Below are 56,824 nucleotides of genomic sequence, written 5' to 3'. Positions count from 1 at the left end.
CAGCGCCGCCCGGAACCCGTCGGCGTGCACCTGCGCGGCGAGAACCACGGGGCCGTCCTCGGCGACCGCGAGCCGGTGCGAGGGCCGTCCCTGCGAGCCGGCCGCCGCGCCCGGCCGGGCGTCGACCCGGATCAGCCCGAGTGCCTCCAGCTCGGCGGCGACCGCGCCGGCCGTGGCCCGGGTGACGCCGAGCTCGGCGGTCAGCACGGCGCGGGTCGGCGCCCGTCCGGTGTGCACGAGCTCCAGCGCGGGCCCGAGCGCACCGCGCCCACGGTCCAACCGCGCCCTCGAGGTGGTCCCATCCCCCGCCGGCCGGGGGTCCGCCTTGCCGCTCATGAGGCCGAGTCTCCCATGATCCGCAGGCCCGGCGGCCTACCGGCCGCTCACCCGGAGCGTGATGTTCAACCTCCCGGTCAGTCCCAACTCCGGTGGTGCGGTGCCCGCGTGGATCCGGGGCACCCCGTGGTAGGCGAGCCGGGACGGCCCGCCGAACACGAACAGGTCGCCGCTGCGCAGCTCGACGTCGGTGTACGGCCTGGTCCGGGTCACGGGGTTGCCGAAGCGGAAGACGCAGGTGTCGCCGAGGCTCAACGAGACCACCGGCGCGTCCGACTCCTCGTCGCTGTCGCGGTGCATGCCCATGCGGGCGTCACCGTCGTAGAAGTTGATCAGTGCGATGTCGTAGGGGGCCGGTTCCACGCCCAGCGCCTCACTCGCCGCGCGGCGTCCCAGCTCGCCCAGCCAGGCGGGGAAGGGCTTCACCGGGCTGCCGTCCCCGTCGACGACGGTGCGGGCGTAGGCGTACGGGTACCAGTGCCAGCCCAGGCAGACCTGGCGGGCGGTCATCGTGCCGCCGCCGGGGGTGCGGACGGTTCTCAGGCCGGCCGGCGGGCGGGCCCACTCGCGGCAGGCGTGGAGCAGTTCGCGCCGGCGCTCGGGCTCCAGCCAGTCCGGGACGTGCACCGCGCCCGGCGCGACCTCCCTGCGGGCCCTGGGGAACAGCTCGGCGTCCATCGTTCCATCCTGCCCGACAGCTCTGAGCTGCGGCTCGGCTAGCCTGGACGCACGATGAACGACCGTATGACGACTCCCTGGGGCCGGCTCGCGCTGTCCCGCTTCCCCGAGGACCCGCGCGAGAGGCTGCGCGCCTGGGACGCCTCCGACGAGTACCTGCTCGGTCACCTCGCGGACCGGGGCGTCCCGCTGTCCGGCACGGTCGTGGTGGTCGGGGACCGCTGGGGCGCGCTGGCCACGGCGCTCGCGGCGCACCGGCCGGTGCAGATCACCGATTCGTACCTGGCCCAGGAGGCGACCCGGGCGAACCTCGCGCGGGCCGGTGTCGAGCCCGGTGCCGTGCGGCTGCTCACCACGCAGGATCCGCCCCCGGGACGCGTCGACGTGCTGTTGGTGCGGGTGCCCAAGAGCCTGGCGCTGCTGGAGGACCAGTTGCTGCGGCTGGCGCCCGCGCTGCACGAGGGCACGGTCGTCGTGGGCACCGGCATGGTGAAGGAGATCCACACCTCGACACTGCGCCTGTTCGAACGGATCGTCGGTCCGACCCGCACCTCGCTCGCGGAGCGGAAGGCGCGGCTGATCTTCTCTACGCCCGAGCCGTCTGTGGAACGGGCGGCCAACCCGTGGCCGTACAGCTACCAGCTCCCGGACGGGATCGGGCCCGTCTCGGGCCGTACGGTCGTCAATCACGCGGGCGTCTTCTGCTCGGACCGGCTCGACATCGGCACCCGGTTCTTCCTGCGGCATCTGCCCGGCAGCCGTGGCGGGCAGCGGGTGGTGGACCTGGGGTGCGGCAACGGCGTGGTCGGTACGGCGATGGCACTGGCCGATCCCGGGACCGAGGTGCTGTTCGTGGACGAGTCGTTCCAGGCGGTGGCCTCGGCCGAGGCCACGTTCAAGGCGAACGGTGTGCCGGGGCACGCCGAGTTCCGGGTCGGGGACGGGCTCGCGGGTGTGGCGGCCGGGAGTGTGGACCTGGTGCTGAACAATCCGCCGTTCCACTCCCACCAGGCGACCACGGACGCGACGGCGTGGCGGATGTTCACCGGGGCGCGGCGCGCGCTGCGCCCGGGCGGAGAGCTGTGGGTGGTCGGCAACCGTCATCTCGGGTACCACCTGAAGCTGCGGCGGTTGTTCGGCAACAGTCGACTGGTCGCCAGTGACCCGAAGTTCGTGGTGCTGAAGGCGGTCAAGGAGTAGCGGTCACGCTCCCGGAGCCGAGAGCCGTGATGACTCCCGCCACCGCTCGCACCATCGCCTCCCGCCCCACGCTCAGGTACCTCCGTGGGTCGACCACCTCGGGGCGGGCGGCCAGGAACTCGCGGATCGCGCCGGTCATGGCGATGTTGAGGGCGGTGCCCACGTTGATCTTGGCGATGCCGGCCGCGGCGGCCGCGGCCAGTTCGTCGTCGGGCACTCCGGACGAGCCGTGCAGGACGAGCGGCACGTCCAGGGTGCCGGACAGCCGCTCGAGGAGGGGGTGGTCGAGGGTCGCGGTGCGCGTGGTCATGGCGTGGGAGCTGCCGACGGCCACGGCGAGCGCGTCGACGCCGGAGTCCGCGACGAAGGCACGGGCCTCGTCGGGGTCGGTGCGGGCGCCGGGTGCGTGGGCGTCGAGCGGCGGCTTGCCGTCCTTGCCGCCGATCCGTCCCAACTCCGCCTCGATCCACAGCCCTTGGGCGTGCGCCCGGTCGGCTGCGGCTCTGGTAGCGGCGAGATTCTCGGCGTACGGCAGCCGGGCCGCGTCGTACATGACGGAGCTGAAGCCGGCGTCCGCCGCCTGCCGCAGCAGGTCGTCGCTCTGTACGTGGTCCAGGTGCAACGCGACGGGCACGGCGGCCTGTTCGGCGGCCGTGACGGCTGCGCGGGCGAGCGGGAGCAGGCGTCCGTGGCGGAACTTCACGGCGTTCTCGCTGACCTGGAGGACGACGGGTGAACCGAGGGACTCGGCGCCGGTGACCACCGCCTCGACGTGCTCCAGCGTGATGATGTTGAAGGCGGCGACCGCGGAGCGCGTGCCGGCGGCGCGGGTGACGAGCTCGCCGGTGGTGACGAGGGGCACGGTTGATCCTTCCGTGGAATTCAGGGGGCGAGGATCACCGAACGGGTGAGGTGGCGCGGCCGGTCGGGGTCCAGGCCGCGGGCCGCGGCGACCGCGACGGCCAGGCGCTGGACGCGGACCAGCTCGGCGAGCGGGTCGAGTGTGCCCGCCACCCAGGTCCCGCCCGTGTCGCGCACCTGTTCGGCCAGACCGTCCGGCGCCGCGCCGAGCATCCAGGTGGCAGTGCCGTCGGTGGTGACGCTGATGGGGCCGTGCCGGTACTCCATCGCCGGATAGGCCTCGGCCCAGGCGAGGGCGGCCTCACGCATCTTCAGCCCGGCCTCGTTGGCCAGTCCCACCGTCCAGCCGCGGCCGAGGAAGGTGAACTGGGTGCTACGCACCAGCCCTTGGGGCAGCCGCGTGTGCAGCGCGGTGCGGGCGTCGGCGACGACCGCGTCGGTGTGCAGGCCCAGATGGGCGCGCAGCAGGGTCAGCGCGGTGGTCGCGAACCGGGTCTGCACGACGGACCGTTCGTCCGCGAAGTCGAGGACGACGACGTCGTCCGCGGCCCGCATGACGGGGGTGGCGGGGTCCGCGGTGAGGGCGACCGTGCGGGTGCGGCCGCGCAACTCGTCGAGCAGCTCCAGCACTTCGGTGGTGGTGCCGGAGCGGGTGAGGGCGAGGACCCGGTCGTACGGGCGGCCGTGGGGGAACTCGGACGCGGCGAAGGCGTCGGTCTCACCCTGGCCCGACTGCTCGCGCAGTGCCGCGGCGGCCTGCGCCATGAAGTACGAGGTCCCGCAGCCGACCAGCGCGACCCGCTCCCCCGGTCGCGGCAGCGATCCGCGATGCTCCGGCGCCTGTGCGGCCGCACGGGTCCAGCACTCGGGCTGGCTGGTGAGTTCGTCCTCGACATACGACATGCCGAACCCCTCCCCTGTGATTGTTCTTGCAAGATATAGCGAGGTTTCGAGCACTTACAAGCATTCGGGCCGAGGAGGGGTGCGCTAGGGTCGCCGGGAGGTCGAGGAACGGAGGGCCCGGATGTCGCGCGACGCCCGGTGGCAGGCGCTGCTGGAACTGCTCGTCGAACACGGCCGGTTGGACGTCGAGGAGGCGGCCGCCGAGCTGGCGGTGTCGTCGGCGACCATCCGGCGCGACTTCGACCAGCTGGCCGAGCAGCAGATGCTGGTGCGCACGCGGGGCGGCGCCGTCGTGCACGGGGTGTCGTACGAGTTGCCCCTGCGCTACAAGACGGCCCGCCACGCCTCCGAGAAACAGCGCATCGCGAAGGCGGTCGCGGATCTCGTCGCCCCCGGCGAGGCGGTGGGGCTCACCGGCGGGACGACCACGACCGAGGTGGCGCGGGCGCTGGCGGTGCGCGGCGACCTGGCGTCGGGGTCACCCGCGCTGACGGTGGTCACGAACGCTCTGAACATCGCCAACGAGCTGGCCGTACGCCCTCAGTTCAAGATCGTGCTGACCGGCGGGGTCGCCCGGCCGCAGTCGTACGAGCTCGTGGGGCCGCTCGCGGACGGCGTGCTGAGCCAGATCACCGTCGACGTGGCGGTGCTCGGCGTCGTCGCCTTCGACGTCACCCACGGGGCTGCCGCGCACGACGAGGCGGAGGCCGCGATCAACCGGCTGCTGTGCGACCGGGCCGAGCGGGTGGTCGTCGCCGCGGACTCCAGCAAGCTGGGGCAGCGGGCCTTCGCCCGGATCTGCGCGGCGGAGTCCGTGGACACGCTGGTCACGGACACGGCGGCCGGGCCGGACACGGTGCGGCGGTTCGAGGAGGCCGGGCTGCGGGTGGTCACGGTCTAGCGCGGGGCCGCGCCGCCGGTGGGCCTGGGCGGTCGTCGGCCCACGACCGGGTCGGCTGCGGACGCCACCGCGTCGGCCGCGCCGCGGCCGCCCCGTGAGCCCGGGCGGCCGGCCGCACTGTGCCGTGCCGGTCGTGAGCCTCGGTCGGCGGGCGTCAGGCGTCGCCCTGCTCGGCGAAGGCCCCCTTGTCCCCGAAGACCAGTTCGGCGAAGCGTTCGCCGATGTGGTGGTGGGTGGCGGCGTCCGGGTGAAGGCCGTCGGGCAGCGGGAGTTCGGCCGCGTCCGCCTCGCCGTAGAGGTCACGGCCGTCGAGGTAGTGCAGGTGCGGGTCCTCGGCGGCCCGCTGCGCGACGATCCGCTCCAGCTCGTCCCGTATGACGCCCAGACTCAGTTTCCCGCTCGCGCGCTCCGCCGGGTCCCCCATGGCCACGAACCGCAGTCGCCCCTCGCCGAGGCCGCCGAGGTCCGGTGCGGTGGGACCGGGCGTGTCCTCGTGCATGGGGCACAGGACGGGCGAGACGACCAGCAGGGGTGTGGTGGGGTGCCCGTCGCGGATCGCGTCGAGGAATCCGTGGACCGCGGGGCCGAAGGCACGCAGGCGCATCAGGTCGGTGTTGACCAGGTTGATGCCGATCTTGACGCTGATCAGGTCGGCGGGCGTGTCACGCAGCGCGCGGGCCGTGAACGGGTCGAGCAGGGCGCTTCCGGCCAGGCCCAGGTTGATCAGTTCCACCCCGCCGAGGGCGGCGGCGAGGGCGGGCCAGATCCTGGTGGGGCTCGCGGCGTCGGAGCCGTGACTGATGGAACTGCCGTGGTGCAGCCACACCCTGCGGCCGAGGTCCCGCGCCGGTTCGACGGGGGCGTCGGTGCGCAGGGCGATCAGTTCGGTGGCCTCGTTGTGCGGCAGCCAGATCTCGACGTCCTTGGCACCGTCGGGCAGGCCGGTGAAGCGGAGGGTGCCGGGCGGACCCGGCACGTGATCGGTGGTCCCGGCGGACATGTCGACGGTCACGGTGTTGCCGCCCAGGATGCTCGCCTGTCCGGCCGGGCGGCCGTCGACGAGCAGGTCGTACACGCCGTCGGGACGCGGCGGGGCGCCCACGTAGCTCCGTTTGGTGGGCAGCGCGTCCAGTTCGAGGGCGGTGGCCCGGGTGCGGAAGGCCAGGCGCACGCCGGACGGCTGGACCTCGGCCATGGCCAGTTGCGGGTCGGCGCACTGGGCGCGGGCCCTGGCGGGCAGCCGGTGCGGCAGCACGCCGTGCTCGGTGCGTTCCACGTCGAGGGCGCCCCGCACCAGCTCGGCGGTGACGGGCGTGGTGATCCAGTTGTCCTCGGTGTGCATGCTCTCCACCTGTCGGTCGACGAGTCGGGGGGTGTCAGGGCGCGGGCCAGTTCCGCAGCAGGGCGTCGAGGGCGTCCAGGATCCGTGTCCAGCTCTCCTGCGAGGCGGGGGCGCTGTGACTGAACCCGCCCTCCAGTTCGAGACCGACGTAGCCGTGGAAGACGCTGCCGAGCAGCCGGACCGCGTGGGTCTGCTCCGCTTCCGGCAGGTCGTAGCCGCGCAGGATCGCCCGCGTCATCTGGCTGTGCCTGCCCCCGGCGCTGGCGGCCGCCTCCTGCGGGGTGAGCCTGAACCGGGACGCCGCGTAGCGGCCGGGATGCTCGCGCGCGTAGTCGCGGTAGACGTTCGCCAGGGAGACCAGGGCGTCCTTGCCGGCCCTCCCGGCCAGGGCGTCGGCGGCCCGGTCGGCGAGTTCCTCCAGGGACAGCAGGGCGATCCGGGCCTTGAGGTCCCGGGAGTTCCTCACGTGCGAGTACAGGCTCGCGACCTTGACGTCGAAACGCCGGGCGAGCTCGGAGACGGTCACCTGATCGAACCCGACCTCGTCGGCCAGCTCCGCCCCCGCCTGGGTCAGCCGTTCGGCGGTCAGTCCAGCGCGTGCCATAACCTGCCCCTCATTTAGCTAACACTAGTGTGCATCTACCTAATGGGTTTAGGCAAGCGGCCCTTTCCGTCTCCCCCACGTCACCGCACTCGCGCCCCTAAGCTGAGGCTGAGGCAGAGCCGCGCGTCGGGCCCGGGAGGCTGCGATGGACGAAACCCAGTACACGTCCCGAGCGGGCTATCTGCCGATCGCCGAGCACGGTCTGATCGGCGACCTCCGCAGCGTGGCCCTGGTCGGCACCGACGGCACGATCGACTGGTACTGCTGCCCCTCCTTCGACGCCCCGAGCGTCTTCGCCTCGATCCTGGACGCCGAGAAGGGCGGCTGCTTCGAGCTGGCGGCGACCGTGCCGGCCCGCACCAAGCAGTTCTACTTCCCCGACACCAACGTTCTGATCACCCGCTTCTTCACCGAGGACGGCGTCGGCGAGGTGCAGGACTTCATGCCGGTCGACGGCGACTCGGTGGAGTCGGAACGCCACCGGCTGATCCGGCGGGTGCTGTGCGTGCGCGGCTCCATCCCGTTCCGCGCCCGGGTGGCGCCCCGGTTCGACTACGGGGCCAGCCCGCACACCGTCCGCATGGTGGGCGACGTCGCGCTCTTCGAGTCCGCCGGGCTGTCCCTCGGGCTGACCGCGACCGTGCCGCTGGAGACCCACGGCCCGGACGCGAGGGCCGACTTCAAGCTCGCCGGGGGCGAGTCGGCGGTGTTCGCACTGGACCAGGTGGGCGGGGAGGTGGAGCCCCGCCGGTGCGCGCGGACCGAGGCCGAGGAACAGTTCACCACCACGGTCGCGTACTGGCGACGCTGGCTGTCCGCGTCCAAGTACCGTGGCCGCTGGCGGGAGATGGTGCACCGCTCGGCCCTCACCCTGAAGCTGCTCACCTACGCGCCGACCGGCGCGATCGTGGCCGCGCCGACCACGAGCCTGCCCGAGCAACTGGGCGGCGAGCGCAACTGGGACTACCGGTACGTGTGGGTGCGCGACGCCGCGTTCTGCGTGTACGCGCTGCTGCGCCTGGGCTTCACCGGCGAGGCCGAGGCGTTCATGAACTTCCTGACCCGGCACATCAGCCCGGGTGACGGCAAGCCGTCGGGACCTCTGCAGATCATGTACGGCATCGACGGCCGCACCGAACTGCCCGAGCGTGAACTCGCCCACCTGGAGGGACACCAGGGCTCGGCGCCGGTCCGGATCGGCAACGACGCCGCCGAACAGCTGCAACTGGACATCTACGGCGCGCTGATCGACTCCATCTACCTCTACGACAAGTGGGCCAAGCCCATCTCCAGCGACCAGTGGGACGACGTGTGCGCGCTGGTGGAGTGGGTGTGCGCGCACTGGGACCAGCCCGACGAGGGCATCTGGGAGACCCGCGGCGGCCGCAAGAACTTCCTGTACTCGCGACTGATGTGCTGGGTGGCCGTCGAGCGGGCCATCCGCATGGCCAACCGCCGCGGACTGCCCGCCGACCTGCCCCGCTGGCAGGCGTCCCGCGACACGATCTACCGGCGGATCATGAAGCGGGGCTGGTCGGAGACCCGCCAGGCGTTCGTGCAGCACGAGGACGGTGACGTGCTGGACGCGGCCGTCCTGATGATGCCGCTGACGAAGTTCATCGCGCCGACCGACCCCAAGTGGCTGTCCACACTGGACGCGCTCACCCACGACCTGGTGTCCGACTCCCTCGTCTACCGCTACGACCCGCTGGCGAGCCCCGACGGACTGCGCGGTGACGAGGGCACGTTCTCCATCTGCTCGTTCTGGTACGTGGAGGCGATGGTCCACGCCGGCCGGATCGACGAGGCGCGGCTGGCCTTCGAGAAGATGCTCACCTACGCCAACCATCTGGGCCTGTACGCCGAGGAGATCAGCCACACCGGCGAGCAACAGGGCAACTTCCCCCAGGCTTTCACCCATCTCGCCCTGATCAGCGCGGCCTTCAACCTGGACCGTGCGCTCGGCTGAGCGGAGCTGCGGCAAGTGCGGTGCCGCCCTGAGCGTCAGTGCCCGTGCGCGCCCGAAGGCTCCCGCGCGTCCGGAGACGCGTCGCTGTCCGATCCCTCGTGGCTGTCCGAGCCCTCATGGGCGTCCGAGGACTCGGGGACGGCCGTCGGTGCGCCGTCTCCCGCCGTCCCCGCCCGCACGGTGAACGCCGCGGTGTGGACCTTCCCGTCGTGCTTGAAGTCGAGGAAGAGCCGGTAGGTGCCACCGCTCGGCGCCGTGGCGGTGAACGAGACGGCCGGGCCGGGGTCGGTGGCGCCGTCGCCGGGTTCGCCGTTCGGGTGGACGTGCAGGTAGGCGAGGTCGCCGGAGCGCAGGGCCACCAGGTGGCCGTAGGCGCCGAGGTAGGGCTGGAGGTCGGTGACGGGTTCACCGTCCCGGGAGACCTTGAGGGTCAGCTCGCTCGCCCGGCCCGGGCGCAGGGCGCCGTCCAGTTCGACCTCGTAGCCGTCGGCCCGGGTGGTGGCGTCCGGCGCCGGCAGGCGCTGCGGCTCGTAGGCTCCCGAGGCCGCCAGGTCGGCGCCGAGGGTGAGGTTCTCGGCGGGCTCGCTCGCCGGGGTGAAGTCGGCGAAGACCCGGTAGCCGCCCGCGCGGGGCAGGTCGACGGGGATGCTCCAGGTGCCGTCGGCGGCACGGGTGGGGTGCAGGTGGCGGTAGGTGACCAGGTCGCGTGAGGCCACGATGAGGTGCAGTTCCTTGTCGTGTTCGCGCTGGTAGGCGGTGACCGCTCGACCGCTGTCGTCCCGGATGACGAAGCTCAGGTCCGTGGCGCGCCCGGCCGTGACCTGCGGGGTCCGCAGGTCGAGGGTGTAGCCCCGCTCGGAGATCTGCAGTCCGCCGGCGGGCTGCGACTCGTGCTCCGCGTGACCACCGCCGCCACCGGGTGACGGCGACGCCTCGCGATGACTCTCGTGCCGCGGGGGCGCGGCGCTGTCCTCCACCACGGGGTCCAGGCCCTTGCCCACGCCGTAGGCGGTGCCGAAGGTCGCGGCGAGCGCGGCGGCGAACGTGGTGATCTTCAGTCCGGCATGCATGGTCGGCTCCTCGGAGACACGGCCCCGGGCTCCGGCGAGGCCTCGATACAGCTCACGATACCCCTAGGGGGTATCAAGTCAAGCTCTGGGAGAACTTGCTCCACATACCCACTGGGGGTATACAGGAGATGGGACGCACGATACCCCCACCCCGTATCCGTGTCGACCGCGGGTCCTGGATCCGCGGCGGGGACGACCAGAGGAGCAGCGATGACCACCACCACGAGCGGCACCGGCGTCGAGACGGAGCTCGTCATCGGCGGCATGACCTGTGCCTCGTGCGCGGCGCGTGTCGAGAAGAAGCTCAACCGGATGGACGGCGTCACCGCCACCGTCAACTACGCCACCGAGAAGGCCAGGGTCAGCCACCGTGGGGACGTCCTGGTGCGGGACCTGATAGCCACCGTCGAGAAGACCGGTTACACGGCGGAGGAACCCGCGCCGCCCGAGCCCGAGAGCGACGAGAGGCCGCCGGACGACGAACTCCGGCCGCTGCGCGAGCGGTTGGTCACCGCCGTGGTGCTGGCCGTGCCCGTCATCGCGATGGCCATGGTCCCGGCCCTCCAGTTCGAGTACTGGCAGTGGCTGTCGCTGACGCTCGCGGCGCCCGTGGTGACCTACGCCGGCTGGCCCTTCCACCGGGCCGCGTTCACCAACGCCCGGCACGGCGCGGCCACGATGGACACTCTGATCTCGGTCGGCACGGCGGCCGCCTTCGGCTGGTCGCTGTGGGCGCTGTTCCTCGGGAGTGCGGGGACGCCCGGCATGACCCACCCCTTCGAGCTGACCATCGCGCGTGGCGACGGCGCCGGAAACCTCTATCTGGAGGCCGCGGCCGGCGTCACCGCCTTCATCCTGGCGGGGCGCTACTTCGAGGCCCGATCCAAGCGCAAGGCTGGCGCCGCGCTGAGGGCGCTGCTGGAACTGGGCGCGAAGGACGTGACGGTCCTCGACGGCGAGCGCGAGCGGCGCGTCCCGGTCGGCGATCTGGAGGTCGGCACCCGCTTCGTGGTCCGCCCCGGCGAGAAGATCGCCACCGACGGCACGGTCGTCGAGGGCTCGTCCGCCGTGGACGCCTCCATGCTGACCGGCGAGTCCATACCCGTGGAGGTCGGGGTCGGCGACCCGGTCGCCGGTGCGACGGTCAACGCGGGCGGTCGGCTCGTGGTGGAGGTGACCCGTGTGGGCGCCGACACCCAGCTGGCCCGGATGGCGAAGCTGGTCGAGGACGCGCAGAACGGCAAGGCCGCCGCGCAGCGGCTCGCCGACCGGATCTCGGGGGTGTTCGTGCCGGTCGTGATCGCGCTCGCGCTGGGCACCCTGGGGTTCTGGCTCGGCAACGGCGCAGACGCGGCCGAGGCGTTCACCGCGGCCGTGGCCGTGCTGATCATCGCCTGCCCGTGCGCCCTCGGGCTGGCCACGCCGACCGCGCTCCTGGTCGGCACCGGCCGCGGCGCGCAGCTCGGCATCCTCATCAAGGGCCCGGAGGTACTGGAGTCGACGCGCAAGGTCGACACCGTCGTCCTCGACAAGACGGGAACCGTGACCACCGGCCGCATGACCCTGCTGGCCGTCCACACCGCCGAGGGCACCGAAGAGGCCGAGGTCCTGCGGCTGGCGGGGGCGTTGGAGCACGCCTCCGAGCACCCGGTCGCCCGCGCGGTGGCCCGGGGAGCGCTGGAGAAGCTGGGGTCGCTGCCCGCGCCCGGGGACTTCGCGAACGTGCCCGGCCTGGGGGTGCAGGGCGTTGTCGACGGCCACGCGGTTCTCGCCGGCCGCGAACGGCTGCTCGCCGACTGGGCCATGGAACTGCCGGCCGAGCTGGGTCTGGCCAAGGAGGAGGCCGAGGCCGCCGGACGTACGGCCGTCGTCGTCGCCTGGGACGGGCAGGCGCGGGCGGTCCTGGAGATCGCCGACGCGGTGAAGGAGACCAGCGCCGAGGCGATCACGCGGCTGCGCGCCCTGGGGCTGACCCCGATCCTGCTGACCGGCGACAACCGGGCGGTGGCCGAGTCGGTGGCCCGTGAGGTCGGCGTGGCGCCCGGGGACGTCATCGCCGAGGTGCTGCCCGAGGACAAGGTCGACGTCGTCAAGAGGCTTCAGCGCGAGGGCCGTTCGGTCGCGATGGTCGGTGACGGTGTCAACGACGCGGCGGCCCTCGCCCAGGCCGATCTGGGACTGGCCATGGGGACGGGCACGGACGCCGCGATCGAGGCGGGTGACCTCACGCTGGTGCGGGGCGACCTGCGCACCGCGGCCGACGCCGTGCGGCTCGCCCGCAGGACGCTCGGCACGATCCGCTCCAACCTGTTCTGGGCCTTCGCCTACAACGTGGCCGCGCTGCCGCTCGCCGCGGCCGGACTGCTCAACCCGATGCTCGCCGGGGCGGCCATGGCCTTCTCGTCGGTGTTCGTCGTCGGCAACTCGCTGCGGCTGCGCTCGTTCCGCGCGGCGGACTGAGCAAGTGCGTCCGGTCGGGCGCAGCGCCCGACCGGACGCACTTCCTCAGCCGAAGGCCTTCACGGCCTGGTAGTACGTCCACGCCGTGCTGTTGCAGGACGTCTTCGTCCCGCCGCCGTAGCCGGCGCACACCCGCTTGAGGTCTTCGTAGAAGGCGCTGTCGAGGCGGCTCTTGTTGGCGCTGAAAACGCCCGCCGCCTTGTGGTTGCGGTAGCCGAAGTCGTGCCGGGCGCAGGACATCTGGAAGGGGAAGCCGAACGGGTTGTCCGGCGAGGAGGAGCAGTAGTCGGTGGTCCAGTCGAACGCGTACGCGCTCCAGGCGGACTGGTTCGCACGGGCCGCGGCCCAGGCGTTGTAGCTCGACGCGGTGGTCTGGGTCCAGTTGGACAGGACCTGCGGCTTGTCGGCGGGGGCGGCGTCGGCGACCGCGGCGGTGCCGACGACGGTGATCAGGGCCAGGGTCGAGGAGCCGAGAGCGGTGGCGAGTCTGCGGCGCATTCCACACCTCCATGAGACCGCGGCCCGCCCGTCGAGCCGCAGGTTCATGACAAGATGTTCGACACCCCGTCCCCCTTTTACACCGCAGGTCCCCTAATGGGCCGTCAGGTCCTGGATCTACCCGCTCCTCGGACGTCCACGGCGGTGAGCGCCAACGCCAGCGGTCCCGGGGCGAGGAAGGCCAGCGGCACCAGCGTCCAGGCGCACACGGCGGCCGTCGCCACCGCCGGCAGCACCAGGGCACACCCGCCCGGATCCGCGACGGCGTCCCGCGCGGACGCGCGCAGTGCCGCCCGCCAGTCGGTGAGGGACTCGGGGCGCGCACACGCCCGCAGACCCACCACCAGGGCGCTGGCGCCGACCGCCGCGGCCACCACCGCGAACAGCGGCGCCCCCGGCAGCCCCGCCCCCGCCAACGCGAGGTCCGCGGCGAACAGCAGCGCTCCCGCGAGGGCGACGGCCCCCGCCGCCAGGTCACCGGCCCGCAGCCGGCGCCGCAGCACCGTGAAGTACCTTCCGGCGGTGGCGGGTTGCCCCTCCCCCGCACCCCGCAGCACCGCGCACGCGCTCGACAGCGCGGCCGGGGCGGTGACCAGCGGCAGACAGGCCACCGCCGTCGCGAGGCCCACGCTCAGCATGTCGGCGAAGAGCCTCATCCGGGGTCCGAAGACCTCGCCCGGTTCCCGCGCCGGTCCTGTTACTCGGCCTGGTGCGGCAACGTGGTCCCCGGCAGCGCGTACTCGTCGCGCCGCCCGCACATGCCGAAGCCGCCGAGCCGGGTGGGCGCGGTCTCGTGTGCGGTGGCCTCGTCGAGGTACGCCGGCTCGCCCGCCGCCAGCGCGTCGAGCTGGACGCCGGTGCGTTCGGCGGTGGCCAGCGGGCCGGCCCGCCACAGCTCCCGCCAGGTCGGCACCTTGGCGCGCACCAGCCGGGCGGCGGCACGCTGGAACTCCCGGTACGGGCCGCCGTCCCCGGCGACCAGGGCTTCGCGCAGGGTCAGGTAGCCCTCGACGGCGAGGTCCCTGCGGCGCCGCGCCGCCGCCTCGGTGTCGGGCCCGGTGCCGGGCGGCAGGGTGGCCGCCGCCGCGTACCGGTCGGGGTCGGCGAGGATCTCGGCCGGGAAGGTGAAGACGGCGTCCCCGGCTTCCGGCAGACCGCTGTTCTGCATCAGCACGGTGATGCGCAGATCGCCGCCCTGGACCATACGGTGCACGGTGCCCGGCGTGAACCAGGCGACCGAACCCGGTTTCAGGGGGATGTCCCGGTAGCCGTCGGGGCTCAGTGTCTGGACCGCGCCGCTGCCTCCGGTGACGACGTACGCCTCCGTGCACACCAGGTGCAGGTGCGGGCTGCCGCCGCACACCCCGTCGGCGGCCTCCCAGTCGTACGCGCTCAGGTGGGACAGACCGACCGCGCCGGGCAGGGGGTGCGGGAGGGCGGGCTCGGCCCGCGCGGACTCGCTCACCACGACAGGCCCTCCAGGTGCTTCTCCACCCGCTCCCGGTCCCAGGCCCCGTCGGCGACGACCAGCCGGTAGCGGTACGCGAAGGACTCGCCGGGCGGCAGCTCGAACTCCTCGAAGAACGCCCAGGAGAACGCGACCGTCGGGAACGGCTGGGAACGCACGAACCAGTGCGACTCGTGGACGGCCCGCCCGGCGTCGAGGTTCTCGGGCGCGTGGGCGAAGACGAGTGTGCTGTGCGCGTCGACCTCGTCGTGCTGGGTGGTGAAGGCGAGCCAGGGGCTCTGGGTGCCCATCAGCTTGTCGGCGTCGACGTCGGCGCCCGGGGCGAAGACGGTTCCCCCGGTGAAGTCGCGCGGGCCGCGCCACTGCAGTCCGGTGTAGCCGGCCATCTCGCGGCCCGCGGTCGTGGGCGAGCCGAAGGCGAGGGGCTCGTCGCGGAGGTTGGTGAGGCGGATCGACCAGTCGAGCACCCAGGAGCCGGCCTCCTCGTCGACCGAGTGCACGGCGAGACCACGCTCCTCACGTGCCCATCGCGCGCCGCCGTTCTCCACCCAGGTGAGCTCCTCGGTGAAGGCCAGCCGGCCCTCCTCCACGGTGAACTCGGGGAAACCGTCGTGCCGCATCGAGCCGACGCGCTCGGGCAGGGGCAGATAACCCTCGCCGTGCACATAGCAGTTGCCGCCCCAGAAGTTCTGGCCGGACAGATGGCTCGCGGTCATCTGCAGGCCCTTGTGCCAGCGGTGGTCGTTCGGTCGGTACCCGGTGACGGTGCGGCCGCCGAGCGTGCGTACCGGATGGGCGTAGGGCTTGCGGGACTCGAAGGCGTCCGGGTCGGGCCGGTAGACGTAGCGGAGGATCTCGGTGCCGTCCGCCGCCTGGACCGCGATGTGTTCGCCGTGGACGTGGCTGACGCGGATGCTCATGCGCGCTCCTTGGGGGCCCAGTGGGGGTGGTCGCCGTGCATGGCCGGGTAGAACGGGTCGCCTGGTGCGATCTCCCCCGCGTGCACCGGGCTGCCGGTGAAGGCGGCCTTGTAGAGGGCGGCGGCGAACTCGAGGGTGCCACGGGCCTCGGGACCGCTGTTCGGCGGCCTGACACCGTTGTCCTGGGCATCGAGGAGGGCGCCCAGTTGCGCGGTGTGGGAGCTGGGCACGTCCGAGGCGGGGTTGCGCCAGGCCTCGGCGCGTTCGGAGGGCACATGCGGGGCCGGGGTGTAGACCCAGTCGTCGTTGCGGTGGCCGTAGAGGTGGGTGAGCTCGACCGTGGCGTCCGCGCAGTCGATCCGGAGGCGGCTCACCTCGTCCGGCGAGAGCACGCTGTTGACGACGGTGGCCAGGGCGCCGTTCTCGAACCGCACGAGAGCCGTCGAGACGTCCTCGGACTCGGTGTCGTGGACCAGGCGCGCCGCCATGGCCCGGATCTCCGACCACGGGCCGAGCAGGTGCAGCAGCAGGTCGTACTGGTGGATGCCGTGCCCCATGGTCGGGCCGCCGCCCTCGGTGGACCACTTCCCCCGCCACGGGACCGCGTAGTACGCGGCGTCGCGGTGCCAGGTGGTCTGGCAGTGCGCGACCCGAGGGGCGCCCAGCTCACCGCTCGCGATCAGCTCGCGGGCGTGCGCGGCACCGGACCCGTAGCGGTGCTGGAAGACGACGGAGGCGTAGGCACCCGAGGCCTCCTCGGCCGCCGCGATCTCGTCGTACTCGGCCAGCGACAGGGTCAGCGGCTTCTCGCACAGCACCCAGGCGCCCGCCTTCAGCGCGGCGACCGTCTGCTCCCGGTGCAGGGACGGCGGCGTGCCGATGAGGACCAGGTCGGGGCGTACGGCGTCCAGCATCGCGTCCATCGACGTGTACCCGGCGACGTCCTCGCCCGCCAGCTCCCGGAAGGCGTCGAGCCTGTCCGGGTCCACATCGACCGCGGCCACCAGCTCCACCCGGCCGGAGTGGGCTCTCAGGGCGGGCAGGTGACTGCCGCCGACGATGGCGCCGGTCCCGACGACGGCGACGCGACGGCGGGCTGGGAGCGGGGGCATGCGGTACTCCTCGGACAACTTGCGGACGCACATAGAAAGCGCTTGCCGCGTGTGAGCCTAGGCGCCCGGGTTTGTGCGGACAACCCCCTGACGACGATGAACGTCGCCGAAGGGGCTCAGCGGGGGACCTCCTCGACCTCCGCGAACCCCTCCGTCCGGCTCCAGCGCAGCCGTGTCAGCCACTGCGTGGAGACCCGTGTGAAGAGCAGCTGCCGCGAGTCGCCGTCGGCGGTGACCTTCTCCCAGCCGTCGAACTCCTTGGTGAGATCGGTGTCCCACCGGGACAGGTCCTTGCCGGTGCCGACCGCGGCGACCGATTCCATCGGCGGTTCGCCGTCCGAACAGTAGGGGCCCCAGTCCGCGATGACGGCGACCGTGTCCTCGAACGCCTTGGCCGTCATGCTCTGGCACGGGTCCGCCCTGGTCCCGTACACGACGTGCGGCTCGCTCCAGGTCGCCGATCCGGCGTCCCGGTGCCGCTCCAGGAGCCCGCGTCCGGCGGCGTACGACAGGCCCACCCGCCGGCCGTCGGCCAGCGCGACCTCCGCGTCGAACCGCACGCCCGGCGGCGACGCGCTCTTTCCGTCGGCCTCGTCCACCACTGTTCCGGGCCCCGCACAGGCCACCACGGCCTGCAGCACGCCCATCACCGCGGCCACGGCCACGGCCGGCAACCTGCCCCTGCGTACCCGCATGTTCCTCCTCGCAGCGCCGCTCCCGTGGCCCGCCGACGCCGGGATGCGACGCCCAGCAGCGTACGAGCCCCGGGCTGTTCACGGCGGCAGACACCGCCGGGGCTCGGCCGCCTGTTCACGGCGGCGGGCACCGCCGGGGCTCGGCCGCGGAAGCCTGGGTCAGGGGCCGTGGGTCACCCGGATCTTGGACTGACCGTGCGGGAGTTCCTCCCAGTCGTCCATGAAGCGGGCCCGCAGGCCGTGCCGTTCCGCCAGGGCCACCAGGGTCTCGGTGCGGTAGTAGAAGTCCTCCCTCAGGACGTGGTGCTCCTCCCTCTCCGTGCGGTCGAAGGTGAAGTCGAACCACCCGCCGGGCGCGAGCACCCGGCCGACGTGGGCGAGGCACTCCTCGATGACCGGAAGGGGCGAGTGCGAGAAGACACTGTGGGCGTGCACCACGTCGAAGTGGGCGTCGGGCAGGAACCGCAGCGTCAGGTCGCGGACCGGGGTCAGGAAGGGGAGCCGCCCGCGCAGGCCCATCTCCACGATGGTGTCCTGCGCGGCGATGAGGATGTCGGGCGAGATGTCGATGCCGTAGTAGTGCCCGGGCTCCAGGTGCCGGATGAAGCGCCAGCCGCCCCGCAGGTTGCCGCAGCCGATCTCCAGCATGCGGTGCTCGGGGCGCAGACCGTGGCCGATCAGGTAGTCGAACTGCATCGCCCCCAGCGCGAGCCACCGCTCACGGTTGCGGCTGCCGACCGCCGCGTCCGGGTCGGCCCGGGTGTCGGAGCGCATCACGGCGCGGTAGTAGGAGACGTGGTCGGGGTGGCGGTGGCGCAGCCACAGGTCTCGGGTGGCTCGGGCCAGGTGACGGGGGACGCGGTCGGGGTGGCGCAGGGCGTAGCCGATGCGGTGGCCGAGGGCGGCCCGGTTGACGGTGGGTTTCTTGGTGGCCATGGCGGGTTGCCTTCCAGGAGGGTCGGGGCGGGGGCTGGCGGGGTGGAGGCTGATCCGTGGGCTGCCGGCTCTGGGACCCAGCGTCGCTGGGTTTGGGTCGCTGCGATGTGGGCCGCTGGGGTCTCGGTCGTTGGGTCTGGGTGGCTGGTCTGGGTGGCTGCGTCGCTGGGCCCGGGTCGCTGGCCGCTCTTCGAGGGGTGGGGCCGAGTGGTCCGGGGCTGGTTCAAGTGTGGGGGCGGGAAGGCTTCGGGCGGTTCGGCCGACCGGGTGCGGTCCGGCTGAGGTTCGAGGGACGGCCGGGTCAGCCGATCGGTTGATGCGGTGCCGGGACCGAGGCGTTAGACACAGAGGATGAGACACACCGATCCGGAAGAACGCTGGCTGGGCGCAGTCGTTCACGGCGCGTTCTTCCTGCTGCTCGGCTCCTCGTTCACCCGTTTCCTGACCCGCGACCACGGCGGGGCGCACACCGGCTGGGTGGTGGGACTCTTCGCGGGCTTCTGCCTGGTGTACGTCCTGGGGCACTTCCTGGCTCCGGCCCCGAGCCCCGGCTCGCCGCCCACCACACGTCATCTGGTGTGGCTGGGCTCGGTGTCCGCCGTGTGGATCGTCCTGCTGGTACTCGCACCGAGCGCCACCTGGTGCGCGATGCCACTGCTGTTCACCGGTCTGCACGCCCTGCCCCCGCGCATCGCGGTGCCGGTGGCCGCCGTGCTCACCGCGCTGGTCGTCGCCTCCGAAGTCCGCGTCAGTGAGGGCTCGCTGAACCCCAACATGGTCGTCGCCCCGCCGGCCCTCGCCGCGGTCGCCACCGCCGTGATGGTGCATCTGCAGCGTCAGGGGGCCAGGCAGCGTGTCCTGATCGAGGATTTGGTCCGTGCCCGTCACGAACTCGCGGTCACCGAACGGCGGGCGGGCGTCCTCGCGGAACGCCAGCGGCTCTCCGGCGAGATCCACGACACCCTCGCGCAGGGGCTGTCCAGCCAGCGGATGCTCCTCCTGGCCGCCGGACGTGTCTGGGACACGGACCCGGACGCGGCCCGCGAGCATGTCCGCTGGCGGAGCAGCCCGACGAACTGTTCACCGCGATCCGCGACGCGGCGTCCGGCCGCACGGCCCTGTCCGCCCCGGTGGCCGACCGGCTGATGACCCGGCTACGCAGCCCGCGCCCCACCCTCTCCGCGCGCGAGCACGAGATCCTGGGCCAGCTCGCGCGGGGGCTCGGCAACCGGGAGATCACACGCGCTTTGTTCATCAGCGAGGCGGCGGTCAAGACCCGTCTCGGGCGGATCTACGGCAAGTTGGGCGTGGAGACGAGGTCCGGCGCCGTGGCGGTCGCCAAGGAGAGGCGGCTGCTGCCGTGAGGGCCGGACGCATGGGCCCACCGGCGTACGGCCCCCTCCCGCTTCGGCGAACCCGCGCCGTCCGGCGGGTCAGACGCGGGCCTCGTCCCCCGGGCGCAGTCCGGCGGGCCGTCCCCGGAACCGGTAGCGGCGTTCGGGCCTGCCCGTCGACCCGTAGCGGAGGGACACCTCGGCGTTGCCGACCGAGTGGAAGTGCTCCAGGTAGCGGCGGGCGCTGACGCGGGAGACACCGGCGAGGGTGGCGCACTCGGCGGCGGAGAGGGAACCCTCCGCGCCACGGAGCGTGCGCTCGATGAGCTCGGCGGTCTCCACGCTCATGCCCTTGGGCAGCGTTCCGGTGGCCGACGTCGGTACGGCCGCGCCCGCCAGCACCCGGTCGACGTCGGCCTGGCTGCGCACCACGGCGGCGAGCAGCCTGCCGCGTTGGACGGCGTAACGTTCCAGCCGGACGCGCAGGTCCTCGAAGTCGAACGGCTTCAGGAGGTAGTCGACCACGCCGTGCCGGGCGGCGCCGCGTACCGTGTCCGCCTCCCGTGCCGCGCTGATGACCATGACGTCGCAGTCGTGGCCCGCGGTGCGCAGCCTGGGGATGACGTCCAGGCCGAAGAGGTCCGGCAGATACAGGTCGAGCAGGACGAGGTCCGGACGCAGGGTGTCGACGGCCCGCGCGGCCTGTTCGCCGGAGTGGGCCACGCCGACGACCCGGAACGGCTCGACCCGTTCGACGAAGGTGCGGTGGACCCTGGCAACCATGAAGTCGTCGTCGACGACGAGCACGTCGATCGTGTCGGCCGGGCCGGGCGTACCGGTCATCGTCATCGTGGTGCTCCTTCCGCCACCGCGTCGGTGAGGTGGCTGACGGTCATGCGTGCGGTGAACACGGCCCCGTCCGGGGTGTTGGTCACCGAGATCTCACCCCCGTGACGCTCGCAGACCAGCCGGGTGAGCGCCAGACCGATGCCGCGCTCGCCTTCGCGGGCGGCCTTGGTGGTGAAGCCGTGCACGAACACCTCCCGGGCGAGTTCGGGCGCGACGCCGGGCCCCGAGTCGCGGACCACGATCTCCACACTTGAGGCGTCCTGACGCAGCTCGACCTCGACCCAGGCGTCGTCGGCGCCTGCCCCGTCCGAAGCCGAGGCCGAGGCCGGGACCGAGCCCGAAGCGGAGGCCGGGACCGAGCCCGAGCCCGAAGCGGAGGCCGGGACCGAGGCCGAGGCCGAAGCGGCGGCCGCGTCCACGGCGTTGTCGACCAGGTTGCCGACCACGGTCGCCACGTCGGCGGCGTCCTCCGGGGTGAGCCGGTCGAGTGCGGTGCGGTCCGAGATCCGCAGGCTGACCCTGCGCTCGGCGGCCAGGGAGGACTTCGCCATGAGCAGGGCGGCGACGGCCGTGTCACGGACCCGGCGGCTGAGCGAGACGTCCAGTGACTGGCGGCGCCGGCTGAGCGCCCGGATGTAGCGCACGACCTCGTCCTGCTCGCCGATCTGGATCAGCCCGGAGATGGTGTGCAGCTGGTTGGCGAACTCGTGGGCCTGGGCGCGCAGCAGTTCGGAGGAGCTGCGGAACGAGCCGATCTCACGTTCCAGCCGGGCCAGTTCGGTTCGGTCGCGCAGCGTGGTGACGGAGCCGAGCGGGCGACCGTCCTTGGTGACCGTCATCCGGTTCATCACCAGCACCCGGCCGTGCCGGACGACGACCTCGTCACGGCGGGCGTCGCCCGGGCCGCCCCGCTCGCCCGCCAGCACGTCCCGCAGCCGCCCCTCGACGCCGAGTTCGGCGAGGCTGTGGCCCACGCAGTCCTCGGGCAGACCGAGCAGCCGTCGGCCCATCGCGTTGACCAGGGTGAGCCTCAGCTGCGGGTCGAGCGCGATCACGCCCTCGGCGATGCCGTACAGCATCGCCTCCCGGTGCTCGGCGAGCCCCGCGATCTCGCGCGGTTCCAGCCCGAGGGTCTGCCGTTTGACGCGCCGCGCCAGCAGCCAGGAGCCGGCCACGCCGATTCCGCTGGCGATGCCCAGGTAGGCGAGGAGGTAGGAGGAGGCGCCGCTGAGACGCTGCCACACCGTCGGATCCGCCTCGCCGATCATCACGGTGCCCAAATGCTGTCCCAGGTGCTCCTGCGTGGCACCGAGCACGGGCACCTGGGCGACGAGTTCACGGCCGCCGTCCACCGTCAGCGCACCGGACCAGCCCCGCCCCTCCTCCGCGCCCCCGCCGAGGGTCAGCCGGGCGCCGATCGCCGTGGGGTTGGTGGAGCTGACGATCCGGCCGTCGGCGTCGGCGACGGTCACCGAGGTGACCCCGGACTGGGTCTGCGTGGAGTTCACCAGCGCGGCCAAAGCCTCCTGCGGCGCGGGCCGTGGCAGCTGGCTGCGCACCAGCGGGTTGGCGGCCAGCTGCTCGGCCAGCGCGACCACACGCCGGCCCTCGACCCGGTCGAAGGTCGCCCCGGACTGGGCGAGGGAGACCGCGGCGACGGCCAGCAGCACCATCACGACGATGGCGAGCTGGAGCACCAGCATCTCCCCCGCGAGGGTCTGACGACGGAAAACGGCCACCACGGGCGCCATCATGGCGCCCGTCCGCCGCCGGGGAAAGACGCCTGCGGCCGTCAGCGACGCCGGTGACCGAGGGGGCCTGCCGGTGACCGGCCGACGGGCGGCTGCCGGTGACCGACCGGCGGGGGCCCGCCGGGGGCTTGGCACTGACCTGTCGTGGCTGGCACTGACCTGCCGGGGCTCTCCACTGACGTGCAGGGGCTTGCCGCTGACCTGCCGTTGGCCACAAAGACCACAACCTCCGTTGCTTCCGCAAGCGGGACAGATCGTCGCCCTGGGGGCAGCATGTGGCCCACATCACCCTCCCCCCACAGGGCCTACCCGCATCTCATCGACGTACCGACAGGTGGTGGCACTCGTGCGTCTGCGCACTCCCCTCGCCCTGCTCGGGGCCGCCGTGCTCGTGCTCGTGGGACCTCCGCTGCTCACGGGCGGCAGTGGGTCCGAGACCGGCACACAGATCCCGGGCCTGCGCCTCATGGTCCCCAACACGCCCGGTGGCGGCTACGACATCACGGCCCGGACGGCTGCGAAGAACGCCGAGGACGCCGGGCTCACACACAACATCGAGGTGTTCAACCTGCCCGGCGCCGGCGGCACCGTGGGTCTGAGCCGGCTGGTGAGCGAGCACGGCAACGGCAAGCTCGCCATGTCCATGGGCCTCGGTGTGGTGGGCGCCGTCCGTTCCAACGACGCGCCGAAGACGCTGGCCGACACCACCCCGATCGCCCGGCTCACCGAGGAGCAGGACGTCGTGGTGGTCGCCAAGGACTCGCCGTACAAGACGATCGACGAGCTGGTCGGCGCCTGGAAGAAGGATCCCGGCAAGCTGCCGGTGGGCGGCGGGTCGTCGCCCGGCGGGCCCGACCACCTCGCCCCGATGCTGATGGCCGAGGCCGCCGGCATCGCGCCGAAGCAGGTCAACTACATCCCCTTCGACGGCGGCGGCGAACTGCTCGCCTCGATCCTCGGCAGCAAGGTCGCCTTCGGGGTGTCCGGGGTCGGCGAGTACCTCGACCAGATCAAGGCGGGCGAGCTGCGGGTGCTCGCGGTGACCGGCCCCGAGCGCGTGGCGGAGCTGGACGCGCCCACGCTCAGGGAGTCCGGCTACGACGTCGACTTCACCAACTGGCGTGGCATCGTCGCCCCGCCCGGCCTGTCCGAGGCGGAACGCGACAAGCTCACCCGGCTGATCGAGGAACTGCACGACTCGCCGGAGTGGCAGAAGTCGATGAAGCAGAACGGCTGGGACGACGCGTTCCTCACCGGCGAGAAGTTCGGCGACTTCCTGGAGGCCCAGGACAAGCGCGTGGTTTCGGTGCTGAAGGAGCTGGGACTGTGACGACACAGACCGACACCCCGGCGGCGGAGACGGCCGATCGCCGTTCCTGGCTGCGCGAGCACTCCGAACTCGGCGTCTGCGTCCTGCTGTTGGCGCTCGGCGTGCTGGTCCTGACCGACGCGCTCACCATGGACGTGGACATCACCCAGCGCGGCCCGGTCGGGCCCAGGACCGTGCCGGTCGTGGTCGGCGTCGGACTGCTCGTGGTCGCCGCCCTGCTCGCCATGGACGTACTGCGCGGAGGGCGCGGCCAGGCCGAGACCGGCGAGGACGTCGACCTGTCCGAACCGGCCGACTGGCGTACGGTCCTGCTGCTCACCGGGGTCTTCCTCGGCGCGGCCGTCCTCATCGAACCCGTCGGCTTCCCGGTCGCGGGCGCCCTGCTGTTCTGGGGAGCCGCCTTCGCGCTCGGCAGCCGTCGCCTCGACCGTGACCCGCTCATCGCGGCCGTCCTCTCCCTCGCCACCTACGCGGTCTTCAACAACCTGCTCGGGGTACCGCTGCCCGGCGGCCCGCTGATGGGAGTGCTGTGACATGGACGCCCTCAACTCCCTGATGGACGGCTTCGGTACGGCCCTCACCCCGGTGAACCTGCTGTGGGCGGCCCTCGGTGTGCTGCTCGGCACCGCGATCGGCGTGCTGCCCGGCATCGGGCCCGCCATGGCGGTGGCGCTGTTGCTGCCGGTGACGTACGGCCTCAACCCCATCGCCGCGTTCATCATGTTCGCGGGCATCTACTACGGCGCGATGTTCGGCGGTTCGACCACCTCCATCCTGCTCAACACCCCCGGTGAGAGCGCTGCCGTGGTCGCCGCCATGGAGGGCAACCCGATGGCCAAGGCGGGGCGGGGCGCGCAGGCGCTCGCGGCGGCCGCCATCGGTCACTTCGCGGGCGGTCTGATCGGCACGATCCTGCTGGTCGCGCTGGCGCCGACGGTCGCCGACCTCGCGGTCGACATCGGCGCGCAGGACTACTTCGCCATCATGGTGCTGGCGTTCATCGCGGTGACGTCGGTGCTGGGTTCCTCCCGGATCCGGGGCCTGGCCTCCCTGCTGATCGGTCTGACGATCGGCCTGGTGGGCCTCGACCAGATGACCGGGCAGCAGCGCCTGACCTTCGGCTCCCTCCAACTCGCCGACGGCGTCGACGTGGTGATCGTGGCGGTGGGTCTCTTCGCGATCGGCGAGGCCCTGTGGGTGGCGGCGCACCTGCGGCGCAGTCCGGGCGAGCCGATCCCGGTGGGCCGGCCGTGGCTGGGCCGCACCGATGTGCGGCGTACCTGGAAGTCGTGGCTGCGCGGGCCGTTCATCGGCTTCCCGTTCGGCGCGATCCCGGCGGGCGGCGCGGAGATCCCCACCTTCCTGTCGTACGTCGCGGAGAAGCGCCTCTCCAAGCACAAGGAAGAGTTCGGCAAGGGCGCCATCGAGGGCGTCGCGGGACCGGAGTCGGCGGCGTCGGCCTCGGCGGCGGGCACGCTGGTGTCCATGCTGACCCTGGGCCTGCCGACGACGGCGGTCGCGGCCGTCATGCTGGCGGCCTTCCAGCAGTACGGCATCCAGCCGGGCCCGCTGCTCTTCGAGCGGGAACCCGATCTGGTCTGGGGCCTGATCGCCTCGCTCTTCGTCGGCATGGTGCTGCTGCTCGCGCTCAACCTGCCGCTGGCACCGGTGTGGGCGAAGCTGCTGCGCATCCCCCGGCCGTATCTGTACGCGGGCATCCTCTTCTTCGCGGCGGTCGGTGCGTACGCGGTCGGCGGCGAGGTCGTCGACCTGGTGATCCTCCTGGTCATCGGCCTGATCGGGTTCGGCATGCGGCGCTACGGTCTGCCGGTCCTGCCCGCCGTGATCGGCGTCATCCTCGGTCCGAACGCCGAACAGCAGCTGCGGAGGGCCCTGCAGATCAGCGACGGGAGTGTCAGCGGGCTGGTCGACACGCCGTTCGCGGTGACCGTGTACGCGGTGATCGTGGTGCTGCTGGCCTGGCCGTGGGTGAGGAAGCTCGTGGGGCGGCGCGCCGGCGCGGACGCCTGACGCGGGGGCCGGGGTGCGGAACGTCCGTGCGTTTGGCACCCCGGCATTCCGTCTCCGTCCCGGGGCTCGGTGGGCGGCTGTCTTCAGCGGGCCGGAACGGACGGTTCCGTGGTACGGACAGGCAAGTCGCAACGATCGAGCGGGTGAGGGGCGCTGTGTCCGTCAGAGGAACGGCCGCGGTGGCGGCGCTGGTGTGCACGGTCGGCGTGTCGGCTCTGGTCGGCTGCACCGACGGGAGCGACGGGGGCGCGGCGGAGCCGGAGGTGAGCGCCGCGACGACGTCCGCCGGCTCCTTGGCACCCTTGCCCTCCGCCTCGGTGTCCCTGCCCCCGCCCGCGCCCACGCCCTCCGTGTCCCGCTCTCCTTCCGGAAGCCCGTCGCCCGTGCCCGTCACCGGCCCCGACCAGAAGCTGGTCACCCTGACCGTCAGCGGCGGCGTCGCAGGCGTCGACCGACAGCTGATCCTCCGCGGCGACAGCACCGTCCACACCGGCGACAGGGGCGAACCCCAGGTGCGCGAGGTCGGCGCGGACCGGTTCAGGGAGGTGCGCACGCTGCTCGCGGATCCGGCGCTCGACGAGGTCCCGGCGGTCACGAGGGACAAGGGCGCGCGGGACCTGTTCCAGTACACGCTGAGCTTCGAGGGCCGCACGGTGATCACGGACCGTTCCTCCGACCGGCCCGCCCTCGACCGGCTCATCGACGCCCTGAGTGAATGGCTGCCCGAGCGGTGAGCCCTCAGGGGCTGCTCGACGCTGTCCGCGAGGAGACCAGTACGCCGATCTTGTCGGCGCGGTGTTCGGGGTTGCCCCTGTCGTCACGCCAGAAGTTCCCGGCCGCGTTGTCCTCGGGGGTCAGGCAGGTGGAGAGGGTGATCATGGCTTCGCTGGGCTGTCTGCCCGGATGCCCCGGGACCTCCGCCCGCTGTTCGGCCAGCGAGTCGGCCGAGCGGAAGGAGGTCTTTCTGGACTCGGTGATCACGTACTCGTAGACGGTCCCGCCCGCCGTCACCTGGACACGGGCGCCCTCCTCCAGCTCCGGGAGCAGGCGCAGTGGGCCGCCCGCGGAGAGGCGGTGGGCCGTGACGAGGTAGTTGCCGACTTCGCCGGGGCCGACGCCGCCCTGCTCGCCGTAGGGGCTCGCGGCGAGGCCGCGGTCCTGGATACGGGTGCCCGGCGCGTCGTCCGTCGTGCCCTCGTAGGGAACGACCTGCAGGTTCTTCACGCCGATCGCCGGGATGGTGAGCTGAGCGGTCTCGGTCCGGGGGTCGGTCCTGTCGGGAGTGGGCTGCGAGGAAGTCGAAGCGGGCGTCGCGGCGGCCGAGGGGGCGGAGGTGGCGGAGGGCACGGAACTCGTCATGGACGTCATCGCGCCCTGTGGGGTGACGGGCTCCTGAGTCGCTCCGCCGCCCGTGGAGCAGCCGACGAGCAGGGCGACGCCGACTCCGGCGAGGGCGGTGGGGAAGGCGCGGGAACGGGGCATGGCATTCGAGTCCGGATCCGGGCTGGTGGCCGGGGAGCCGCGTCGCGGGACGCGGCGAGTGGCTCCTACACAGGGGGAACGACCGGCGCCGACCGACTGTTCCCGGCGGAGCGGACGAGGGCCGGCTCCCTCCCTGCCCGGGGCCGGTCCGAACCGGAAGGGATGTCCGAAAAGCGGCGTCCCGGACCGGCACACGTCGTCGATCATGGCAGCCTCCCCAGAGCGTGGCCGGGATGTTCTCCACAGGGGAGAAGGCCCGGGAGGCCGGGCACTAGAGTGAGCTGTCCCTGTCAGAAGGGTCGGGACCGCGACCGTCCAGGCCAGAGCGCGTGAAGGAGACTCGTGACCCTGCGCGAGAACGATCCGCAGTCCGTCGGCGGCTACCGGATCGAATCGCGGATCGGCACCGGCGGCATGGGAGTCGTCTATCTCGGCAGATCGGCCTCGGGGCGAGCCGTCGCCGTCAAGGTCGTCCACACGAGGTACGCCGACAACGCCGAGTTCCGGGCCAGGTTCCGGCAGGAGATCGCCGCCGCGCGCCGGGTCAGCGGCGCCTTCACCGCACCGGTCGTGGACGCCGACCCGGACGCGGAGCGGCCGTGGATGGCGACCGCGTTCGTCTCGGGCCGCACGCTCGCCCAGCGGGTCGACGAGTCGGGTCCGCTGGACTGGCCCGCGCTGCGCCGCCTGGGCACCGAACTCGCCGAGGCGCTGCGTGAGATCCATCGTGCGGAGGTCGTGCACCGGGACCTCAAGCCGAGCAACGTGCTCCTCCTGGAGGGCGAGGGCGACGACGGGGCGGTACGCGTCATCGACTTCGGCATCTCGCGCGCGGCCAGCAGTGACGTCCGTACCCAGACGGGCTTGGTGATGGGCTCGCCGCCCTTCATGGCGCCGGAGCAGTTCAGCCGCCCTCGTGACGTCGGCCCCGCCGTGGACGTCTTCTCGCTGGGCGCGGTCCTCGTGTACGCGGCCACCGGGCGCAGCCCGTTCGAGGCGGACAACGCCTATCTCGCCGCGTACAACACCGTGCACAGCGAGCCCGAGATGGGTGAACTGCCGGAGGCGCTGCGCCCGTTGGTGGCGGCCTGTCTGGCGAAGGAACCGGCGGACCGGCCGACGTCGAGCGAGGCTCTGGAAGCGCTGACCGGGCTGCCGCAGGAGCTGTCCGAAGCGGGGGCCGGCCAGGAGCCGCCCCGGGCCCCGGTGACCGAGTCCGCGGCGACAGCGGCGTTGCGGTCCGAGGACGCCGGAGCGGCGAAACCAAGACGCCGCCTGAGACGGCTGCGAACCGCTCTGGTCGGGGCGGTCGTCCTGGGTGTGGCGGGGGCCGTCGCGGTCACCATGGTGGACGACGAGCCGGCGAGTCAGGTCGCCGAGGTCGAGCAGGCCGGGCCGCAGGCGACGTCCCGTGGCGCGACGCCGCCGGGCTGGAAGCCGTGGCAGAACACGCTGAAGTCGGACGACGCGGACGAGGAGCAGATGTTCCTCGGTCCGGCGTGTACACCCGACGCGCTCGGCGTCTTCTGCGCGTCCCCCGAGGTTGCCCTGACACGGCTGAGCCCCGCGACGGGCGAGGTCGACTGGACGAAGCCCAGGAGCCGGACGAACGGCGTCAGCTTCTCGCTGGGCGAGCCGGTCGTCCACGAGGGTGTGGTGTTCGTCGGCAGCGCGGACGGCTCCGGGGGCGTGGACGCCTTCGACGGCCGGACCGGGAAGCGGCTGTGGCATCTGGAGGGCCCGGTCGCCGAGTTCGAGTACCTGGGCGGGGTGGTGCTCGTACGGCTGGACGACCTCGCGCGCTCCGACGCTCGCTACGCGGCGTACGAACCGCGCACCGGCGAGGAACTGTGGCAGCGCCGGCTGGCCTCCGAGTCGGCGAGCCCCTTCTACGGCGGCACCGAGGGAACCCTCTACGCCGACCTGCGCGGCGGCTCCGGCAAAATCGCCCGTGTCGACGCACGCACCGGCAGGACACTGGGCAGCGTGGACGCCCCGAAGGGCGACCTGTGGCTGGCCACGGTGCAGGACGACACGGCGTACTACGCGCGCTGGGAGGACGACACCGGCGTCTCCGCCGCTTTCTTCATCCAGGATCTCGGCAGTGGGAAGACCCGACGGATCGACTTCCCCTGGAGTGTCGAGCCGGAGGCAGCGCCGCTGGTGCGCGGCGACACCATGTACCTCTTCGACTACGGCAACGAGACCCTCCTCGCCCTGGACCTGAAGCGCGGGAAGCCGCTGTGGACCAGCTCGCGCGAGCTGCGTGTCTTCAGCGAACCCGCCTACCACGAGGGCCGGTTGTACGTCACGATGCCGGACACCGGCATCCTGGCTCTCGACGCGCGCACCGGCAAGGAGATCGGCCGCACCGAGCCGTCCTTCGACACCCAGGGGCGCTCCTTCGAGGAGCTGACGCCGGCCTCGGTGCCGCCGCTGCGCGTGGGTGGCGTCCTGTACGGGGTCAGCGAGCCGGGGATCTTCTCGGTGGCCGACGTTCCCTGAGCGCGGCCCGCACGGCGGGTTCACGGTGGCCGGGGAGCCCTTTTCCGCGGCGCTTTGACCACGCCCGCCGTGGCGGCCCTGAGCAGTCGGCGGAAGGTGGAGCATTCCATGTGGCTCGGCGCGGGACAGGCGGCGGCGTGCCGCAGGGAGTCCCGCAGGACGCCCAGTTCACGGATCCTGTCGTCCAGTTCGTCCGCTTTGGTCTTGAGGAGCCGCCGGTCGATGCGGGGCTGTCCGTCGGGCGCGAACATGCGCGCGATCTCGTCGAGGGAGAACCCGGCGGTACGCCCCAGCGCGATCAGCGCCAGGCGTTCCAGTACGGCGGGATCGTACTGACGACGCAGGCCCCGCCTGCCGGTGGAGGCGATCAGCTCCTTCTCCTCGTAGTACCGCAGTGTCGAGGCCGGAACCCCGGCGCGGTGTGCCACCTCGGCGATGTCCAGGTCTGTCATCCTCTTGACCTCAAGTCGGCTTGAAGTAGCACGCTGTCATCCCGGACCCGGAGCAGGCAAGCACAGGAGGAGAACATGGACGGCAAGCCCAGGACCGACGACGACATGGCGGCCCGCTGGAACGGTCCCGCGGGCCACGTCTGGGTCGAGGCGCAGGCGGTGTTGGACGGGATGCTCAGGCCCTTCGAGGACCTGCTGGTGGCGGAGATGTCCGCCGTGCCCGCGGGCCGCGTGCTCGACGTCGGCTGCGGCACCGGCGGCACCACGCTCGCCGTCGCCCGGCGGCTCGGTCCCGCGGGGAGCTGCGTCGGCGTCGACATCTCCGAACCGATGATCACCGCCGCCCGGGCGCGCGCCGAACGGGAGGGCACCGAGGCTTCGTTCATCCGTGCCGACGCCCAGGAGCACGCCTTCGAACCCGCCGCCTTCGACGCCGTCATGTCGCGCTTCGGCGTCATGTTCTTCAACGACTTCGTCCGGGCCTTCGCGAATCTTCGGCATGCCGCCCGGGACGGCGCCGAGCTCCGGTTCGTCACGTGGCGCGGCCCCGCGGACAATCCGTTCATGACGACGGCCGAACGCGCCGCGGCGCCGTTCCTGCCGAACCTCCCCACCCGCCGGCCGGACGAGCCGGGCCAGTTCGCCTTCGCGGACCCGGACCGGGTCCGGCACATCCTCACGGAGAGCGGGTGGGACGGGATCGGCATCCGGCCGGTCGACGTGACCTGCACGCTGCCGGAGCGGGAGCTGGTCGGATACTTCACCCGGCTCGGTCCGCTCGGCCAGGTCCTGGGCGACGCGGACGAGCAGACCCGCGCACAGGTCGTGGAAACGGTCCGCGCCGCCTTCGACCCCTTCGTGCACGGCACGGAGGTCCGCTTCACCGGGGCCTGCTGGATGGTCGCCGCCCGGGCCTCGTCGTCAGCAGCGCCCCAGGGCAGCTGAGGAGGCCGCGGACACCGGCGGCATGTACCGGCCGAGCCCGTCGAGCAGCAGCTTCGCGGCCACCGCGAACCCGTCGGTCTCGTCGGGGTCGAAAGGTCTGCCCGGTCAGGCGAAAGTTTCGCGTGACCGGGCAGACCTTTCGCGAGCGCCCGCGACTGACGCATAGTGAGGGCGCCGCTCCGGGAGCCGACCGCCGGGGCTGACGCAACGTGACGCTCCGGGGCGACGGCCCCATGAAGGAACGAGATGACGCAGAAGAAAGCCCTGGTGGTGCGAGGCGGTTGGGAGGGGCACCAGCCGGTCGAGGCCACGGAGCTGTTCCTGCCCTTCCTGCGAGGCAACGGATACGCCGTCCGGGTCGAGGAGTCGACCGACGTATACGCCGACGCGGCCGAGATGGCCGGCACCGACCTCGTCGTCCAGTGCGTCACGATGTCGGAGATCACCCCCGAGCAGCTGGCGGGGCTGAGCTCGGCCGTCACGGCCGGTACCGGCTTCACCGGCTGGCACGGAGGCATCGCCGACTCGTTCCGCGCCTCCTCCGACTATCTCCACCTGGTGGGAGGGCAGTTCGCGACGCACCCGGGCAAGGAACCCTGCGAGCGCCGGGGTGAGGCGGAGGACAACTTCCTGCCGCACACCGTCGACATCACCGAACTCGGCCGCGAGCACCCCGTCACCGCGGGCATCGAGGACTTCGAGCTGCACACCGAGCAGTACTGGGTGCTCCACGACGACCTCGTCGACGTGCTGGCCACCACCACCCATCCCACCCGGCCGTGGCATCCATGGCACCGGCCGGTCCGCTCGCCGGCGATCTGGACCCGTCACTGGGGTGCCGGACGCGTCGTGGTGACGACCCCGGGCCACAGTCTCGACGTGCTCCAGCACCCCGCCGTCCGCACCGTCATCGAAAGGGGCATGCTGTGGGCCACGCGCACCGCGTCGGCGTCGTAGGCCTCGGCGTCATCTCCCGCGTGTACCTGGACACGCTGCTCGGCCACCCGGCCGTACGGGTCACCGCGGTCGCCGATCTCGACGCCTCCAGGTCGGCCGCCCTCGCCGCCGGTCTGCCCGGCGTCGAGGCGCTGGCCGTCGAGGAGTTGCTGAGCAGTCCGGACGTGGACACGGTGCTCAACCTCACCGTTCCCGCGGCCCACGCCGAGATCGCCCTCGGTGCGATCCGTCACGGCAAGAACGTGTACGGGGAGAAGCCGCTGGCCGCCGAACTCGACGACGCGCGTGCCGTCCTGGAGGCAGCCGCGCAGGCCGGGGTCGGGGTCGGGTGCGCGCCCGACACCGTCCTGGGCACCGGGATCCAGACCGCGCGGGCGGCGGTGGCGGCCGGGCGCGTCGGACGCCCCCTGTCCGCCTCGGCCGTGATGGTGACCCCGGGCCACGAACGCTGGCACCCCAACCCGGACTTCTACTACACCAACGGGGGCGGGCCCCTCCTGGACATGGGCCCGTACTACCTCGCCTCCCTGGTCCATCTGCTGGGCCCGGTGCGTGCCGTGACCGGGGCGTCGAGCCGGCTGCGCGCCGAGCGCGTCATCGGTTCCGGTCCGCGCGCGGGCACGCGCGTTCCGGTCGAGGTCGACACCCATGTCTCCGGTGTGCTCGAGCACGAGGGCGGGGCCCTGACGACGATCACGACGAGCTTCGACGGCGTGGCCACCACCGCCGCCCCGATCGAGGTGCACGGCGAGAGGGGCACGCTCGCCGTTCCCGACCCGAACGGCTTCGACGGCGAGGTGCGGCTCTTCGAACTCGGCGCCACCCGGTGGCACACGCTTCCGCCGTCGGCCGGCTACGTCGGCGGCACCCGAGGCCTCGGCCTGCTCGACTTCGTCGCCGCGGACGGACAACGCTCCCCGCGTGCGAGCGGCGAACTCGCCCTGCACGTGCTGGAGACGATGAGCGCCCTCCTGCGCTCCTCCGCCGAGGGCCGGCGCGTCGAGCTGACGACCTCGGCGCAGCCGCCCGCTCCCGTTCCGCTGACGCCGGCCGAGGAGTGGGCAGGCGCTGCCACCCGTCGGCCGGCAGCGCGGTGAACCGGACGGGAAAAACGTTCCAGTCGCCCTGGGGGTAAACTGCCCGTCGCTCAGGGGAACCACGTCGTGCCTGGTGGCGCGGCTGCCACAGCGAGGGGGGTGGACGTCATGGCGGTTCGCCCCGCACGCATCCAGGACGTCGCGGCCGCCGCCGGGGTGTCGGTCTCCACGGTGTCGAACGTGCTGAACCGGCCCGAGCGGGTCAACGCCCTCACCGCCGAACGGGTACGTGTCGCGGTCGCCGCACTCGACTACGTACCCCATCCCGGAGCCGCCGGCCTGCGGACCGGCCACTCCTCCTCGATCGGCCTGGTGCTGCCCGACGTCGCCAACTCGTTCTACTCGCGCATCGCGCGCGGTGCCGCGGACGCGGCGTACGAGCACGGCTACTCCCTCGTGCTGTGCGACAGCGGGGACGCGCCCGAACGGGAGCAGGGCTACTTCACCATGCTGGTCGAACAGCGGGCCGTCGGCGCCGTGGTGGTCCCGCTCGGCGCCGATCCCAGCCGGCTGACGCGGCTGCGCGAACGCGGCATCCCCCTGGTGCTGGCGGACCGTGCGATACCGGCCGCGGACGGCTGCTCCGTCTCCGTCGACGACGTCGCCGGTGGCCGGATCGCCGTACAGCACCTCCTGGACTGTGGCGCGCGCGCGACATCCTCGTCGTGAACGGGGAGCGCGGGATCCGGCAGTGCGCCGACCGGCACCAGGGCGCCCGGCAGGCCGTGCGCAGCCGACGGGAGGCGCGGCTGGGGCAGGTCGTCGCCGAGGAGATGACGGTCGGCTACGGCACGGAGATCGCCCGCCGCCTCGACGAACTGCCCGACGGGATCTTCTGCACCAACGACTTCCTCGCCGCGGGACTGTGCCGTGGGCTGAGCGAGCGGGGCGTGCGCATTCCCGAGGAGGTGCAGGTGGTCGGATACGGCGACCTCGACATCGCGAGCTTCGTGGGGACGACCCTGACGACGGTCAGGCAGCCGGTCGAGGGTCTCGGCAGGGCAGCCGTCGAGATGCTGCTCGACGAGGTGGAGGCCCGCGCCGAACACGCCCACGAGACCCGGGTGTTCGCTCCCGACCTCGTCGTGCGGGACTCCACCCGGCCGCCGTCCGCTGCCTGAGCCTCCTCCCGGCGCTCAGCCGGTTCCGGGGATCCGCAGCGTCACCGGGCCCAGCAGCCCCGCCGCCAGCTGCGACGGGAAGGCCCAGGCGGTCGGTGTCGCCTCGGCGAGATACGGGGCCAGGGTGTTGTGGACGGTCACCTCCACCCGCACGGTACGTCCGGCGGCTCCGCCCAGTTCGAAGCGGTACGGCGCGCAGAACGCCTCGCCGACGCGCTCCCCGTCGAGGAGTACCGCGACACTGCCCCGCACCCGCCCGAGATCGAGCACCGGGTCCGGACCGGCCGGCACCTCCAGCACCCGCGAGTAGGTCACCCCGCCACTCCAGCCCCCCAGCCCCAGCGCGCACCAGTCGCCCAGCGGCAGCGGCGCCGGAACGGTCCGCACACGCACCGGTCCCCGCCAGGCGCAACCGCCCCGCAGCACGGCGGTGGGCGCGGTGACGACCTCGAACTCCGCCGGTGCGCACAGCGGTTGGTCCAGCGTCAGCGCCTGCGTCTCCAGCGGCGTCGGCGCGCCGTCCCCCACCCGCACCGAGGCGGGCAGCCGCAGCGGCAGGTCGACGGACACGGTGCCGGGAGGCACGGTGAACCGGAAGCGCTGGGCCCGCTCGTGGACGTCGTCGGTGCACCGCAGCGGCAGTACGGCGGTGCCCAGGACCGGGGCGCCGGTGAGCCACTCGGTGTCGGGCAGCGGGTGCGACCGAGTCGCGGCGTGGCAGTGCTGCAACTCCCCCCAGCGGCCCTCGTGTTCGACGGTGCGTCCGCGCCACTGGCCGGTCACCGCCTCCCAGCCGCCGCCGCCGGCCAGCGTGGTCACCGAGGCGTCCACACCAACCACGCAGTCGACGAACACCGCCTCCCGGGCGGGACCGCTGTCGGTCACCACCTCCAGGACGTGCTCGCCCTTCCCGAGGGTGAGCGCGTGGCGGAAGAACATCGGGACCGCGCCCCAGTCGGACTCGTAGTACTCCACCTTCTCCTGGCGTGCCACCACCACGCCGTCGAGCGACACGGTGACCCCCGCCGCGGCGCCCACCACCAGAACCGCCTCCGCACCGTCGCTCGCCGACGACAGGCGCCCGCGGTAGGTCACGCCGCCGTCCGGTCGTACGTCCTCGGGCAGGCACATGAACTGCGGACGCGGGGTGAACCCGCCGGGGCGGGACAGGCAGAAGTAGCTGCCCAGTGGGGTGCCGGCGGCGCCCGAGATCAGCAGCGGCCGGTCCTGGGCGCCCGACAGCTCGAATTCGAGCACGTTGCGGGGCCTGCCCACGTCCACCCGGGCGGAGGCGAGGTAGCCACGGCCCGTGTCCAGCCTCTCGCCGTTCCACCACACCCGCTTGGTGGCCGCCGCGCCGACGTGCAGTTCGGCGGGTCCACGATGGTCCGTCTCCAGGACGGCCCGGACCCGGGCCACCGCTCCGGCGCCGGGGACGGCGACACGGACGAACTCCTCGGGTACCAGTCCCTTGTTGCCGAGCAGTCCGTCCGGATCGGGGATCCCGCGGCTCGACGAGTACAGCGAGACCTCCCAGTCCGAGTCCGCGGGTACCAGGGGCAGTTCTCCCGCCAGGATCCGTTCGACCGAGGCGCCGTCCAACGGGTCGGGTGCGAGGGCCGAGGGGACCGGAGGCAGGACGCGCACCCGGTTGCCGTACGTAGCCCTGGCCCGCTCCCAGTTCGCGTCGGGCCCGTCCTCGTCCTCCGTCCACCGCATGGTCCACGTCTGCGGTTCGTCGACGGACGAGCCCGCGGGCAGCGCCAGATCACCCCAGGTGTTGTCCAGGGTGGGGACCAGCCGGCCCTCCCAACCGGCCGAGACGTCGACCGTCTCCACCGGCCCCGGCGGTGGCGCGACCGTCCGGGCCGGCGGGCCGCCCTCGCGCCACACGACGAGAGCGGCGGGCGCGCCGTCCAGGGCGACCTCGATGGTCGACAGGCCGTCACGGACGCTGACGGGCGCCGGCCGGCGGGCGCCGGTCGCCGGATTCCAGACCTCCGCCTCGGCGACGGCCGCGCGCACCGTGACGGACGAACCACGGGCGTAGCGTGCGGGGTCGATCTCGTGGCTGCCGCGCAGCGGATGAGTACGGGCATCCGGAAAGGCGCCCGTCACCAGGGCCACCGCCTGGTCGCCCTCCCTCCTGACGAGCAAAGGCACGTCGCCTCTCGCGTGACCGGCCGCGTCGGACACCCGTGCCGCTCCGGCCGCCGCGTCACTCGTCCGCTCCAGTCGTGGATGGTCCGACAGCGCAGCGACGACCGAGTCGTCACCGGCCAGTCCGGCCGCCGAGGCCGGGGGGCGGCCCACGACCACCACCCGGCCGCCGACGTCGAGGAGTTGCGTCAGTCTGCGGGCCGTCTCCTGCTCCAGGACGCTCGCCGAGGGCAACAGGACCGTGGTGTACGCCAGGTCCTCGAGGCGCAGGGACCCGTCGGCGGCCTCGGCGCGCTGGACCGAGGCGTCGTCGATGACGTCGAACGCCACGCGGTGCCGGTCCAGCGCGCCGATCCGCGGCCCCAGCCAGTTGTCGGTGCCGCACAGGTCCAGGTAGTGGCGCTGGGTCTCGTCGACGTCGGCGTGTCCCTCGCCCAGGCGGTCGTCTCCGAAGTGGCGGACGGGTGCGTCCAGGGGGATGAGGGACTGCATGGTGGCGGTGGGGTGCAGCACCGCCACGTCGGCGCTGTAGGTGCCCCAGGACATGATCGAGCAGATCCGGGCGACGGCCCGGGAGAACGCCGGGTACTGCGCCCAGTAGGGCTGGCGCCAGTCGGTGGAGGGTGGCGCCCACTCGAACCAGCCGCCGGCGGTGCCGAAGTAACTGGCGTGCGGGTTGTACAGGTTGGCTCCGCTGCGCAGGAACGGCAGGAGCCAGTCGTAGGTGTCCTCCAGGGTGCCGCCCCAGCCGGAGGAGTGGAACGCCTCGATCCAGACGCGCTCGTGGCCGTAGAGGTGGGCCATGGAGGAGTGGACCTTGGAGTCCCCGTGGTGGTCGCTGCCGGCGGCGCCGTACCAGCGGTGGGTGCGGAAGTAGTCGGAGTAGATCTGCGTGGACTGGGCAGGGAAGCCCGCGCGGGCGGGGTGGCTCTGGTCGGCGCCGACGAGCATGCCTCGTGCGTCGTGCCAGGCGGCCAGCGGTCTGAAGAGGGCCTCTTCGGTGAGTTCGGTGCGGACCGCGTAGTAGTCGGCGCGGATCTCGGCCGTGCGGGCGGTCGCCGGGCCGAAGAGGGCCGGCAGGTGGTCGAGCAGGTCGTAGCCGCGACGGGTGCGGAACTCCTCGGGCAGGCGGGGGCTCCAGGAGTTCGTGCCGGGCAGTTCGTCCTGGAAGCTTCCCGCGAGGACGTTGCCGAGGTACTCGGGGACCCGGCGGTCGTATTCGTGGTGGACGGCGTCCATCAGCAGGCCGACGGCGGCCGGGTCGAGATAGTCGAACGCCGTGGGGACGGAGACGACGAGCTGCGCCCGCGTACCGTCGCGGGCCGCGACCCGGGCCACGGCGGGGCCGGCGTGCGGGCCGTGGCCGGGGGTCGTGGTCGCGGACAGGCGTCGGCCCGTCAGGTCGTAGGCGCCCAGCAGGCTTTCGGTGCCGCGCAGCGCGATCGTGCCCCCGGCGACCGTCGCCGTGCGCAGGCGCAGCGCACGGCCGGCGGCCTGCGGGTGGCGGCGGGTGACGCCGCCCTGGACGTTGGCGCCGGAGAACCCGATCTGGTCGTAGAACCACAGGCGCGTTCCGAGTTCCGCGGCGATGCGGCAGGCGTCGGTGAAGCGGGCCCACCACTCCTCGCCGAACCAGGGCGGATCGTCGGTCCGCGCGCCGAAGGTGGGGCCGGCGGGCGCCAGATTGATCACCACGAGGTTGTGCACGCCACCGTCCGCGAACCGGCGCAGCTGCCAGGCCAGGCGCTCGCGGGTGACTTTCGCGCCGGACCACCACCACAGTGGGGTGGGGCCGAAGTCGCGGGGAGGATCGTCGAAGAGCTGCTGCAGAGCGGGAGAGATCACGGATGCGGTCCTTCCGGCCACGGCTCGGACGCTCTCGCGAATCAAAACGTTTTACATCAGCCTCACCGTAGGACACCTGGGACGTCTCCACCAGTTGCCGTACGCCGGCAGGGCACCGCCCCGTGTTCGCCCCGATACTTGCAGGACGTCTTGTTGGAACGTTTTCGGAATCCTATAGTCACTGCGACCCGGCCCCTGAGCCGCGACGTTCCCCTCCGCTCGGCCCATCCCCAGACGACGGAGTCGCATCATGGCCCGCATCCCGCCTGCCCCTGAGCTCCCGGAACAACCGATCCCCAAGCGCCTGTGGAACCTCGCCGCGCTGTCGGGCATGGCCTCGTACCTCGACGCCGCCCTCATCGTCAGCATCTCCGTCAACCTGGCCATCTACCGCGACAGTTACGACATGGGCGTGTGGATGGCCGGCGCGATCAGCGCGATCGTCACCATCTGCATCGCCGTCGGCTCCCTCGTCGGTGGCCGGCTGGCCGACCTGTTCGGCCGACGCCGCCTCTACAACCTGGACATCCTCTGCTACGCGTTCGGGGCCCTCGTCATCACACTGGCGCCGAACGACATCGTGCTCCTGGCCGGCGTCCTGGTGGCGGGCCTGGCGGCCGGTGCCGACCTGCCGACCTCCCTGGCCGTGGTCTCCGACGCCGCCCCCGCCCACGCCCGGGGGCGACTGGTCGCCTTCACCCAGGTCATGTGGGTGCTGGGGATCGCCGTCGTCATCTTCCTCGGCTTCGTCCTGTCGACCACGGGTATGACCGGGGCGCGACTCATCACCGGCCATCTGGCTGTCGCCGCTCTGCTCACCTGGCACCTCCGTTCCCGGCTGGAGCTGCACGCCGAGCCGGAGCCGTCCGCTGCCCCCGCCGCCGCGGACGGGCCCGCCGGGGCGGGCGCCGCCCCACACGGCGTCGCGCTGCGGAACGTGTGGAACCGGGCCACCCTGCTGCCGATGGCGGCGACCTTCGTCTTCTACGTCACCTGGGGCCTGGGCGCCAACACCTTCGGCCAGTTCGGCACCTATCTGCTGGTCACCGTCAGCGATGCCTCGCAGAGCCTGGCCACCGGCATCAACCTGGCGTTCATCCCGATCGGGCTGCTGCTGACCTTCGCGTTCGTGCGATTCGCCGACAGTCCCTGGCGTGACCGGCTGTTCTACACCGCGGCGGCGGTGCAGGTCGGCGCCTTCTGCGTCGCCTCCCTCACCGCGGGGGCGCTGGCGGGCATGCTCGTCTTCTTCGTCCTCTACCAGCTGTCCCACCCCTTCGCCGGCGAGGCGAACTACAAGGTGTGGTCGCAGCTCACGCTGCCCGCCGACACGCGTGGCACGACCCAGGGGATCACCTACGCCCTGTCGCGCGGGGTGTTCGCCGTCGCCGCCTTCTTCACTCCCGCGCTGCTCGACCGCAGCCCGGCGGTCCTGCTGTGGTCGATCACCGCCTGTATGGCGGTGGCGGGATTCGCGGGCGTGTTCATCGTCCGCGTCCTCCTGCGGCACTCCCCCGCGGTCGCCGCCCCGGCGGATCTGAAGGTCGCCCGGGCCTGAGCCGCATCACACCCCACAAGGAGGCCCACCATGGCGACGACCGAACCCCTCACCACGACGACCGGCGGCGCGGACCGGTCCACCGAACGGGCCGCCCTCCTCCAGGAGTTACTGCCCCAGGTGACGGGCCGCCGCACCCGGATCGGGCTGGTCGCGGGCGGGCTCGGCACCTACTGGCCGCAGTTCCCGGCGCTGCTGCCACAGTTGCGGGAGTCGGCGCGGTACGTCAGCGAACGGCTGCGGCTGATGGACGCCGAGGTGACCGACGCGGGCTTCGTCTCCGACGCCGAGGAGGGCGCGGTCGCCGCCGAGGAGCTCCGCCGGACGGACTGCGACCTGATCGTGCTGTTCCTGACGACGTACCTCACCTCGTCGATGGTGCTGCCGATCGCCCGGCGCGCGCACACCCCCGTGCTCGTCATCGACCTCCAGCCCTCCGAACGGATGGACCACGCCTCCTTCGACACGGGTGACTGGCTGGCCTACTGCGCGCAGTGCCCCGTGCCGGAGATCGGCAACGTCTTCCGCCGGGCCGGTATCCCGTTCCGGTCGGTGTCGGGCTGGCTGCGTCAGGAGTCGGCCTGGCGGCGCATCGAGCAGTGGGTCCGGGCCGCCCACGTCCGCGCCGCGCTCCGGCACGCCCGGCACGGCCTGATGGGACATCTGTATCCGGGCATGCTCGACGTGTCGACCGATCTGACCCTGCTGCCGACGACGTTCGGCTCGCACGTCGAGGTGCTGGAGTTCGACGACCTGCGCCACCGGGTGGAGAAGGTCACCGACGCGCAGACCCGTGAGCGCGTGGCTCTCGCCCGGCGGATCTTCGCCGTCGACGACAGCGTGGTGGACGAGGACTTCGCGTGGGGTGCGACCGTCTCGGTCGCGCTCGACCGGCTGGTGGAGGACTTCGGCCTGCACAGCCTCGCCTACTACCACCGCGGGCTCGACGGCGAGCTGCACGAGCGGCTCGGCGCCGGCATGATCCTGGGCGCCTCCCTGCTCACCGCACGGGGTGTGCCGGCGGCCGGTGAGTACGAACTGCGCACCAGTGTCGCCCAGTTGGCCACGCAGAGCATCGGCGCCGGGGGTTCCTTCACCGAGATCCAGGCGCTCGACTTCGAGGACGGGGTGGTGGAGATGGGCCATGACGGGCCCGCCCACCTCGCCGTCGGCGCCCGTGATCCGCTGCTGCGCGGTCTCGGTGTCTACCACGGCAAGCGGGGCTGGGGTGTCAGCGTGGAGTTCGACGTCCGGCACGGCCCCGTCACGCTCCTCGGACTCGGCCAGGACGCCGACGGCAGCCTGTCGTTCGTCACCTCCCAGGGCACTGTCGTGCCCGGCCCGCTGCTGAGCATCGGCAACACCACCACCCGCGTCGACTTCGGCCGTGACCCGGGCGAGTGGGTCGACGCGTGGAGCGCGACGGGTGTCGGCCACCACTGGTCCCTCTCGGTCGGCCACCACGCCGCCGACTTCCGGTGCGCGGCGAGCCTGCTCGGCATCGACCACCGGGAGGTGTGACCGGGCCCGGGACTCCGCGTCGAGGGACGGTGTGCGCGACGCACCGCGCACGGCGGCGACCGACCGGCGGTGGACGATGTCGCCGCACCTCAGCAGGGCTTGCGCCACACGCCGAGCTCCGGTTCCTTCACCATCGACGACAGGTTCAGTCGGCGGGACTCGGCGCAGAAGGCGCTGCGAGGTTCGGTGTACTCCACGTGGAACACCGCCTTGCCGGCCGTGACGAACGGGGTGAGCAGCGCGCACTCGTCGTACTGGGCGCACTCCTCGTTGACCGCGAAGTCGAAGTGAGCCAGCAGCTGGGGGATCTGGGGCAGGTCGTTCTTGAGGCCCACGGACAGTCCGCGCTCGTGGGCGAGGTCCGCGATCATGCGGTTGTACCTGAGCTGGTCGTCGGCGGTGAGCGGGAAGCCGGTGTCGTTGCCGTAGCCCTCCACCAGATCGGGCTCCACCGCGTCGAAGCCCTTGTCGCGGCACATGTCGAAGCGCCGTTCCATGATCGGGCGCAGGACGGAGAGCTGTCGGATGTCCAGCCAGCGCTCCCCCGCCCAGCCGTTGGGTTCGCCGAGCACCGAGCGGGGGAAGGCGGCCTGGTCCGGCCGGAAGTCCTCCCAGGCGCCCACGTTGACGTAACAGATGACCTTCCGGCCGGCGCGGTGCAACCGGGCCACGTCCGCCGCGGAGTTCTCGAAGCCGTCGATGTCGTAAACAGGCACGTTCGCCGACGGCTCGACCCTGCCGTCCAGTTGCCACTGCCAGGCCAGGCCGGGCCGGGGCTTCCAGCGGGTGGCGGGGCTCGCCGAAGGGGCGGCCGAGGACGAGGACGGCGCCGGAGCAGGGGTGCCGCCCGGGGTGGCGGGCTCCACCGGGTCCGGCGCCGACGTCCCGGAAGCCGTCGTGCGGGGCGCGGCGGACTGCGATTCGTGCGCCGCGGCAGGCCGCCCGGGGCTCCCGGAGCACCCCGTCAGGGCCACGGCCGCCAGCACGGTGAGCAGGGCCGCCGCGCGCAGCGCCCGGTTCCTCATCGCTCCACCCCCGTGAGGGCGGGCGTCAACCGGTCCCAGGGGTTGGGTGGTTCGCCCGTGACCGGACCGCAGACCGCCGCGCCGCGCTCGTGTGCGGTGCGCACGGCGAGGGGGACGAGCGCCTCGGGCACGCCGTAGACGAGGTGGCACAGTTGCTCGGGCGGGTGGCGTACGGTCCACGCGGGTCTGCTGAAGGCGGAGACGTACGTGGACCAGTGGCCCTCGAAGGTGACGGTCAGGTCGGCGAGGCGGGCGTACCCCGGGGCCGGGTGGACCCCGGGGTTGAGGACGACCGTCCCGGCGCCCTCGCGGCGCACGGTCCGCACCAGCCGACGGCAGGCCGCCAGCCCCTCCCGCGTCGCCGTCACCCGGTCGAGGAAGCAGCCGTCCGCCGCGTACCACTCCCGGTGCCGGCGCAGGTCCTCGACGACCTCCGCCGGGTCGCGCACCCCGTAGTCGGTGTCGGCGTAGCCCAGCAGCCGCGCCCCGGCCGCCCGCAGCGCGCCGGCCGCCGCGGTGAACGCCGGGTCGGGTCCGTCGCCCGGACCGCTGGCGGGGTTGAGGACGACCCCGTACGTGCGGGTCGCGGCGGTGATCAGGCGGTGCCAGGCACCCGGGTCCTCGGCCGGATGGACGTACAGCGGAATCAGCAGACTCACGGCGTACCGTCGCCTTCCCACAGCGCGGCCAGCGCCTCGTCGAGGGTGTGGTCCGGGCGCCAGCCCAGGGCCTGTTCGGCGGCGGTGATGTCGGAGCACTGCCACGACACCTGCCCCGAGCGGACCGACCCCGCCGCGGTCTCCTCGATCCGGCCCCGGAACCCTGCCTGGTCGGCCAGGCCGCGCACCAGGTCACGCACCGGGACGGCCCGGCCCCCGCCGACGTTGAGGACGGGCGGCAGCGGGCCGGGCGCGGTGGCCGCGAGCACCGCCGCACGGGCCACGTCACGTACGTCCACGAAGTCGCGGTACGCGGACAGGTCACCGAGCCGCAGTACCGCCTCCGGGTCGGGGCCGGCCTCGCGCAGCAGCGCGGCGATCCGGCCGGGCAGTCCGGTGGACGGCGCCCCCCGCCCCACCGGATTGCCGACCCGCAGCACCACCGCGTCCAGGCCGGAGGCGGTCACCGCGACGGTGCCCGCGAGCTTGGTCGCGCCGTACGGGCCGATCGGGCGGGTGGCCGCCTGCTCCGTCACCGGGAGGTCCGGGGTGCCGGGGCCGTACTCGGCCGCCGAGCCCAGATGGACCAGGCGGGCCGTGGGGGCCGCCTCGCGCAGGGCGGCGCACAGGACCGCCGGGCCACGGGCGTTGACCTCGGCGAGGGTGACGGCGTCGCCGCCGGTGGCGCCCGCACAGTTGATCACGGTGTCGGGCGCGGCCGACGCCAGGGTCTTCGCCAGCTGCTCCGGGCGGACGGTGGCGAGGTCGATGCCGTGCCGCGCGCCGGCGGAGCGGCCGCCGCCGAGCACCCGCGCGCCGGGCAGGGTGCCCAGCCGCTCGACGACGTGGGCGCCCAGATAGCCCGTGAAACCCAGGACGAGAATGCGCATGACGTGCTCAGGCTCCCTTGAGCAGAAGCGACTTGCGGGTGGTGAACTCGGCGTTGGCCCGGTCGTAGTCGTCCGGGCGGCCGATGTCCAGCCAGTACCCGTCGAACTCGTAGGCGTGCGGCTGGTTGCGGGCGTTCAGCAGGTCGAGGACCAACTCGTCGAAGCCCAGCGGCAGTCCGGGCGTGTAGCCCTCCAGCGTCGAGCGGGACAGACCGTAGACGCCCATGGAGACGTGGTAGTCCATGCTCGGCTTCTCGGTGAACGCGACGACCTTGCTGTCGTCGGTGGTGAGCACCCCGAAGTCGATGTGCACCTTGCGGGCGTAGGTGGCGATGGTCAGCGGGGCGCCGGAGTCGCGGTGCCGGTTCAGGACGTCGGCGTAGTCGAGGTCGGTGAGCACGTCGCCGTTCATCACCAGGAAGGTGTCGGGCAGCCGGTGGCGCAGGTTGAGCAGCGGGCCCATGGTGCCCAGGGGGCTCTCCTCGGTGGCGTAGTCGACGGCCAGGCCCCACTGTGAGCCGTCACCGACGTAGGCGCGGATGATCTCGCCGAGGTGTCCGATCGCGATGGTGCAGGTGGTGAATCCGGCCGTGGACAGCTGGCGCAGCACGATCTCCAGGATCGCGTGCTGGTCACCGATGGGCACGAGCGGCTTGGGCAGCGCGGTGGTGTAGGGCCGCAGCCGGACGCCCTTGCCTCCCGCCAGGATCACTGCGTGCATGAGACTCCTCCTTCGTGGACGTACGCGGACGGGGGTGCCGGACGAGCTCAGATGTTGTAGATGCCGGTCTTGTAGCGGGCGAGGTTGGCCGGGTCGCGGAAGAACTCCACGGTGTGCGCGAGGCCCTCCTCCAGGGAGTGGGCGGGCTGCCAGCCGGTGGCGGCGGCGAGCCGGCTCGCGTCCGCGACCAGCCGCATCACCTCGGAGCCCGCGGGCCGGATCCGGGCCTCGTCCTCGCGCACGTCGAGCGCGCGGTCCATGACCTTCCCGATCAGTGCGACGAGGTCGCCGACCGAGATCTCCCCGCCGGTACCGGCGTTGAAGGTGCGCCCCACCACCTGCCCGGCGGGCGCGGTCCCGACCGCGAGGAAGGCCTGCGCGGTGTCCTTGACGAAGGTGAAGTCCCGGGTGGGACGCAGGTCGCCGAGGGTGATCGTGCGCTCCCCCGCCGCGACCTGGCCAATGACGGTGGGGATCACCGCGCGCATCGACTGGCGGGGCCCGAACGTGTTGAACGGCCGCAGGGTCACCACCGGGGTGTCGAAGCTGGCGTGGTAGCTGTCGGCCAGTCGGTCGCCGCCCGCCTTCGAAGCGGCGTACGGGGACTGTGTGTTGATCGGGTGGTCCTCGGTGATCGGCACGGTCTGCGCGGTGCCGTACGTCTCGCTGGTGGAGGTGTGCACCAGCCGGGGCGTGCCGAGGGCGCGTACGGCCTCCAGCACGTTGAGGGTGCCGGTGACGTTGGTGTCCACGTAGCTGTGCGGGGCCTGGTAGGAGTAAGGGATCGCGATCAGGGCGGCCAGGTGGTAGGCGGTGTCGGCGCCTTCGAGCAGGCCGCGGACCGAGCCGGGGTCACGGACGTCGCCGAGGACGATCTCCACCTGGTCGAGGACGTCCGGGTGCAGGGTCTCCAGCCAGCCGTAGGAGGAGAAGGAGTTGTACTGGGCCATGGCCCGCACCCGGTGTCCGGAGGCGACCAGGGCCTCGGTGAGGTGCGAGCCGATGAAGCCCTCGGCTCCGGTGACGGCGGCGAGCGGTGCGGAGGTCAACTGCGGTGTCCTTCCGGTTGGTTGCACGGGGAGGTGGGGCGGTGGGAGCGGGAGCGACAGGGTCAGGCGTGTGGGGCGGGGCGTCCCAGCAGCCACAGCGCGCAGACCGCCAGACACAGCGCGGCCGCGCCGCAGCACAGCGGCAGGGCGAGGGCGCCCGGTGGGAGGTCGAACACCGTGGCCGCACCGGCGGCGCCCGCGGCCGTGAGGCAGATGGCGGCCGACGGCCAGGCCGCTCCGAAGGCCTGGAGCAGCAACGCGGTCCACAGGGCGGCGGCGAGCAGCATCAGGGCGGCCGGTTCGGCGCCGGTGAGCAGGGCGGCGGGCAGCAGCGGCAGGACGTAGACGAGCAGGCAGAGGCCGAGGATGCCGGCCGAGCGCAGCAGGAACCCGGCGGGTGTGGCGGTGGCGCGCAGCGCGGCGACGGACAGTCCGCGGTAGCGGTACAGCAGCCACTCCGCCGGTCCCATGCTCACCGTCAGCACGATCACGGCGTAGGGCTCCTCGCGTCCCTCCAGCAGCACCAGGACACCCGCGGCCAGTCCGAACAGGCCGTACGGCAGGGACCACAGCAGGCGGGGCCGGGTGGCTGCGGCGACGGCCGGGACGGCTAGGGCACTCCACAGGACCCGGCCGGTGACGGCGAGCGTGGCGAGCAGCGCCAGCAGCGGCAGCCCGGCCCTCAGCAAGGAGCCAGGCTCCCACCACGGCAGGACGGCCGCGCCCGCGACCAGAGGGCTGAGCGCGGCCAGCAGCAGCCGTTCGCGGGCCAGTACCAGCAGGACGCCCGCGGCCGCGAGGTATGCCGACTGGGCGGCCGCCACCAGGATCACCGGGCCGCCGCCGGCGGGCAGCGCGGCGACCGCGGTGGCCACCGCCGCCCCCAGCGGGGCCCCGGCCAGGAGGGTACGGCCGGCCTCGCGCCGTCCGGTGGCCATCCGCAGGTGGGCACGGTGACCGAGGGCCTGGCCCCACGCCCAGGAGACGAGCCCCGCCACGATCAGGGCGGGGGCGTGTCCGGCGGCGTTCCACAGTGGTGCGGTGAGCAGGTAGGCCAGTCCCGGCAGGGCGAACAGCACGCCGCGCAGCAGACAGCGCACGGTGTCAGGACGCCAGGGGTCGGCCGCCGGCGCGGGTTCGGGGAAGGTCCGCGGCACCCGTTCGAAGAGCGCGGAGGCGAGGGAGAACAGGTTCGGGTGACCGTACCGTTCCTTGATCAGGGACGCGGACAGTCCTTCCGCCTCCAGCAGCGCGGCCACCTCGTAGGGGTGGACGGCGGGGCCGACGCGGTCGGCGAGTTCGGCGGCGAGTTCGCTGACCGCCTCCTCGTCCGGGCCGCGCCTCGGCAGCCGGATGGCGAGCGTGGCGTCGTCGAGGGCCCAGCGTGGACGGCGCCTGCGCGGCGGGCGTACGTCGGCCAGCCGGATGGCCAGCGTGTCCTGTTCGGTGCCGCCGGGTTCGAGGGATATCGGCCCGCTCACAGGGCGAGGCTTCCGAAGCCGCTGACCGCCGGGGCCGGCGTCTCCACCGGAGCGGGCATGACCGCCAACTTTCCTTTGTGGGTGGGTAGTTCCCGATAGATGGAGCGAAACGTGTCAATGGTCTGGCGCAGCGTGAACTGCTCGATGACGCGCAGCCGGGCCGCCTCGCCCATCGCCCGGCGCCGCCCCGGATCGGCCAGCAGCTCCAGCGCGGCCGCGGCCATCGCCGCCGGATCACGTGGCGGCACCACCAGTCCGGTGTCACCGACGGCCTCGCGGACGCCTCCCACGTCGGTGGAGACGGTGGCCCGGCCGCACGACATGGCCTCGATCAGGGTGAACGGGAAGCCCTCACTGATGCTGGAGAGCATCACGACGTTGCCGGCCGCGTAGGCGTCCTTGATGTCGTCGACGCGTCCCTCGAACGTGACGGCGTCCGCGTGGCCCAGTTCGGCGGCCAGTGCCTCGCAGCGCTCCCGGTAGGCCTCCCCGCCCCGCGGTGTGCCGCCGAACAACCGCAGCCTGGCGTCGGGGTGGCGGTGGCGGACCAGGGCGAAGGCCCGGATCAGGGTCTCGAGGTCCTTGATGGGGTCGACGCGTCCGGCCCAGCTGAGGGTGGGCGCCTCCGGCTCGGGCCCGGCGGCCGGGAACGCGGCCGGGTCGACGCCGTTGTAGACCGTACGGATCGACTCCGGGTCGGCGCCACCCTCCTCCTCCCACAGCCGGTTGTAGCGGTTGCCGGGGGTGATCAGGGCGGCTTTGCGGTAGGTCTCCTGCGCCAGCAGCCGGAAGAACCCGAGGACGACGGCCTTCACCGGCCAGCGGTAGGGCGCGGTGCGGTAGCCGAGATAGCGCTCGCGCAGGTAGACGCCGTGCTCGGTCAACAGCAGTGGAACACCGTGCTGTTGGAGGGCCGCGAGGCCGGGCAGCACGGCGACGCCACCGCTGACCGCGTGCGCGACCCCGCTTTCGGGCGGTGGCGCGGCGAGCGGGCGCAGGGCGTGCTCCAGCAGGGCGGTGGCGGTGAGCGCGTCGTGCAGGGTCGGCCCCGACTCGCGCACGGCGAGGCCGGGCCGGTTCCACAACGCGGTCAGGACGGTGATCGCCCGGTCCGCGCGCAGGAAGGGGCTCAGCGTCCCGTCCGCCGCTGCCCGCGCCATCGCGTACAGGGCGGGTGCGAACCCGTCCTCGGCCCGCGGGTCGAGCAGGGCGGTGAGGAACTGCTCGTAGGCGCCGGTGAGTTGGTTGCGGGCCCGGCCGCGCGGCGCGCGGCCCTCCGGCGGGGCGCCCCACATCGGAACCGACAGCACGCGCGAGACGTGCGGCGGCAGATCCCAGACCACGGGCTCGCGTCCGGTGCCGGTGACGGCGACGACGTCGAAGTCGACATCGGGCATGCCCTGGACGAGCTGGTCGCACCAGACGCTCACGCCGCCGTGACTGTGTGGGTAGGTGCCTTCGGTAAGCAGGGTGACGCGCGTTGCTCCGGTGCGTCGCGCGCCGTGGGGTACGGGCATCGATGTGCTCCACGGCCGAGGTGTGGGGTGGTTCGTGCCGGTCCCGGCCGCCGGGTGGGCGGCCGGGACCGCGGATCGGTCCTTCATCCGCCTCCGGACCGTGCTCGGCCGGTCCTCGGGGCGGGTTCTCGCTCTGGTCCCTGGTGTGGGCGCGGGTCAGTCGTCCGCGGTGTGGGGGACCCGCTCGGTGACGCCCGCGGGGACCCGGGTGTCCGGGGCGGGCTTCGTGACCGGGGCGGGCGCGGCGGCCTCGGTGACGGCCGGCGCGGCGAGGGAGTCTGGGAGCGTGAGGGTGAGCGGGGCGCCCGCCGAGGGGGTCCAGCCGGAGACCGCGCCCGCGTACGCCTCGCCGAACGCGGCACCGGCCAGCGTGGTGCCGGTGGGCAGGGTCGCGGTGACCGCCAGTCCGTCCGGCGCTTCGACGGTCACAGTGTCGCCGACGCGGTAGGCGGTGACCTGGCCGGCCTCGAGGGCTGTCCGCCAGTCGGCTCTGCGCTGCAGTTCGGCCCCGATGTCCTTCATCCGCAGGTTCACCACCGGGGTGTCCTCGGTGAACAGCGCCTCGTAGCCGTCGAGGACGCCGCCGAGCACGGGGTAGGCGATACGGTCCTCGGCCAGGTTCGACTGGTGGATGAAGTGCGGTTTCGGGTCGTTGGCCAGGACGTGCCCGAGGGCGATGCGGGTCTCCAGCGGCACGATGTGGTTCTCGTAGCCGGTGGTGGTGTCCAGCGGCGAGGCGAGACAGGTCGTGGTGGCCGGGTTGTCCTCGCAGATACCGCTGCCGCCCTGGGCGCGGCTGGTGTAGATCCAGTTGTACTCGTCGACCTGTTCGGCGGCCCGGCCCGCGTTGTAGAAGACGTTCATCGGGTAGCGGGGCACGGTCGTGGCCGGGCCGACCTGACGCTGGGCGGGCTCACGGGAGTTGTCGGAGCCGAGCCAGGCGATGCCGTTGTCGGCGAGGGCGAGCGCCAGGTTGGGGTTGTCCTGGGGCTGCTGCGGCAGCACCTTCATGCCGGAGTGCTCACCGGTGACCAACTCGTCGTTGTGCAGCGGCAGTCCGGCGCTCTGGCCCCAGACCCGGTTGGTGGCGATCTCGTCCGAGATCTCGTTGCGGCTGACCCACCGGGTGCTGCCGTCGGCGTTGGTCGCGCACTTCCAGGGCACCACGCTGGTGTCCTGCACGCAGCCGAGGAAGGGGTGCGAGTAGGTGTGGTTGATCCAGCGGAACTCACCGCGCTCCGCGATCAGCCGGTCCGCGAGCTGGTCGACGCCGTTGTTGTCCTGGCGCTGGTCGACGGTGCCGGCGGCGTTGTAGGCGAAGTCGAGGGTGAAGTCCTTGTTGTTCTGCCAGGAGACGGCGTGGTCGACGTCGGCGGCGGTCATCCGGATCGGGTCGGGTGTCGCGTTCGGGTCCGTGCAGTCGACGTCTCCGGGCGTGCAGTTGAGCGCGCTGTTCCAGCGGTCGTCGGCGGCGAACACGTCGTCCACGTGCACGGCGAAGTAGTTCCGGGAGGCGCCCAGGTGCACCCCGCCGGTCATCCACTCCACGATGCCCCGGGCCAGCAGCCGGAACTGCTGCTGGTACTGGTTGTAGACGAAGGTGACGACGAGTTCGCGCCGCCCGTCGTGCCGGTACTCGCCCACCAGTGAGCCCCGCGTCGGCTGACCGGGGATCGCCGCCTCGACGTAGGAGGTGAAGTCGGCGCCTGCCACCGGCTTCGAGAGGTAGGCGTAACTCTCGCCGATGGCCGGGTCGTTGTCCTCGAACGGCACGGCTCCGTCGAGGTAACCGAAGGGGCCCGACCTGCCGGCGGCGGTCACCTCCGCCTGCGCGCCGTCGATGCTGCCGGAGTAGCCGCCGTAGACCGGGTACTGCAGGCCGGCCTCCGGTCGGGCGTAGGTGTAGGCGTCGACCTGGGGGACGTCGTACGTCTGCTCATAGGTCACGAGCGCCGCCATCTCGGCGGAACCGGCCGGGAACGGGTTGTCGTTGGGCAGCACGACGGCCTGGAACCTGGCACGGGGCCGCCCGTCGACGGTGTCCGCCAGGAAGCCGGCGTCGATCACTGTCCGGCCGGCCTGCGTGAGGTCGATCTCGGTGTACGGCGTGCCGGCCGCGGCCAGTTCGGCGGCGATCGCGTCGGTCGACGGTCCGCCGTCGCTCACCACCAGCACCCGTAGGTCGATCCGGGGTGTGGTGTCGGCGTGGGCCGTGCCGGCCGGCAGGCCCAGCGCGGCGATGAGCGCGCCCACCGTGAGCACGGTGGTGCGTATGGTCCGCTTCATGCGGTGAAGTTCCCTCCCCTGGCAGGGGTGAGCACGACTCCGCGCGGAGCGGACGCACCCCCTTGCGCGACGCCGGCGTCCCCCTCAGAAGCCAGTCGTCCACGCATCCGTTCGCGTCACATAGTGGTGTCAGTGTGTAGCTTTCGTGGTCATGTTGCGAAACATGACGGAAAAGCGCAGGTGTCCAACAGGGCTGTCGCGGAAGGGAATCGAGCATTTCCCCGCCTACGGGACAGGCGGGCCCCGATGACCAAGAGGGCCCGGCCTGCTGGTCCGGGCCCTGCTCGGCGCACCGGCGGACCCGTGGGTCCGCCGGCCGGAGTGCCAGTGGTCCAGACCACGACGGCCGCCCTGCTCGCAGAGCGTTTCAGGTCAACCGCGTCACGGTCGCCGCGCTCCGGGCGAAGCCGTCAGGCGCAGAGCACGCGGGTCTGGGGCGTGTAGACCGGACCGCCGCTGACGCTCGTGGTGTCGCTGAACTCGGCGTAGAAGTACGAGTAGAAGCCGATGTTGCCGTTACAGCCGGAGTCCGCGGCGATGTCCAGCGTCAGCGTGACCGTGCGGCTCTGACCGGGCGGGACGGTGGCGCCGTAGTTGGCACCGAGGTTGGCGGGGCCGGTCCCGGAGCAGGGGGTGGCGCCGGCGGCCGTGGCCAGGCTGCAACCGGTGAAGCCGTACTTCAGGTCGGGGCGCTGGGTGGTCAGCCACGTCGGCTCGATCGTCTGGTACACGAACCAGATGTCGTAGGTCTTGTTGTTGGTGATCGTCATCGACAGGTTCACCGTGCCGCCGGGCGTGGTGGTGGCGCTGTCGGTGGCGAACGTGAGCTCGGCCGGCGCCGGATCGGCCGCGCTCGCGCTGGGGGCCAGCCCGAACACGGCGAGGACGAGGGCGAGGACGGCACCGAGGCCTAGGCGTCTCATCAGTGGTGATCGCATGGCCGGGAGGCTAGGCACGCGGGAACGCAGCGTCTGCCCCGCGAGGGGCGTCCGCCCGGCCGCGCGGCCGAAAGTGCGCAGGGCGTGAAGGTCACGTGATGGACTCGTGGAGAATCCGTGAGGCTCACGTTTGCGCACGTGGCGGAGGTGCGCGTGGGGGTCGGCGGAGGGTGGGCGCCGCTGCCGGTCCGCCTGGTGCGGACAGATGATATTGGCGCGTATCAGCTCTCACGGCTCGCCGCACAGGCCGACACCCCGCGGACTCCCGACCGTTGGCCACCCCCGGCCCGGGGACCCCCGACCGTTCGCCACTCCCGACCCGGGAACGTCCGACCGTTCACCACTCCCGGCCCGGGAACTTCCGACCGTTCACCACTCCCGGCCCGGGGACCCCCGACCGTTCACCACTCCCGGCCCGGGAACGTCCGACCGTTCACCACTCCCGGCCCGGGAACTCCCTGCCGTTCGCCGCTCCCGGCGCGGTCGCGGCTCCCGGTCGCGCCGAGCGCCGCCCCTCGTCGCCGCGACCCGGCCGGTGCCACGTCGCCCCCACGCCATACGCCCTTGCCCCGGCCGCCGCCCCCCACCTAGCCTGATTTTGTGCCGCTAATAAACAAAGCCCGTTCGCACAACGTCGTGCCGGGCGACACACTCACCCGGCTCCGCGTCGTCCTCACCGCCTTCTTCGCCCTCGACGGTTTCATCTTCGCCGGATGGGTCGTCCGCATCCCCGCCATCAAGGACCAGACCGGCGCCTCCGCCAGCACCCTCGGCCTCGCCCTGCTCGGCGTCTCCGCCGGCGCGGTCGTCACGATGATCCTCACCGGTCGCCTCTGCCGCCGCTACGGCAACCATCAGGTCACCGTCGTCTGCGCCGTCCTCCTCTCCCTCAGCGTCGCCCTGCCCCCGCTCACACACTCGGCACTGGCGCTGGGTACCGTCCTGCTCGTCTTCGGCAGCGCCTACGGCGGCATCAACGTCGCCTTCAACAGCGCCGCCGTCGATCTGGTGGCCGCCCTGCGGCGCCCGATCATGCCCGGCTTCCACGCGGCCTTCAGCCTCGGCGGCATGATCGGCGCGGGCCTCGGCGGACTGGTCGCCGGTCATCTCTCCCCCACCCGGCACCTGTTCGGCCTGACGCTCGTCGGCCTGCTGGTGACGGCCGTCGCCGGACCCACACTGCTGCGCATCACGCCGCCGACGGCGGCAGAGGGGGAGCAGGCACAGCCTCGGGCGCAGGTACCGGCACAGGCAGAGAACCAACAGCACGTGCCGCAGCCGGAGCAGAGGAAGCGTCGCCCCGCGGTCCGCCCCGACGCCCGGACCCGCCGGCTGGTCGCGGTGTTCGGCCTGATCGCCCTGTGCACGGCGTACGGCGAGGGCGCCCTGGCCGACTGGGGCGCCCTGCACCTGCAGCAGGACCTCGACGCCTCTCCCGCCGTCGCGGCCGCGGGCTACTCCTGCTTCGCGCTGGCGATGACCGTCGGCCGGCTCACCGGCAGCACGCTCCTGCAACGCCTCGGCCAGACCCCGACCGTGGTCGTGGGCGGCGCCATCGCTGCGGCGGGCATGCTGCTCGGCTCCCTCGCTCCTGAGGTCTGGATGGCGCTGCTGGGCTTCGCCGTCGCCGGGCTCGGCCTCGCGAACCTCTTCCCGGTCGCCGTGGAACGCGCCGGAGCCCTGGCCGGCCCCACCGGCGTCGCCACCGCCTCCACCCTCGGCTACGGCGGCATGCTCCTCGGACCGCCCGCCATCGGCTTCATGGCCGACTGGTTCTCCCTCCCATTGGCCCTCACCAGCGTGGCGCTACTGGCCGCGATCGCCGCCGCGATCGGGTTCGCCATCCGCCGGACAGCGAGGGCCTCATGAAAACGCCCGATGCCCTCGTGAAAATGCCTTCCCTTGGACCACACTCCATCCGGCACACTCGCCCTCATGGAGACTGCCGAGTTCGTATCGACCCTTGACCGCGAGGGCCGCCTGCTGGCCGCGGCCGCCGAGGAGGCCGGCACCGGCGCCAAGGTGCCGACCTGCCCCGACTGGCAGGTGGCGGACCTGTTGCGGCACACGGGAATGGTGCATCGCTGGGCGACGGCGTTCGTCGCCGCGGGGCACACCTCCTACCACCCCGACGGTGGGCTGCCCGACCTCGACGGCACCGAGCTGCTGGCCTGGTTCCGGGAGGGCCACGCCCGGCTCGTCGACACGCTGCGCTCCGCCGCCCCCGACATCGAGTGCTGGCACTTCCTGCCAGCGCCCTCCGCGCTGGCGTTCTGGGCGAGGCGACAGGCGCACGAGACCACCGTGCACCGGGTCGACGCGCAGTCGGCCAGGGGCGGCGCCCCGACCGAGATCGCCGCCGGCTTCGCGGTGGACGGGATCGAAGAGTTGCTGCTGGGCTTCCACGCCCGGGACAAGAGCGGCGTGCGCACCGACGCGCCCCGGGTGCTGCGGGTGCGGGCCACGGACACGGACGGTGCGGTGTGGACCGTACGGCTGTCGCAGGAGCCGCCGGCGGCCGTGCGGGGTGACGGCGGGGAGGCCGACTGCGAAGTGGCCGGGCCCGCCGCGGAGTTGTACCTGTCGCTGTGGAACAGGGTGCCGTTCCCGGCCGTCACCGGGAACGCCTCGGTCGCCGAGCTGTGGCGGGAGAGGTCCGCCGTGACCTGGAGCTGAGCGCGCTCAGCCGGAGGCCAGCATCCTCGTCAACACCGCGCGCTGCACCGGCAGTACGTCGTCGTGCAGCGCGCGCCCCTTCTCGGTGAGGACCACCTGCACGCCCCGCCGGTCCTCCGCGCACATCCCGCGCTCTACGAGCCCGTCCTTCTCCAGCCGGGCGACCAGCCGTGACAGCGCGCTCTGACTGAGGTGGACGCGCTCGGAGATCTCCTGGACGCGGTAGGAACAGACGCCGTCCGGGCGGCGTTCGGACAGGACGTCGAGGACCTCGAAGTCACTGGCGCACAGGCCGTGTTGGTGGAGTGCGCGGTCGAGTTCGCACTGGGTGCGGGCGTGCAGCGCCAGGATGTCCCGCCACTGGTCCGCGAGCGTCTGCTGGGCCTTCTTCGCCGCCATGGGCGCACCGTAGCAGAGCAGTGCAAATATTGCACCAGAATTAAATGCGCTTGCATTCGATGCATGCGCATGTAGTGTCTTCGGCATGACCTCTCCGCTCACCACCCCCGCGTCCGAAGGGCGCTGGACCCCCCGGCTGTGGGGCACCCTGCTGGTGCTCTGCGCCGCGATGTTCCTGGACGCGCTGGACGTCTCGATGGTCGGCGTCGCCCTGCCGTCCATCGGCTCCGAGCTCGGCCTGTCCACCTCGACCCTGCAGTGGATCGTCAGCGGCTACATCCTCGGCTACGGCGGCCTGTTGCTCCTCGGCGGCCGGACCGCCGACCTGCTCGGCCGACGTCAGGTCTTCCTCATCGCCCTGGGTGTCTTCGCACTGGCCTCGCTGCTCGGCGGGCTCGTCGACTCGGGCCCGCTGCTGATCGCCAGCCGTTTCATCAAGGGCCTGAGCGCGGCCTTCACGGCCCCCGCCGGCCTGTCGATCATCACCACGACCTTCCCGGAGGGCCCGCTGCGCAACCGCGCCCTCTCCATCTACACCACCTGCGCCGCCACCGGCTTCTCGATGGGTCTGGTGCTGTCCGGCCTGCTCACCGAGGCCAGCTGGCGTCTGACCATGCTGCTGCCCGCGCCCATCGCCGTCGTCGCCCTGGTCGCCGGCCTGAAACTGCTGCCGCGCAGCGCCCGCGAGAAGAACCACAACGGCTACGACGTCCCCGGCGCGGTCCTTGGCACCGCGTCGATGCTGCTGCTGGTCTTCACCGTCGTCCAGGCGCCGGAAGTCGGCTGGACGTCGGCCCGCACCCTGTTGTCCTTCCTCGCCGTCGCCGCCCTGCTCACGGTGTTCGTCCTGGTCGAGCGACGCTCGGCGGGCCCGCTGATCCGGCTCGGCGTACTGCGCTCCGGCACCCAGATCCGCGCCCAGCTCGGCGCGATGGCCTTCTTCGGCTCGTACGTCGGCTTCCAGTTCCTGGTCACCCTGTACATGCAGTCCCTGCTCGGCTGGTCGGCGCTGCACACCGCGCTGGCCTTCCTGCCGGCGGGCGCCCTGGTGGCACTGTCCTCGACCAAGGTCGGTTCGATCGTGGACCGTTACGGCACCCAGCGACTGATCGCGGCGGGCTTCGCGCTGATGGTCGTCGGGTACGCGCTGTTCCTGCGGGTCGACCTCGACCCGGTGTACGCGGCAGTGATCCTGCCGTCGATGCTGCTCATCGGCGCCGCCTGCGCGCTCGTCTTCCCGTCGCTCAACATCCAGGCCACCAACGGCGTCGAGGACCACGAGCAGGGCATGGTCTCCGGACTGCTCAACACCTCCGTCCAGGTCGGCGGTGCGATCTTCCTGGCCATCGTGACGGCCGTGGCGACCGCGGGCGCCCCCGAGAACGCCGGTCCCCAGGCCGTCCTCGACAGCTACCGGCCCGGACTGGTCGTGGTGACGGTCATCGCCGCGGTCGGCCTGCTGATCTCGCTCACCGGGCTGCGGCCCACCCGCCGCGCGCAGCAGTCCGTCGTGGTCGCCACCTCCCCCGTGTCCACTGTGAAGGAGACGGAGCGCGTCCCGGTACGCGACTAGGGGACCGTCTCCGATGCCGTGCGCCCGGCGGGGGCTGCTTGCCCCGCCGGGCGCACGCCTGTGAGACTGCCCGGATGACACCTCACGGGGGACGGCGCGGTCAGGCCGAACGGGACGCGATCACCGTCGAGATCGGGTACGCGCTGGTCAGCGCGGCGTTCGTGGCGGCGGTCCTCTTCGGGGCGGTCGCGGGCCCGGCGCTGTTGTTCGCACTGCCCCACACCGTCGAACTCCTGCTGCTGCGCGTCGGACTGGTGCTCGCGCCCGTCCTCTTCGTCGCCCGGGTCGTCAGTGTGCTGGTCCGCTTCCGGCAGGAGGGGCCCCAGCCCGGCCGGCCCGGCAGCACCAGCCCCGACTCGTAGGCCGGCACGACGAGTTGGGCGCGCTCACGGGCGCCCAGTTTCACCATCGTGCGGCTGACGTGGGTCTTCGCGGTGGGCACTGAGCCCGACCCCGCAGCGGCCCCGCACCCCACCGCGCCCCGATCCGGGCGGCCCCGCACCCCACCGTGCCCCGATCCGGGCGCGTGCCCTCCTCCCTACCGCGGATCCCCCAGCCCCACCCCGTGGGCGAGCCGGTCCACCGCATGCCGGAAGAACGGATCACGGTCCTCGACCACCCCCTTGAACTGGCCGAACAGCTCGAACCCGATCAGCCCGTACAGCTGGGCCCAGGCCGCGACGAGCGCCGCGACCGTCTCGGGCGGGAGGTCGGGGGCG

48 protein-coding genes and 4 pseudogenes (2 of these 52 cut by a window edge) are annotated in these 56,824 nt (G+C 72.6%); 21 read left to right on the top strand and 31 right to left on the bottom strand.

Annotation, left to right across the window (positions count from 1 at the left end):
- A protein-coding gene (locus tag AQJ84_RS07920; RefSeq protein ID WP_030045108.1) for an ROK family protein crosses the window boundary here: on the bottom strand, positions 1-336 show its 5' end (the start). Its footprint begins 906 nt before the window's first position; the window shows 336 of its 1,242 coding nt (coding positions 1-336); the start codon lies at positions 334-336; its stop codon lies beyond the left edge, outside the window.
- A gap of 36 nt (positions 337-372) precedes the next feature.
- Complete coding sequence (locus AQJ84_RS07915; protein ID WP_030045107.1) at positions 373-1,014, bottom strand: alpha-ketoglutarate-dependent dioxygenase AlkB family protein; 642 nt, start codon at positions 1,012-1,014, stop codon at positions 373-375.
- A 66-nt stretch (positions 1,015-1,080) separates the two neighbouring features.
- On the opposite strand from AQJ84_RS07915, the gene AQJ84_RS07910 reads away from it, so the two are divergent.
- Entirely contained in the window at positions 1,081-2,214 is a 1,134-nt protein-coding gene (locus AQJ84_RS07910) for a methyltransferase (RefSeq protein ID WP_030045106.1), read from the top strand.
- Here the strand turns inward: AQJ84_RS07910 and AQJ84_RS07905 are convergent.
- Entirely contained in the window at positions 2,204-3,076 is an 873-nt protein-coding gene (locus AQJ84_RS07905) for a class II fructose-bisphosphate aldolase (RefSeq protein ID WP_030045105.1), read from the bottom strand. The two genes, AQJ84_RS07910 and AQJ84_RS07905, sit on opposite strands and share 11 nt — an antisense overlap.
- A gap of 20 nt (positions 3,077-3,096) precedes the next feature.
- A complete protein-coding gene (locus AQJ84_RS07900) occupies positions 3,097-3,978 on the bottom strand; it encodes an SIS domain-containing protein (RefSeq protein ID WP_030045104.1) in 882 nt (293 codons plus the stop codon).
- Positions 3,979-4,099: 121 nt separating this feature from the next.
- On the opposite strand from AQJ84_RS07900, the gene AQJ84_RS07895 reads away from it, so the two are divergent.
- Positions 4,100-4,879, top strand: a complete 780-nt coding sequence (locus AQJ84_RS07895) for a DeoR/GlpR family DNA-binding transcription regulator (RefSeq protein ID WP_030045103.1) — start codon at positions 4,100-4,102, stop codon at positions 4,877-4,879.
- 154 nt (positions 4,880-5,033) lie between these two features.
- On the opposite strand, the gene AQJ84_RS07890 is transcribed toward AQJ84_RS07895, so the two are convergent.
- Positions 5,034-6,221 carry a GDSL-type esterase/lipase family protein gene (locus tag AQJ84_RS07890; RefSeq protein WP_053190659.1) on the bottom strand — a complete coding sequence of 396 codons (1,188 nt, stop codon included), beginning with the start codon at positions 6,219-6,221 and terminating at the stop codon, positions 5,034-5,036.
- Between the two features lie 34 nt (positions 6,222-6,255).
- A complete protein-coding gene (locus AQJ84_RS07885) occupies positions 6,256-6,825 on the bottom strand; it encodes a TetR/AcrR family transcriptional regulator (protein WP_030045101.1) in 570 nt (189 codons plus the stop codon).
- 145 nt (positions 6,826-6,970) lie between these two features.
- Here AQJ84_RS07885 and AQJ84_RS07880 point away from each other — a divergent pair, with 145 nt between their 5' ends.
- The gene (locus AQJ84_RS07880) at positions 6,971-8,794 is read left to right on the top strand and encodes a glycoside hydrolase family 15 protein (protein WP_030045100.1); all 1,824 of its coding nucleotides are present in this window, start codon (positions 6,971-6,973) and stop codon (positions 8,792-8,794) included.
- Between the two features lie 35 nt (positions 8,795-8,829).
- Here the strand turns inward: AQJ84_RS07880 and AQJ84_RS07875 are convergent, their stop codons facing one another.
- The gene (locus tag AQJ84_RS07875) at positions 8,830-9,864 is read right to left on the bottom strand and encodes a hypothetical protein (protein ID WP_079022626.1); all 1,035 of its coding nucleotides are present in this window, start codon (positions 9,862-9,864) and stop codon (positions 8,830-8,832) included.
- 210 nt (positions 9,865-10,074) lie between these two features.
- Here AQJ84_RS07875 and AQJ84_RS07870 point away from each other — a divergent pair, with 210 nt between their 5' ends.
- A complete protein-coding gene (locus tag AQJ84_RS07870) occupies positions 10,075-12,324 on the top strand; it encodes a heavy metal translocating P-type ATPase (protein WP_053190658.1) in 2,250 nt (749 codons plus the stop codon).
- Positions 12,325-12,369: 45 nt separating this feature from the next.
- On the opposite strand, the gene AQJ84_RS07865 is transcribed toward AQJ84_RS07870, so the two are convergent.
- From AQJ84_RS07865 to AQJ84_RS07835, 7 genes are all read right to left on the bottom strand, one after another.
- Complete coding sequence (locus AQJ84_RS07865) at positions 12,370-12,822, bottom strand: phospholipase (protein ID WP_030045095.1); 453 nt, start codon at positions 12,820-12,822, stop codon at positions 12,370-12,372.
- A gap of 104 nt (positions 12,823-12,926) precedes the next feature.
- A complete protein-coding gene (locus tag AQJ84_RS07860) occupies positions 12,927-13,478 on the bottom strand; it encodes a hypothetical protein (RefSeq protein ID WP_053190656.1) in 552 nt (183 codons plus the stop codon).
- Between the two features lie 41 nt (positions 13,479-13,519).
- Complete coding sequence (locus AQJ84_RS07855) at positions 13,520-14,290, bottom strand: cupin domain-containing protein (RefSeq protein WP_053190654.1); 771 nt, start codon at positions 14,288-14,290, stop codon at positions 13,520-13,522.
- Positions 14,284-15,210: a DUF6807 domain-containing protein gene (locus AQJ84_RS07850; protein WP_053190652.1), complete on the bottom strand. Its 927-nt coding sequence runs from the start codon at positions 15,208-15,210 to the stop codon at positions 14,284-14,286. Before AQJ84_RS07850 ends, AQJ84_RS07855 begins: the two co-directional genes overlap by 7 nt.
- Entirely contained in the window at positions 15,207-16,322 is a 1,116-nt protein-coding gene (locus AQJ84_RS07845) for a Gfo/Idh/MocA family protein (RefSeq protein ID WP_030045090.1), read from the bottom strand. Before AQJ84_RS07845 ends, AQJ84_RS07850 begins: the two co-directional genes overlap by 4 nt.
- A 116-nt stretch (positions 16,323-16,438) precedes the next feature.
- Positions 16,439-17,017, bottom strand: a complete 579-nt coding sequence (locus AQJ84_RS07840; RefSeq protein ID WP_030045089.1) for a hypothetical protein — start codon at positions 17,015-17,017, stop codon at positions 16,439-16,441.
- 159 nt (positions 17,018-17,176) lie between these two features.
- A complete protein-coding gene (locus AQJ84_RS07835) occupies positions 17,177-17,953 on the bottom strand; it encodes a class I SAM-dependent methyltransferase (RefSeq protein WP_053190650.1) in 777 nt (258 codons plus the stop codon).
- A gap of 351 nt (positions 17,954-18,304) precedes the next feature.
- On the opposite strand from AQJ84_RS07835, the pseudogene AQJ84_RS45085 reads away from it, so the two are divergent.
- Positions 18,305-19,009, top strand: a pseudogene (locus AQJ84_RS45085) (histidine kinase); the annotation flags it as partial.
- 2 nt (positions 19,010-19,011) lie between these two features.
- Positions 19,012-19,317 (top strand): annotated as a pseudogene (locus AQJ84_RS44930) (response regulator transcription factor); the annotation flags it as partial.
- Positions 19,318-19,386: 69 nt separating this feature from the next.
- On the opposite strand, the gene AQJ84_RS07820 reads toward AQJ84_RS44930, so the two are convergent.
- Positions 19,387-20,130 (bottom strand): response regulator, encoded by a 744-nt coding sequence (locus AQJ84_RS07820; protein WP_051870292.1) that lies wholly within the window; start codon positions 20,128-20,130, stop codon positions 19,387-19,389.
- 2 nt (positions 20,131-20,132) lie between these two features.
- Positions 20,133-21,878, bottom strand: a complete 1,746-nt coding sequence (locus AQJ84_RS07815) for a sensor histidine kinase (RefSeq protein WP_374935032.1) — start codon at positions 21,876-21,878, stop codon at positions 20,133-20,135.
- 355 nt (positions 21,879-22,233) lie between these two features.
- Here AQJ84_RS07815 and AQJ84_RS07810 point away from each other — a divergent pair, with 355 nt between their 5' ends.
- The 4 genes from AQJ84_RS07810 (at position 22,234) to AQJ84_RS07795 (ending at position 25,982) form a co-directional block, all read left to right on the top strand.
- A complete protein-coding gene (locus AQJ84_RS07810) occupies positions 22,234-23,217 on the top strand; it encodes a Bug family tripartite tricarboxylate transporter substrate binding protein (protein WP_030045080.1) in 984 nt (327 codons plus the stop codon).
- Positions 23,214-23,750: a tripartite tricarboxylate transporter TctB family protein gene (locus AQJ84_RS07805; RefSeq protein WP_030045079.1), complete on the top strand. Its 537-nt coding sequence runs from the start codon at positions 23,214-23,216 to the stop codon at positions 23,748-23,750. The genes AQJ84_RS07810 and AQJ84_RS07805 overlap by 4 nt, the downstream gene beginning before the upstream one ends.
- A 1-nt stretch (position 23,751) precedes the next feature.
- Positions 23,752-25,248 carry a tripartite tricarboxylate transporter permease gene (locus AQJ84_RS07800; protein ID WP_030045078.1) on the top strand — a complete coding sequence of 499 codons (1,497 nt, stop codon included), beginning with the start codon at positions 23,752-23,754 and terminating at the stop codon, positions 25,246-25,248.
- A 155-nt stretch (positions 25,249-25,403) separates the two neighbouring features.
- Positions 25,404-25,982, top strand: a complete 579-nt coding sequence (locus AQJ84_RS07795; RefSeq protein WP_051870289.1) for a hypothetical protein — start codon at positions 25,404-25,406, stop codon at positions 25,980-25,982.
- A 4-nt stretch (positions 25,983-25,986) separates the two neighbouring features.
- Here AQJ84_RS07795 and AQJ84_RS07790 read toward each other — a convergent pair whose 3' ends face one another.
- Entirely contained in the window at positions 25,987-26,730 is a 744-nt protein-coding gene (locus AQJ84_RS07790) for a class E sortase (protein ID WP_078632433.1), read from the bottom strand.
- Positions 26,731-27,072: 342 nt separating this feature from the next.
- Here AQJ84_RS07790 and AQJ84_RS07785 point away from each other — a divergent pair, with 342 nt between their 5' ends.
- Positions 27,073-29,235, top strand: a complete 2,163-nt coding sequence (locus AQJ84_RS07785; RefSeq protein ID WP_053190648.1) for a protein kinase domain-containing protein — start codon at positions 27,073-27,075, stop codon at positions 29,233-29,235.
- A 20-nt stretch (positions 29,236-29,255) separates the two neighbouring features.
- Here AQJ84_RS07785 and AQJ84_RS07780 read toward each other — a convergent pair whose 3' ends face one another.
- Positions 29,256-29,687: a helix-turn-helix domain-containing protein gene (locus tag AQJ84_RS07780; protein WP_030045073.1), complete on the bottom strand. Its 432-nt coding sequence runs from the start codon at positions 29,685-29,687 to the stop codon at positions 29,256-29,258.
- Positions 29,688-29,762: 75 nt separating this feature from the next.
- Between AQJ84_RS07780 and AQJ84_RS07775 the strand changes: the two genes are divergently transcribed.
- The 4 genes and pseudogenes from AQJ84_RS07775 to AQJ84_RS07760 all read left to right on the top strand — a co-directional run bounded on the left by AQJ84_RS07775 (position 29,763) and on the right by AQJ84_RS07760 (position 33,807).
- Complete coding sequence (locus AQJ84_RS07775; protein ID WP_030045072.1) at positions 29,763-30,632, top strand: class I SAM-dependent methyltransferase; 870 nt, start codon at positions 29,763-29,765, stop codon at positions 30,630-30,632.
- A 246-nt stretch (positions 30,633-30,878) separates the two neighbouring features.
- The gene (locus AQJ84_RS07770; RefSeq protein ID WP_053190646.1) at positions 30,879-31,589 is read left to right on the top strand and encodes a ThuA domain-containing protein; all 711 of its coding nucleotides are present in this window, start codon (positions 30,879-30,881) and stop codon (positions 31,587-31,589) included.
- Positions 31,559-32,686 carry a Gfo/Idh/MocA family protein gene (locus AQJ84_RS07765; protein WP_030045069.1) on the top strand — a complete coding sequence of 376 codons (1,128 nt, stop codon included), beginning with the start codon at positions 31,559-31,561 and terminating at the stop codon, positions 32,684-32,686. The genes AQJ84_RS07770 and AQJ84_RS07765 overlap by 31 nt, the downstream gene beginning before the upstream one ends.
- Before the next feature lie 108 nt (positions 32,687-32,794).
- Positions 32,795-33,807, top strand: a pseudogene (locus tag AQJ84_RS07760) (LacI family DNA-binding transcriptional regulator).
- A gap of 15 nt (positions 33,808-33,822) precedes the next feature.
- On the opposite strand, the gene AQJ84_RS07755 reads toward AQJ84_RS07760, so the two are convergent.
- Positions 33,823-37,812 carry a glycosyl hydrolase gene (locus AQJ84_RS07755; RefSeq protein ID WP_053190644.1) on the bottom strand — a complete coding sequence of 1,330 codons (3,990 nt, stop codon included), beginning with the start codon at positions 37,810-37,812 and terminating at the stop codon, positions 33,823-33,825.
- 250 nt (positions 37,813-38,062) lie between these two features.
- Here AQJ84_RS07755 and AQJ84_RS07750 point away from each other — a divergent pair, with 250 nt between their 5' ends.
- Positions 38,063-39,370, top strand: a complete 1,308-nt coding sequence (locus tag AQJ84_RS07750) for an MFS transporter (RefSeq protein ID WP_053190642.1) — start codon at positions 38,063-38,065, stop codon at positions 39,368-39,370.
- 30 nt (positions 39,371-39,400) lie between these two features.
- Positions 39,401-40,891: an L-fucose/L-arabinose isomerase family protein gene (locus AQJ84_RS07745; protein ID WP_030045064.1), complete on the top strand. Its 1,491-nt coding sequence runs from the start codon at positions 39,401-39,403 to the stop codon at positions 40,889-40,891.
- A gap of 89 nt (positions 40,892-40,980) precedes the next feature.
- Here AQJ84_RS07745 and AQJ84_RS07740 read toward each other — a convergent pair whose 3' ends face one another.
- The 9 genes from AQJ84_RS07740 to AQJ84_RS07700 form a co-directional block, all read right to left on the bottom strand.
- Positions 40,981-41,916 carry an endo alpha-1,4 polygalactosaminidase gene (locus tag AQJ84_RS07740; protein WP_030045063.1) on the bottom strand — a complete coding sequence of 312 codons (936 nt, stop codon included), beginning with the start codon at positions 41,914-41,916 and terminating at the stop codon, positions 40,981-40,983.
- Entirely contained in the window at positions 41,913-42,575 is a 663-nt protein-coding gene (locus tag AQJ84_RS07735) for a spherulation-specific family 4 protein (RefSeq protein WP_030045062.1), read from the bottom strand. The genes AQJ84_RS07740 and AQJ84_RS07735 overlap by 4 nt, the downstream gene beginning before the upstream one ends.
- A complete protein-coding gene (locus tag AQJ84_RS07730) occupies positions 42,572-43,465 on the bottom strand; it encodes an NAD-dependent epimerase/dehydratase family protein (protein WP_030045061.1) in 894 nt (297 codons plus the stop codon). The genes AQJ84_RS07735 and AQJ84_RS07730 overlap by 4 nt, the downstream gene beginning before the upstream one ends.
- Positions 43,466-43,472: 7 nt before the next feature.
- Positions 43,473-44,186 carry a nucleotidyltransferase family protein gene (locus tag AQJ84_RS07725; RefSeq protein ID WP_030045060.1) on the bottom strand — a complete coding sequence of 238 codons (714 nt, stop codon included), beginning with the start codon at positions 44,184-44,186 and terminating at the stop codon, positions 43,473-43,475.
- 47 nt (positions 44,187-44,233) lie between these two features.
- The gene (locus AQJ84_RS07720; protein WP_053190640.1) at positions 44,234-45,235 is read right to left on the bottom strand and encodes a GDP-mannose 4,6-dehydratase; all 1,002 of its coding nucleotides are present in this window, start codon (positions 45,233-45,235) and stop codon (positions 44,234-44,236) included.
- Between the two features lie 62 nt (positions 45,236-45,297).
- A complete protein-coding gene (locus AQJ84_RS07715) occupies positions 45,298-46,716 on the bottom strand; it encodes a hypothetical protein (protein WP_053190638.1) in 1,419 nt (472 codons plus the stop codon).
- A complete protein-coding gene (gene pelF / locus AQJ84_RS07710; protein WP_037804684.1) occupies positions 46,713-48,233 on the bottom strand; it encodes a GT4 family glycosyltransferase PelF in 1,521 nt (506 codons plus the stop codon). The genes AQJ84_RS07715 and pelF overlap by 4 nt, the downstream gene beginning before the upstream one ends.
- Positions 48,234-48,389: 156 nt before the next feature.
- Entirely contained in the window at positions 48,390-50,519 is a 2,130-nt protein-coding gene (locus tag AQJ84_RS07705; protein ID WP_053190636.1) for a hypothetical protein, read from the bottom strand.
- 410 nt (positions 50,520-50,929) lie between these two features.
- Positions 50,930-51,457 carry a hypothetical protein gene (locus AQJ84_RS07700; protein WP_030045054.1) on the bottom strand — a complete coding sequence of 176 codons (528 nt, stop codon included), beginning with the start codon at positions 51,455-51,457 and terminating at the stop codon, positions 50,930-50,932.
- Between the two features lie 636 nt (positions 51,458-52,093).
- Here AQJ84_RS07700 and AQJ84_RS07695 point away from each other — a divergent pair.
- Together AQJ84_RS07695 and AQJ84_RS07690 are read left to right on the top strand one after the other, a co-directional pair.
- Entirely contained in the window at positions 52,094-53,326 is a 1,233-nt protein-coding gene (locus AQJ84_RS07695; RefSeq protein WP_030045053.1) for an MFS transporter, read from the top strand.
- Positions 53,327-53,392: 66 nt separating this feature from the next.
- Positions 53,393-54,133, top strand: a complete 741-nt coding sequence (locus tag AQJ84_RS07690; RefSeq protein ID WP_053190634.1) for a maleylpyruvate isomerase family mycothiol-dependent enzyme — start codon at positions 53,393-53,395, stop codon at positions 54,131-54,133.
- A 6-nt stretch (positions 54,134-54,139) separates the two neighbouring features.
- Here the strand turns inward: AQJ84_RS07690 and AQJ84_RS07685 are convergent, their stop codons facing one another.
- The gene (locus AQJ84_RS07685; protein ID WP_030045051.1) at positions 54,140-54,532 is read right to left on the bottom strand and encodes a MarR family winged helix-turn-helix transcriptional regulator; all 393 of its coding nucleotides are present in this window, start codon (positions 54,530-54,532) and stop codon (positions 54,140-54,142) included.
- 85 nt (positions 54,533-54,617) lie between these two features.
- Here AQJ84_RS07685 and AQJ84_RS07680 point away from each other — a divergent pair, with 85 nt between their 5' ends.
- Both AQJ84_RS07680 and AQJ84_RS07675 read left to right on the top strand, forming a co-directional pair.
- The gene (locus tag AQJ84_RS07680) at positions 54,618-56,105 is read left to right on the top strand and encodes an MFS transporter (RefSeq protein WP_030045050.1); all 1,488 of its coding nucleotides are present in this window, start codon (positions 54,618-54,620) and stop codon (positions 56,103-56,105) included.
- Between the two features lie 74 nt (positions 56,106-56,179).
- Complete coding sequence (locus AQJ84_RS07675; protein ID WP_030045049.1) at positions 56,180-56,467, top strand: DUF6332 family protein; 288 nt, start codon at positions 56,180-56,182, stop codon at positions 56,465-56,467.
- Here AQJ84_RS07675 and AQJ84_RS45080 read toward each other — a convergent pair.
- Both AQJ84_RS45080 and AQJ84_RS07670 read right to left on the bottom strand, forming a co-directional pair.
- Positions 56,428-56,541: pseudogene (locus AQJ84_RS45080) on the bottom strand (DNA-binding response regulator); the annotation flags it as partial. The gene AQJ84_RS07675 and the pseudogene AQJ84_RS45080 sit on opposite strands and share 40 nt — an antisense overlap.
- A 102-nt stretch (positions 56,542-56,643) precedes the next feature.
- A protein-coding gene (locus AQJ84_RS07670) for a TetR/AcrR family transcriptional regulator (protein WP_030045048.1) crosses the window boundary here: on the bottom strand, positions 56,644-56,824 show its final stretch. The gene runs 518 nt beyond the window's last position; 181 of the gene's 699 nt are visible here — the last part of the coding sequence; the start codon falls outside the window, past its right edge; the stop codon is at positions 56,644-56,646.

Source organism: Streptomyces resistomycificus (assembly GCF_001514265.1).
Taxonomy (GTDB): Bacteria; Actinomycetota; Actinomycetes; order Streptomycetales; family Streptomycetaceae; genus Streptomyces; species Streptomyces resistomycificus.
Note: the sequence above shows the minus strand (reverse complement) of the source record. Positions and strands in the feature narration are given on the sequence as shown.

Coding starts and splice junctions, on each gene's coding strand:
- AQJ84_RS07725 (WP_030045060.1), bottom strand. CDS start 44,186: ATGCACGCAGTGATCCTGGCGGGAGGCAAGGGCGTCCGGCTGCGGCCC.
- pelF (WP_037804684.1), bottom strand. CDS start 48,233: ATGCCCGTACCCCACGGCGCGCGACGCACCGGAGCAACGCGCGTCACC.
- AQJ84_RS07845 (WP_030045090.1), bottom strand. CDS start 16,322: ATGCCCCCGCTCCCAGCCCGCCGTCGCGTCGCCGTCGTCGGGACCGGC.
- AQJ84_RS07860 (WP_053190656.1), bottom strand. CDS start 13,478: ATGAGGCTCTTCGCCGACATGCTGAGCGTGGGCCTCGCGACGGCGGTG.
- AQJ84_RS07745 (WP_030045064.1), top strand. CDS start 39,401: ATGGCGACGACCGAACCCCTCACCACGACGACCGGCGGCGCGGACCGG.
- AQJ84_RS07895 (WP_030045103.1), top strand. CDS start 4,100: ATGTCGCGCGACGCCCGGTGGCAGGCGCTGCTGGAACTGCTCGTCGAA.
- AQJ84_RS07835 (WP_053190650.1), bottom strand. CDS start 17,953: ATGGCCACCAAGAAACCCACCGTCAACCGGGCCGCCCTCGGCCACCGC.
- AQJ84_RS07800 (WP_030045078.1), top strand. CDS start 23,752: ATGGACGCCCTCAACTCCCTGATGGACGGCTTCGGTACGGCCCTCACC.
- AQJ84_RS07915 (WP_030045107.1), bottom strand. CDS start 1,014: ATGGACGCCGAGCTGTTCCCCAGGGCCCGCAGGGAGGTCGCGCCGGGC.
- AQJ84_RS07675 (WP_030045049.1), top strand. CDS start 56,180: ATGACACCTCACGGGGGACGGCGCGGTCAGGCCGAACGGGACGCGATC.
- AQJ84_RS07775 (WP_030045072.1), top strand. CDS start 29,763: ATGGACGGCAAGCCCAGGACCGACGACGACATGGCGGCCCGCTGGAAC.
- AQJ84_RS07730 (WP_030045061.1), bottom strand. CDS start 43,465: ATGCGCATTCTCGTCCTGGGTTTCACGGGCTATCTGGGCGCCCACGTC.
- AQJ84_RS07850 (WP_053190652.1), bottom strand. CDS start 15,210: ATGAGCATCCGCGTCAGCCACGTCCACGGCGAACACATCGCGGTCCAG.
- AQJ84_RS07885 (WP_030045101.1), bottom strand. CDS start 6,825: ATGGCACGCGCTGGACTGACCGCCGAACGGCTGACCCAGGCGGGGGCG.
- AQJ84_RS07685 (WP_030045051.1), bottom strand. CDS start 54,532: ATGGCGGCGAAGAAGGCCCAGCAGACGCTCGCGGACCAGTGGCGGGAC.
- AQJ84_RS07840 (WP_030045089.1), bottom strand. CDS start 17,017: ATGCGGGTACGCAGGGGCAGGTTGCCGGCCGTGGCCGTGGCCGCGGTG.
- AQJ84_RS07750 (WP_053190642.1), top strand. CDS start 38,063: ATGGCCCGCATCCCGCCTGCCCCTGAGCTCCCGGAACAACCGATCCCC.
- AQJ84_RS07875 (WP_079022626.1), bottom strand. CDS start 9,864: ATGCATGCCGGACTGAAGATCACCACGTTCGCCGCCGCGCTCGCCGCG.
- AQJ84_RS07740 (WP_030045063.1), bottom strand. CDS start 41,916: ATGAGGAACCGGGCGCTGCGCGCGGCGGCCCTGCTCACCGTGCTGGCG.
- AQJ84_RS07780 (WP_030045073.1), bottom strand. CDS start 29,687: ATGACAGACCTGGACATCGCCGAGGTGGCACACCGCGCCGGGGTTCCG.
- AQJ84_RS07680 (WP_030045050.1), top strand. CDS start 54,618: ATGACCTCTCCGCTCACCACCCCCGCGTCCGAAGGGCGCTGGACCCCC.
- AQJ84_RS07870 (WP_053190658.1), top strand. CDS start 10,075: ATGACCACCACCACGAGCGGCACCGGCGTCGAGACGGAGCTCGTCATC.
- AQJ84_RS07880 (WP_030045100.1), top strand. CDS start 6,971: ATGGACGAAACCCAGTACACGTCCCGAGCGGGCTATCTGCCGATCGCC.
- AQJ84_RS07865 (WP_030045095.1), bottom strand. CDS start 12,822: ATGCGCCGCAGACTCGCCACCGCTCTCGGCTCCTCGACCCTGGCCCTG.
- AQJ84_RS07790 (WP_078632433.1), bottom strand. CDS start 26,730: ATGCCCCGTTCCCGCGCCTTCCCCACCGCCCTCGCCGGAGTCGGCGTC.
- AQJ84_RS07700 (WP_030045054.1), bottom strand. CDS start 51,457: ATGCGATCACCACTGATGAGACGCCTAGGCCTCGGTGCCGTCCTCGCC.
- AQJ84_RS07820 (WP_051870292.1), bottom strand. CDS start 20,130: ATGACCGGTACGCCCGGCCCGGCCGACACGATCGACGTGCTCGTCGTC.
- AQJ84_RS07910 (WP_030045106.1), top strand. CDS start 1,081: ATGACGACTCCCTGGGGCCGGCTCGCGCTGTCCCGCTTCCCCGAGGAC.
- AQJ84_RS07705 (WP_053190636.1), bottom strand. CDS start 50,519: ATGAAGCGGACCATACGCACCACCGTGCTCACGGTGGGCGCGCTCATC.
- AQJ84_RS07770 (WP_053190646.1), top strand. CDS start 30,879: ATGACGCAGAAGAAAGCCCTGGTGGTGCGAGGCGGTTGGGAGGGGCAC.
- AQJ84_RS07690 (WP_053190634.1), top strand. CDS start 53,393: ATGGAGACTGCCGAGTTCGTATCGACCCTTGACCGCGAGGGCCGCCTG.
- AQJ84_RS07890 (WP_053190659.1), bottom strand. CDS start 6,221: ATGCACACCGAGGACAACTGGATCACCACGCCCGTCACCGCCGAGCTG.
- AQJ84_RS07900 (WP_030045104.1), bottom strand. CDS start 3,978: ATGTCGTATGTCGAGGACGAACTCACCAGCCAGCCCGAGTGCTGGACC.